Annotated in this window: 53 protein-coding genes and 2 pseudogenes (1 of these 55 running past the window's edge); 26 read left to right on the top strand and 29 right to left on the bottom strand. The window is 66.1% G+C overall.

The genetic code is table 11. The features are described from left to right. Positions 1-151: 151 nt before the first annotated feature. Together ACYQPG_RS31840 and ACYQPG_RS31835 are read right to left on the bottom strand one after the other, a co-directional pair. Positions 152-1654 carry a M81 family metallopeptidase gene (locus tag ACYQPG_RS31840; RefSeq protein ID WP_461232898.1) on the bottom strand — a complete coding sequence of 501 codons (1503 nt, stop codon included), beginning with the start codon at positions 1652-1654 and terminating at the stop codon, positions 152-154. Between the two features lie 14 nt (positions 1655-1668). Then, complete coding sequence (locus ACYQPG_RS31835) at positions 1669-3240, bottom strand: ABC transporter substrate-binding protein (RefSeq protein ID WP_461232897.1); 1572 nt, start codon at positions 3238-3240, stop codon at positions 1669-1671. A 924-nt stretch (positions 3241-4164) separates the two neighbouring features. Here ACYQPG_RS31835 and ACYQPG_RS31830 point away from each other — a divergent pair. The 8 genes from ACYQPG_RS31830 (at position 4165) to ACYQPG_RS31795 (ending at position 12118) form a co-directional block, all read left to right on the top strand. After that, positions 4165-4767, top strand: coding sequence for a TetR/AcrR family transcriptional regulator (locus ACYQPG_RS31830; protein WP_461232896.1), 603 nt, complete (start codon positions 4165-4167; stop codon positions 4765-4767). An 82-nt stretch (positions 4768-4849) separates the two neighbouring features. Further along, positions 4850-5098 carry a hypothetical protein gene (locus ACYQPG_RS31825; protein ID WP_461232895.1) on the top strand — a complete coding sequence of 83 codons (249 nt, stop codon included), beginning with the start codon at positions 4850-4852 and terminating at the stop codon, positions 5096-5098. A gap of 51 nt (positions 5099-5149) precedes the next feature. Next, positions 5150-5833, top strand: coding sequence for a type 1 glutamine amidotransferase domain-containing protein (locus tag ACYQPG_RS31820; RefSeq protein WP_461232894.1), 684 nt, complete (start codon positions 5150-5152; stop codon positions 5831-5833). 90 nt (positions 5834-5923) lie between these two features. Continuing rightward, the gene (locus ACYQPG_RS31815; RefSeq protein WP_461232893.1) at positions 5924-6820 is read left to right on the top strand and encodes an AraC family transcriptional regulator; all 897 of its coding nucleotides are present in this window, start codon (positions 5924-5926) and stop codon (positions 6818-6820) included. Positions 6821-6971: 151 nt separating this feature from the next. Then, positions 6972-8090: an NADH:flavin oxidoreductase/NADH oxidase gene (locus ACYQPG_RS31810; protein WP_461232920.1), complete on the top strand. Its 1119-nt coding sequence runs from the start codon at positions 6972-6974 to the stop codon at positions 8088-8090. A 96-nt stretch (positions 8091-8186) separates the two neighbouring features. Continuing rightward, on the top strand, positions 8187-8639 hold the full coding sequence (locus ACYQPG_RS31805; protein ID WP_461232892.1) for a (2Fe-2S)-binding protein: 453 nt from the start codon (positions 8187-8189) through the stop codon (positions 8637-8639). A 10-nt stretch (positions 8640-8649) separates the two neighbouring features. Then, on the top strand, positions 8650-10806 hold the full coding sequence (locus ACYQPG_RS31800) for a xanthine dehydrogenase family protein molybdopterin-binding subunit (protein ID WP_461232891.1): 2157 nt from the start codon (positions 8650-8652) through the stop codon (positions 10804-10806). A 4-nt stretch (positions 10807-10810) separates the two neighbouring features. Beyond that, positions 10811-12118, top strand: a complete 1308-nt coding sequence (locus ACYQPG_RS31795) for a c-type cytochrome (RefSeq protein WP_461232890.1) — start codon at positions 10811-10813, stop codon at positions 12116-12118. Positions 12119-12236: 118 nt separating this feature from the next. On the opposite strand, the gene ACYQPG_RS31790 is transcribed toward ACYQPG_RS31795, so the two are convergent. Then, positions 12237-12800, bottom strand: a complete 564-nt coding sequence (locus ACYQPG_RS31790) for a TetR/AcrR family transcriptional regulator (protein ID WP_461232889.1) — start codon at positions 12798-12800, stop codon at positions 12237-12239. A 111-nt stretch (positions 12801-12911) separates the two neighbouring features. On the opposite strand from ACYQPG_RS31790, the gene ACYQPG_RS31785 reads away from it, so the two are divergent. Further along, complete coding sequence (locus ACYQPG_RS31785; protein ID WP_461232888.1) at positions 12912-14318, top strand: amidase; 1407 nt, start codon at positions 12912-12914, stop codon at positions 14316-14318. Positions 14319-14491: 173 nt separating this feature from the next. Here the strand turns inward: ACYQPG_RS31785 and ACYQPG_RS31780 are convergent, their stop codons facing one another. Both ACYQPG_RS31780 and ACYQPG_RS31775 read right to left on the bottom strand, forming a co-directional pair. Further along, positions 14492-15472 (bottom strand): NADP-dependent oxidoreductase, encoded by a 981-nt coding sequence (locus tag ACYQPG_RS31780; protein WP_461232887.1) that lies wholly within the window; start codon positions 15470-15472, stop codon positions 14492-14494. A 153-nt stretch (positions 15473-15625) separates the two neighbouring features. After that, positions 15626-16516 carry a LysR family transcriptional regulator gene (locus tag ACYQPG_RS31775; protein WP_461232886.1) on the bottom strand — a complete coding sequence of 297 codons (891 nt, stop codon included), beginning with the start codon at positions 16514-16516 and terminating at the stop codon, positions 15626-15628. A gap of 124 nt (positions 16517-16640) precedes the next feature. Here ACYQPG_RS31775 and ACYQPG_RS31770 point away from each other — a divergent pair, with 124 nt between their 5' ends. From ACYQPG_RS31770 to ACYQPG_RS31760, 3 genes are all read left to right on the top strand, one after another. Further along, a complete protein-coding gene (locus ACYQPG_RS31770; protein ID WP_461232885.1) occupies positions 16641-17039 on the top strand; it encodes a DoxX family protein in 399 nt (132 codons plus the stop codon). 110 nt (positions 17040-17149) lie between these two features. Then, a complete protein-coding gene (locus tag ACYQPG_RS31765; protein WP_461232884.1) occupies positions 17150-18196 on the top strand; it encodes an Atu2307/SP_0267 family LLM class monooxygenase in 1047 nt (348 codons plus the stop codon). A gap of 104 nt (positions 18197-18300) precedes the next feature. Continuing rightward, the gene (locus ACYQPG_RS31760) at positions 18301-18681 is read left to right on the top strand and encodes a glutathione S-transferase N-terminal domain-containing protein (RefSeq protein ID WP_461232883.1); all 381 of its coding nucleotides are present in this window, start codon (positions 18301-18303) and stop codon (positions 18679-18681) included. A gap of 30 nt (positions 18682-18711) precedes the next feature. Here ACYQPG_RS31760 and ACYQPG_RS31755 read toward each other — a convergent pair. The 4 genes and pseudogenes from ACYQPG_RS31755 to hydA all read right to left on the bottom strand — a co-directional run. Beyond that, positions 18712-19017: pseudogene (locus ACYQPG_RS31755) on the bottom strand (LysR substrate-binding domain-containing protein); the annotation flags it as partial. 287 nt (positions 19018-19304) lie between these two features. Continuing rightward, a pseudogene (locus tag ACYQPG_RS31750) lies at positions 19305-20487 on the bottom strand (IS3 family transposase). 247 nt (positions 20488-20734) lie between these two features. Beyond that, the gene (locus ACYQPG_RS31745) at positions 20735-21079 is read right to left on the bottom strand and encodes a hypothetical protein (protein WP_461232882.1); all 345 of its coding nucleotides are present in this window, start codon (positions 21077-21079) and stop codon (positions 20735-20737) included. 331 nt (positions 21080-21410) lie between these two features. Then, positions 21411-22799 carry a dihydropyrimidinase gene (gene hydA / locus ACYQPG_RS31740; RefSeq protein WP_461232881.1) on the bottom strand — a complete coding sequence of 463 codons (1389 nt, stop codon included), beginning with the start codon at positions 22797-22799 and terminating at the stop codon, positions 21411-21413. 71 nt (positions 22800-22870) lie between these two features. Here hydA and ACYQPG_RS31735 point away from each other — a divergent pair, with 71 nt between their 5' ends. Then, the gene (locus tag ACYQPG_RS31735) at positions 22871-23530 is read left to right on the top strand and encodes an aspartate/glutamate racemase family protein (protein ID WP_461232880.1); all 660 of its coding nucleotides are present in this window, start codon (positions 22871-22873) and stop codon (positions 23528-23530) included. Between the two features lie 22 nt (positions 23531-23552). Here ACYQPG_RS31735 and ACYQPG_RS31730 read toward each other — a convergent pair whose 3' ends face one another. From ACYQPG_RS31730 to ACYQPG_RS31665, 14 genes are all read right to left on the bottom strand, one after another. Continuing rightward, the gene (locus tag ACYQPG_RS31730) at positions 23553-24188 is read right to left on the bottom strand and encodes a flavin reductase family protein (protein ID WP_461232879.1); all 636 of its coding nucleotides are present in this window, start codon (positions 24186-24188) and stop codon (positions 23553-23555) included. 4 nt (positions 24189-24192) lie between these two features. Then, positions 24193-25119, bottom strand: coding sequence for an N-carbamoyl-D-amino-acid hydrolase (locus tag ACYQPG_RS31725; protein ID WP_461232878.1), 927 nt, complete (start codon positions 25117-25119; stop codon positions 24193-24195). 76 nt (positions 25120-25195) lie between these two features. Further along, positions 25196-26854 (bottom strand): nickel ABC transporter ATP-binding protein NikE, encoded by a 1659-nt coding sequence (gene nikE, locus ACYQPG_RS31720; protein ID WP_461232877.1) that lies wholly within the window; start codon positions 26852-26854, stop codon positions 25196-25198. After that, positions 26851-27687, bottom strand: coding sequence for an ABC transporter permease (locus ACYQPG_RS31715; RefSeq protein ID WP_340564822.1), 837 nt, complete (start codon positions 27685-27687; stop codon positions 26851-26853). The genes nikE and ACYQPG_RS31715 overlap by 4 nt, the downstream gene beginning before the upstream one ends. Before the next feature lie 32 nt (positions 27688-27719). Next, positions 27720-28754, bottom strand: coding sequence for an ABC transporter permease (locus tag ACYQPG_RS31710; RefSeq protein WP_461232876.1), 1035 nt, complete (start codon positions 28752-28754; stop codon positions 27720-27722). Between the two features lie 72 nt (positions 28755-28826). Then, on the bottom strand, positions 28827-30440 hold the full coding sequence (locus ACYQPG_RS31705) for an ABC transporter substrate-binding protein (protein WP_461232875.1): 1614 nt from the start codon (positions 30438-30440) through the stop codon (positions 28827-28829). Next, the gene (locus ACYQPG_RS31700) at positions 30437-31960 is read right to left on the bottom strand and encodes an NAD(P)-binding domain-containing protein (RefSeq protein ID WP_461232874.1); all 1524 of its coding nucleotides are present in this window, start codon (positions 31958-31960) and stop codon (positions 30437-30439) included. Before ACYQPG_RS31700 ends, ACYQPG_RS31705 begins: the two co-directional genes overlap by 4 nt. After that, positions 31957-32718 (bottom strand): SDR family oxidoreductase, encoded by a 762-nt coding sequence (locus tag ACYQPG_RS31695; RefSeq protein WP_461232873.1) that lies wholly within the window; start codon positions 32716-32718, stop codon positions 31957-31959. The genes ACYQPG_RS31700 and ACYQPG_RS31695 overlap by 4 nt, the downstream gene beginning before the upstream one ends. Continuing rightward, a complete protein-coding gene (locus tag ACYQPG_RS31690; RefSeq protein WP_461232872.1) occupies positions 32715-33701 on the bottom strand; it encodes an NAD-dependent epimerase/dehydratase family protein in 987 nt (328 codons plus the stop codon). Before ACYQPG_RS31690 ends, ACYQPG_RS31695 begins: the two co-directional genes overlap by 4 nt. Then, entirely contained in the window at positions 33698-34555 is an 858-nt protein-coding gene (locus tag ACYQPG_RS31685; protein ID WP_461232871.1) for an NHL repeat-containing protein, read from the bottom strand. Before ACYQPG_RS31685 ends, ACYQPG_RS31690 begins: the two co-directional genes overlap by 4 nt. Positions 34556-34649: 94 nt before the next feature. Continuing rightward, entirely contained in the window at positions 34650-36266 is a 1617-nt protein-coding gene (locus tag ACYQPG_RS31680) for an ABC transporter substrate-binding protein (RefSeq protein ID WP_461232870.1), read from the bottom strand. Positions 36267-36708: 442 nt separating this feature from the next. Next, positions 36709-37269 (bottom strand): chemotaxis protein CheB, encoded by a 561-nt coding sequence (locus tag ACYQPG_RS31675; protein WP_461232869.1) that lies wholly within the window; start codon positions 37267-37269, stop codon positions 36709-36711. Positions 37270-37278: 9 nt separating this feature from the next. Further along, on the bottom strand, positions 37279-38022 hold the full coding sequence (locus tag ACYQPG_RS31670) for a Crp/Fnr family transcriptional regulator (protein ID WP_461232868.1): 744 nt from the start codon (positions 38020-38022) through the stop codon (positions 37279-37281). A gap of 133 nt (positions 38023-38155) precedes the next feature. Beyond that, on the bottom strand, positions 38156-38395 hold the full coding sequence (locus ACYQPG_RS31665; protein WP_461232867.1) for a DUF6894 family protein: 240 nt from the start codon (positions 38393-38395) through the stop codon (positions 38156-38158). Positions 38396-38880: 485 nt separating this feature from the next. Here ACYQPG_RS31665 and ACYQPG_RS31660 point away from each other — a divergent pair, with 485 nt between their 5' ends. The 3 genes from ACYQPG_RS31660 (at position 38881) to ACYQPG_RS31650 (ending at position 41655) form a co-directional block, all read left to right on the top strand. Continuing rightward, positions 38881-39141, top strand: a complete 261-nt coding sequence (locus ACYQPG_RS31660) for a hypothetical protein (RefSeq protein WP_461232866.1) — start codon at positions 38881-38883, stop codon at positions 39139-39141. A gap of 647 nt (positions 39142-39788) precedes the next feature. Continuing rightward, positions 39789-40604 carry a transglutaminase-like domain-containing protein gene (locus tag ACYQPG_RS31655; protein WP_461232865.1) on the top strand — a complete coding sequence of 272 codons (816 nt, stop codon included), beginning with the start codon at positions 39789-39791 and terminating at the stop codon, positions 40602-40604. 293 nt (positions 40605-40897) lie between these two features. Beyond that, positions 40898-41655, top strand: a protein-coding gene (locus ACYQPG_RS31650) for an IS5 family transposase (protein ID WP_461232864.1) whose coding sequence is annotated in 2 segments (ribosomal slippage) — positions 40898-41228 and positions 41228-41655 — 759 coding nt in all. Because the reading frame shifts where the segments join, the coding sequence is not laid out codon by codon here. Between the two features lie 65 nt (positions 41656-41720). Here the strand turns inward: ACYQPG_RS31650 and ACYQPG_RS31645 are convergent. Together ACYQPG_RS31645 and ACYQPG_RS31640 are read right to left on the bottom strand one after the other, a co-directional pair. Further along, on the bottom strand, positions 41721-42209 hold the full coding sequence (locus ACYQPG_RS31645; protein ID WP_461232863.1) for a DUF302 domain-containing protein: 489 nt from the start codon (positions 42207-42209) through the stop codon (positions 41721-41723). A gap of 50 nt (positions 42210-42259) precedes the next feature. Continuing rightward, positions 42260-43171, bottom strand: coding sequence for an alpha/beta fold hydrolase (locus tag ACYQPG_RS31640; RefSeq protein ID WP_461232862.1), 912 nt, complete (start codon positions 43169-43171; stop codon positions 42260-42262). Positions 43172-43347: 176 nt separating this feature from the next. On the opposite strand from ACYQPG_RS31640, the gene ACYQPG_RS31635 reads away from it, so the two are divergent. Continuing rightward, positions 43348-44277 (top strand): GlxA family transcriptional regulator, encoded by a 930-nt coding sequence (locus ACYQPG_RS31635; protein ID WP_461232919.1) that lies wholly within the window; start codon positions 43348-43350, stop codon positions 44275-44277. Between the two features lie 325 nt (positions 44278-44602). Here ACYQPG_RS31635 and ACYQPG_RS31630 read toward each other — a convergent pair whose 3' ends face one another. Beyond that, positions 44603-45418, bottom strand: a complete 816-nt coding sequence (locus ACYQPG_RS31630; protein WP_461232861.1) for a MurR/RpiR family transcriptional regulator — start codon at positions 45416-45418, stop codon at positions 44603-44605. A 164-nt stretch (positions 45419-45582) separates the two neighbouring features. Here ACYQPG_RS31630 and ACYQPG_RS31625 point away from each other — a divergent pair, with 164 nt between their 5' ends. The 4 genes from ACYQPG_RS31625 (at position 45583) to ACYQPG_RS31610 (ending at position 50947) form a co-directional block, all read left to right on the top strand. Then, a complete protein-coding gene (locus ACYQPG_RS31625) occupies positions 45583-46362 on the top strand; it encodes a hypothetical protein (RefSeq protein ID WP_461232860.1) in 780 nt (259 codons plus the stop codon). Positions 46363-46371: 9 nt separating this feature from the next. Then, on the top strand, positions 46372-46584 hold the full coding sequence (locus tag ACYQPG_RS31620; RefSeq protein ID WP_461232859.1) for a hypothetical protein: 213 nt from the start codon (positions 46372-46374) through the stop codon (positions 46582-46584). A 71-nt stretch (positions 46585-46655) separates the two neighbouring features. Next, positions 46656-47843: an efflux RND transporter periplasmic adaptor subunit gene (locus ACYQPG_RS31615; protein WP_461232858.1), complete on the top strand. Its 1188-nt coding sequence runs from the start codon at positions 46656-46658 to the stop codon at positions 47841-47843. Further along, a complete protein-coding gene (locus ACYQPG_RS31610) occupies positions 47840-50947 on the top strand; it encodes an efflux RND transporter permease subunit (RefSeq protein WP_461232857.1) in 3108 nt (1035 codons plus the stop codon). Before ACYQPG_RS31615 ends, ACYQPG_RS31610 begins: the two co-directional genes overlap by 4 nt. A gap of 452 nt (positions 50948-51399) precedes the next feature. Here the strand turns inward: ACYQPG_RS31610 and ACYQPG_RS31605 are convergent, their stop codons facing one another. Continuing rightward, positions 51400-51792, bottom strand: coding sequence for a tautomerase family protein (locus ACYQPG_RS31605; RefSeq protein ID WP_461232856.1), 393 nt, complete (start codon positions 51790-51792; stop codon positions 51400-51402). A gap of 103 nt (positions 51793-51895) precedes the next feature. Between ACYQPG_RS31605 and ACYQPG_RS31600 the strand changes: the two genes are divergently transcribed. Then, positions 51896-52753, top strand: coding sequence for a LysR family transcriptional regulator (locus ACYQPG_RS31600; RefSeq protein WP_461232855.1), 858 nt, complete (start codon positions 51896-51898; stop codon positions 52751-52753). A gap of 509 nt (positions 52754-53262) precedes the next feature. Here ACYQPG_RS31600 and ACYQPG_RS31595 read toward each other — a convergent pair. Further along, positions 53263-54198 carry an SMP-30/gluconolactonase/LRE family protein gene (locus ACYQPG_RS31595; protein ID WP_461232854.1) on the bottom strand — a complete coding sequence of 312 codons (936 nt, stop codon included), beginning with the start codon at positions 54196-54198 and terminating at the stop codon, positions 53263-53265. A gap of 41 nt (positions 54199-54239) precedes the next feature. Next, entirely contained in the window at positions 54240-54446 is a 207-nt protein-coding gene (locus ACYQPG_RS31590; protein ID WP_461232853.1) for a hypothetical protein, read from the bottom strand. Between the two features lie 260 nt (positions 54447-54706). On the opposite strand from ACYQPG_RS31590, the gene ACYQPG_RS31585 reads away from it, so the two are divergent. The 4 genes in view from ACYQPG_RS31585 to ACYQPG_RS31570 are tightly spaced (each overlapping or abutting the next) and all read left to right on the top strand, a layout consistent with a single transcriptional unit that may run on beyond the window. Then, positions 54707-55231 carry a hypothetical protein gene (locus ACYQPG_RS31585; RefSeq protein ID WP_461232852.1) on the top strand — a complete coding sequence of 175 codons (525 nt, stop codon included), beginning with the start codon at positions 54707-54709 and terminating at the stop codon, positions 55229-55231. Then, positions 55228-55479 carry a monovalent cation/H+ antiporter complex subunit F gene (locus tag ACYQPG_RS31580; RefSeq protein WP_419831045.1) on the top strand — a complete coding sequence of 84 codons (252 nt, stop codon included), beginning with the start codon at positions 55228-55230 and terminating at the stop codon, positions 55477-55479. The genes ACYQPG_RS31585 and ACYQPG_RS31580 overlap by 4 nt, the downstream gene beginning before the upstream one ends. After that, positions 55476-55763, top strand: coding sequence for a monovalent cation/H(+) antiporter subunit G (locus ACYQPG_RS31575; protein ID WP_147941599.1), 288 nt, complete (start codon positions 55476-55478; stop codon positions 55761-55763). The genes ACYQPG_RS31580 and ACYQPG_RS31575 overlap by 4 nt, the downstream gene beginning before the upstream one ends. Next, a protein-coding gene (locus ACYQPG_RS31570; protein ID WP_147941600.1) for a Na(+)/H(+) antiporter subunit B crosses the window boundary here: on the top strand, positions 55760-55870 show its 5' end (the start). It continues 177 nt past the right edge of the window; the window shows 111 of its 288 coding nt (coding positions 1-111); it begins with the start codon at positions 55760-55762; the stop codon falls past the right edge of the window. The genes ACYQPG_RS31575 and ACYQPG_RS31570 overlap by 4 nt, the downstream gene beginning before the upstream one ends.

The following is a 55870-nucleotide window of genomic DNA, read 5'->3' as shown; positions in this document are numbered from 1 at the left end:
AGCGGCCCAAGCCTGCAGACTTCGTGGCCGTCGTCTGCTCAAGCGTCATTGCCGGGTGAGGCCAATCGACAGCAGCGGGGTGCAACATCAGCGGGCTCGGCTTCACGTTATGGCATTAATCTGCTGGAGTATTGTTCTCCGACAAGCCACATCAGACGGCGTCGAAGGTCGGATTTGTGTAAGGATAGTAGTCGCCGAGCTGAAGATGCTCGTAGGCGAGGGCGTCGAGGTGCACGGTGCCCATAAACGGTTCGGGGGGCTCGACGAGCAGGATCGTCCCGGCATAACCCCCATCGTCGAAGCCCCGGCGGAAATGGACCCGGGACTTGATCGCGACAACGTCGAAATCCCCCGCCTTCAGGCCAAGCTCCCAAAGCTCCGCCGGATCCACGATCTGGACGAGGTAGGGGCTGAGCACCAGCACGTTGCCGCGGCCGAAGGCGACGCAGAGCCACGCGTCGCCGCCGCTCCGACCGGCCGTGGCTCCGACGACGGCGAGTACCGTCCCGGTGATGCGGACAGGTTGACCGGCAGAGGGATCGTCCTCACCGGCAACGGGGCCGCCGACCTCCTCGTCGAACGGATCGCCATCTTTCACCCCTCCGGCCACCAGCCGGCTCAGAACCTCGGGGGAGGCAACCGTGCCGATCAGCGTGCGCTCCAGATCCTGCGCCAGCACCGCCGCCAAGAGCCAGGTCGACCGGCCGGAGCGGTCGCTGTAGTCGGCGAGCACGACCGGTCTACTGCCCTCGCGTGCGGCGCGGGCGGCCCCGGCGACGCCGTCCCGCATCGCGTGGATCGCGACGCTCGACACCAGCGCCGCCCGATGCCGCCACGTCCACAACGCCATGTCACGGGCAATCCGGTCGGCGAGATCGGGATCGCCGTTGGTTAGGACCTGGATCGCCATGCCGGCGTCCGGCACGTCCGACCAGGGGAAGCCGAAGAACACGTTGACGAAGACGTCAGGCTCCCGCGCTTCCCAAACCAGCGCGCGCTGTACGAGGTCGGACCAGGGCGAGGCGCCGGTCCACATTACCACGGTCGGCGCGATGATCGGGACGGAGATCGTCCGGTGCGCTGGCTGGAAGCTGCCACGAATCGACCGCACCAGCATCCGTGCCGCGCGCTGTCCCTGCAGATGCATGTCGTAGTGCGGGAAGTACTTCACCGCGAACGCCATGTCGGCGTGGCGCAGGAACTCCGCGTCCTCGTTGCCGTGTGGGTCGAAGGTCGCAGCGATCGGAACGCCCGCGCCGACGACCTCCCGCACCTGCCGCGCGATCTCGGCTTCAGGACGCGGCACCCCGCGCACGGCCATCGCCCCATGAAGCGCGAGGTAGACCCCGTCAAACGGCGCTCCCGTCCGCAGCTCCGACAGCATGAGACCGAGGAAATGCTCGAATGCCTCGCGCGTCACCCAGCCCGAGCCGATGCCAGTGCGCGGCCATAGCGGCGAGGTAATCCCGACGAGGTCGACTCCGTCGTATTCCCGGGCCACCTGTACGAAGCCGCCCATGTACCCCTTGGGGTCGGTGGCGAGCAGCGCCTCGCCGCCCGCGGGCGAGCCCGGATAGATGAAATCCTCCAGGGTCGTGTCGTTCGGCAGGAACGTCACGGTCTCGTGGGTGAACTGGAGCACGGCGATGCGCATCGGCGTCGATCTTCTCAGGCTGGCCTGACGTCGTAGAACTGCACGAAGCCGTTGCGCACAGCCGTCAGCCCGCGATAGGCCGTGGCCTCGTAGTAGGCGCCGAGCGGCAGGTAGGGCACGTCGACGAAGAACTGCCGCTGGATCTCGGTGCAGATCGCCTTCTGCGCTGCGAGGTCTGGGGCGGCAAACCACTGCGCTCGCAAGTCCTCGAGCCGCGGGGCGCGGGGCCACCCGAACCAGGCTTGGTCACCGTTGCCACGGATGCCGAGCTGGCCGGCGGGATCGAAGTTGTTCGTGCCGTTGAGGTAGGTGACGAAGGTGCTCCATCCGCCCTTGTCCGGGGGCTGGCGGCTCGACCGGCGTTGAACCAGCGTGCCCCAGTCCGTCGAGACGAGCTCGACGGCGAGCCCGCATTTCTGGAAGGCCTCGGCCGCGACCAGAGCCAGGGGATGGGTTGCGGGATAGTCCGTCGGATCGAGCATGACCACGCGCTCGCCGCGGTATCCGGCCTCCGCGAGGGCGCGCTTCACCGCATCGAAATCGCGTGCGCCCACCAGCACCTCCGTGCCGTCGCGCGTCGCCATCGGCGCGTCGGGGCTGAAGACGCCGACATGGTCCTTCCACAGGGCGCGCTCGTCGCCCGCGACCGCGCTCATGAACTCAGTCTGGTCGATCGCACCCAGCAGAGCCCGGCGGACCGCGGGATTGTCAAAGGGCGGGTGCAGATGGTTGAAACGCAGGCATCCGATGCCACCGGCCGGATCCAGAACCTCCAGCTTGATACCGGGCTTGCCCCTGAGCAGCCCCTGCAGGTCCGGCGTCGGGTTCTGCCACCAGTCGACTTCGCCGTTGGCAAGCGCGCTTGCGGCGGTGGAGGCGTCGGGCACGATCCGCCATTCAACCCGATCGAAATGTACCCGCTTCGGTCCCGCGGTGAAGCTCGCCTCGCCGTCCGGCCGGGGTACGTAACCGTCGAAGCGCTCGTACACGGTGAGTGCGCCTGGGACCCGCTCGTCCGCCTTGAAGCGGAAGGGGCCGGAGCCGACCATCTCGGTGACCTGCGTGTTCGGGTCGGTCTTCGCCAGCCGCTCCGGCATGATGCAGGGCATCGAGGTGCCGGTCTTGCCCAGAGCCGCCGGCAGCAATGGGAAAGGACGTCTCAGGCGGAACTGCACGACGCGATCGGAAGCCGCGGCGAGTTCGTCTGTGGCGTCGATCAGCGCCCGGCCGAAGGCATCGCGCGCGGCGAACCGGCGGATGCTCGCCATCACATCGCGCGCCAGAACCGGCTCGCCGTCATGGAAGCGCAGTCCCTCTCGCAAGGTAAGGCGCCAGAGCCGACCGTCCGCCTCGACCGTGTGGCCCTCGACCATCTGCGGTTGGAAGTCGTAGCGAGCAGTCTGACCATAGAGGGTATCGAAGACGAGGTAACCGTGGTTGCGCGTCACGGTCGCCGTCGTCCAAATTGGGTCGATTACCGCGACATCGCTTTCCGGGACGAAGCGTAGGACCTTAGCGGGCCGCGCGATAGCGGGTCGAGCCAAAGACGTGGCAGCTAGGCCAGCGAGGACATCGCGACGCCTCATGCGCGGTCAATCGTGCTTAGCGCCATCAAAAGTCACACGCCCTTCGTCCTCGTGAATCCCATAGTGGCGCCCGGGAGAAGGAGAGGCAAATCGGGAGAAAGGCGCTCATGTGGGGGCCCGGCCGGGCGGCAAGGCCGAAAGGTCCTCGTCGAAGCGGCTCGCGACTCAGCCAAAAAATGGAAAGTCGCTAGCGCCGCAAGCGCGGCAAACTTCCGTCTCTACCAATTGGTCGAACTAGTCTCGGATTGCTTATCAGCCGAAGGGCTGGAGAACCGCATTCCTGACGGCGAGAAATCATACATTATCAGGCTTGGAGAGGAACGGCGCCAGATATGTACAAGTGTGGCAGGCTTGACCGACCGCCCCTAAGCAACTGAAGTCCCAGAGAAATCGATCTGGATCTCAATGAGCATGTTTCCACCAAGAAAGCCTGGTGGAGCTGAGGGGACTGCAACCCTAGGTCCAGCCAAGCCACTGTATTTTCTTCAAGTCTTTGCCAAGATGAGGTTTCCGGGGATGAGATCGGGGATGAAGCGGGGATTTGTCGCCTCGCTACCTCGAAGTGTTCCCGGTCTCGCGTTAGTTGCGTCGTTGGGCTGCTCTCGCAGCCCAGCGCCTTCTTGCCGGCGTTCGCCAGGCCGGTTCCTCAGATGTCCTCCGGCGGGATCCGAGCATCCAGTGGTCGTAGCCTATCGGGTCGGTAAGGTGGTAGTTCGTGGCGCGATGCGCTCGTCGAATCCGAATTCGACGTCTGGGCGCTCGATTTCTTCGGCTTCGGCGGATCGGACACATACCTGGCCATAACTCGACCCACACGACCCATAGGCCGGCATGTTGTCCATCCAGCGGGCTCATGACCACGTACCCAAAAAAAATTGCCAGCAACCTATAGACGACCGGTCTAATCGAATCTATGTGTAGCTCATGGCACAGGCAAACGGCAACCTAGACACCCGGCAAGCCATCCTCGACACCGCCCACCGCATCGTGGGCGCGAAGGGGTTTTCGGGCGTCGGCCTTAACGAAATCCTGGCCGCGGCCGGTGTCCCGAAGGGTTCTTTCTATCACTACTTCGGCTCGAAGGAGGCCTTCGGCGAGGCACTCCTGGCCGACTACTTCGAGGAGTACCTCGCCGACATCGACATCACCCTCGCCGATACCGGCCTGAACCATGGCGAGCGCCTGATGAATTACTGGCACAAGTGGCAGGCGACCCAGGGCAGCATCGACTACCAGCGCAAGTGCCTTGCCGTGAAACTCGCGGCCGAGGTCTCGGACCTGTCCGAGCCCATGCGGCTGGCCCTCAAGGCCGGCACGGCTGGGATCATCGACCGTGTGGCGGGCGCCATCGAGGCGGGCGCCGCCGAGGGGTCGCTCACGGTCGACGGCGAGCCGCGTACCACGGCCGAGACACTCTACCACCTGTGGCTTGGTGCGAGCCTGATGGCGAAGATCGAACGCACTAACGCGCCGTTCGACACCGCGATGAAGACGACGCAGCGTATCCTGAACCAACCACGGGCTTGATTCAGCGAACCGACGGATCGCTGCACCAGCATCGAAAGATTTATAGACGACCAGTCTATTTAATCAGCATTCGGAGATTATGATGACCCCACGAACCGCCCACCCCGTCGCCCCATACGTGCTGCTCGCCGAGCTCGGAACCGTCTTGTTCGGCGGCACCGCCGCCTCGGCTGAGGAGCGCATCACCCTGGAGATCATCGGTGCCGTTCGCATGGTCGACCCGGAGGCGGTCAGCCGTGCGGACGTGGCGCCTGTGAGGACCGAGGCCAGCGAAGCCCGCGAGGCGACCGCGGGGAAGTCTACCGGCAGGATGGCGGACCGTCACAACTGACCCGCTCGCACACGCACTGACGACCACTCACACCGAACCCGGAGAACGACGATGAAGATTCTGATGGTGCTGACTTCCCACGACCGGCTCGGCGACACCGGCCGCAAAACCGGCTTCTGGCTGGAGGAGCTCGCCGCGCCCTATTACGTATTCAAGGATGCCGGTGCGGACGTGATCCTGGCATCGCCCAAGGGCGGTAAGCCTCCGCTCGATCCGAAGAGCAACGAGCCAGGCTTCCAGACCGACCTGACCCGTCGTTTCGAGGCGGATGCCGGGGCCAACGCGGTGCTGGCGGAGACGGTCCGGCTCGACGGCGTCACCCACGACGCTTTCGACGCGGTGTTTTACCCCGGCGGTCACGGGCCGCTCTGGGACCTTGCCGAGGACGCCGCCTCCATCAAGCTCATCGAGACGACGCTGCAGGCAGGCAAGCCCGTCACCCTCGTCTGCCACGCCCCGGGCGTGCTGCGTCACGCCAAGGCGCCCGACGGCAAGCCGCTGGTCGAGGGGAGGGCCGTCACCGGCTTCACCAACACCGAGGAGGAGGCGGTCGGCCTTACCGAGGTGGTCCCGTTCCTTGTCGAGGACGAGCTCAAGCGGAACGGCGGCGCGTTCTCCAAGGCGGGCGACTGGGAGTCGTATGTGGTCGCCGATGGTCTGCTGATCACCGGACAGAACCCGGCCTCGTCCGGACCCGCGGCCGAGCGCCTCCTCGACCGTCTCAAGAACGAGTGACGGCACGAAGTCCGCGGTCGCTTCCAGCCACAGGGAGCGGCCGTGGCCAGGAAACCCTCCGGACCGATCCGGTCGACCGGGACACATCCGATGACCATAGCCACCGACACCTTCGTCCGACTGCAACGGACGTACGGTCTCACGTCGCGTTCCGGCGTGATCGGGACCCTGATCCCGCACGTCAGGATATTCTGGTCGACGGAGCGGACCAACAAAGTCCCGACCCTGCCCGACATGAGCATCGTGCTCATGATCAATGGTCGGAAAACCGCGCACCTGCCGGACCGGGACGTCCATTACGACAAGGACAACTACCTCGTCGTGACGGCGTCGGTACCGTACGAATGCGAGAGCACCGCCAGCGAGCGTGACCCCTTGCTCGGGGTGGTCGTCGACGTCGACTTGCAGGCATTGAACCGGTTCGCGAAGCTTCCAGGGATGGCATCGGTCGGGGCGCCGGCGACGCCGACGCCCCTGGGGCCCGGCCTCCATCCGGCCGCCCTTAGTGCCGAGTTGTCTGATGCCAGCCAGCGCCTCGTACGCATGCTGTCCTCCCCCAGCGATACGCAGGCGCTCGGTACCGCGATTGCCGACGAGATCCTGTACTGGGCGCTCAAGGGCGAGCATGGGCCCGCGCTGCTCTCGCTGGCCGACCAATCCAGCCGGCAGGCGCGCATCGCCCGCGCGATCTCGTGGATACGGCGCGACGTCACAAGGCCGCTAAACGTGTCGGAATTGGCTGAAGTATCCGGCATGAGCGTCAGAAGCTTTTATCGAGCATTCAAAGCGATAACGTCAGTCACGCCCCTGCAATACGTCAAGATTGTCCGATTGGACTTGGCGATGACCCTTTTGCGGCGCGGAGGCCGGGATGCGGGCTCTGTCGCGCGGGAAGTCGGCTACGAGAGCGGCTCGCAGTTCAGCCGCGAATTCAAGCGTCGTTTCTCGGCGTCGCCGACAGATCCGAAGGTTACGGGCCGAGCGTAACGCACACGGCAAGCACCGGGTACGTCACGGATCCGAATTTTGGCACGATTGAACGCGCGTTTGGCAGGAATAGGCAAAACAGCGTTTGCGATCTCGTTATAGTAGCGCTTGCAAAGGCAGCATCGGCATGAAGAATCCTTCCATGGCAGCAGTGACGCCCCGCCTGTTTGAGCCGATAATACTCGACGGTCTAACGCTGGAGAACCGCATTTTGGTCGCGCCGATGTGCCAGTATTCGGCACGGGATGGCGAGGCTACCGACTGGCACATGATGCATCTCGGGCAGCTCGCAATGTCGGGTGCGGGCCTGCTGACCCTGGAGGCGACCGCAGTCTCCCCGGAGGCGCGCATCACCGCCTGGGACCTCGGCCTCTACGACAACGGCTGCGAGCGTGCGCTTGGCCATGTGCTCGACGCGGTGCGGGAGTACGCACCGGTTCCGGTCTGCATCCAGATCTCCCATGCCGGGCGCAAGGCGTCGAGCGAGGCGCCCTGGGCCGGCGGCCAGCAGATCCCGTCGGAACACGCTTACGGCTGGCGCACCGAAGCCCCCTCGGCGGTCGCACATGGGGAGGGCGAGATCCCGCCTCACGCCCTCGACGCCGCCGACCTCAAGCGGGTGCGGGACCAGTTCGTGGCCACCGCCAAGCGCGCGGCGCGCCTCGGCATCGAGGCCGTCGAACTGCACGGCGCCCACGGCTACCTGCTGCATCAGTTCCTGTCGCCCATCGCCAACAAGCGGACGGATGAGTACGGCGGCAGCTTAGCCAACCGGATGCGCTTCCCCCTGGAAGTCTACGATGCCGTACGGGATGTCGTGCCCGCGGGCTCGCCGGTCTGGTTCCGGGTCTCGGCGACGGACTGGGTCGAGGACGGCTGGGATCTCGACGAGACGGTCGAGCTCGCCCACGCTCTGAAGAAGGCCGGTTCCCCCGCGATCCACGTCTCGACCGGCGGCGTCTCGCCTAAGCAGGCGATCAAGCTCGGGCCGGGCTACCAAGTGCCCTACGCCGAGCGGATCAAGGCTGAGACGGGCCTCGCCACCATCGCGGTCGGCCTGATCACCGAGCCCAGGCAGGCGGAGGCAATTCTGCAGGAGGGCAAGGCGGACGCCGTCTCGCTCGCGCGAGCGATGCTCTACGACCCGCGCTGGCCCTGGCACGCGGCCGCCGAGCTCGGCGCCCAAGTCCGTGCACCAAAACAGTATTGGCGCTCCCAACCCCACGAATTCAAGGCGCTGTTCAAGGACGCCGCTTTCGGACAGCGGTGACCGCCACCCGGTCGTGCAAGCTCACAAAATCACATGTTTAGGTGCGGTACCCGGAAGTCGCCGGATGCCTCGTGCCTCTCTGCCAGGGGATCCGCCATGCCGGTCATCGAGATCAACGGACGATCAAACGACTTCGACGTCACCAACGACACCCCGGTGCTCTGGGTGCTGCGAGACGTGGCGGGACTGACCGGGACGAAGTTCGGGTGCGGCATGGCCCTGTGCGGGTGCTGCACCGTCCTGCTCGATGGCGAGCCAGTCCGGTCCTGCGTCACTGCCATCGGCGATGTGGCAGGGCGGAAGATCACCACCATCGAGGCCATCGGCGAAACGGAAGCGGGCGCCAAGATCCAGAAGGCCTGGCTCGACCTTGAGGTCGTGCAGTGCGGCTACTGCCAGTCCGGGCAGATCATGTCGGCCACGGCCCTTCTCGCCGGCAACCCGAAGCCAACGGACGGCGACATCGACACCGCCATGAGCGGCAACATCTGCCGTTGCGGGACCTACCCGCGCATCAAGGCCGCCATCAAGCACGCCGCGTCACTTTGAGGGGGCCGCCATGAACAAGCCTTTTCCGACGCGCGATGTCGTCGTGCCGTCCCGCCGCACGTTTCTGTCGGGCATCGGCGCCCTCGTCGTCGCGGTGAGCCTTCCGGCTGGCCCGCGCGTGGCCCGCGCCGCAGCGCGTGATTTCGCCCCGAACGCTTTCATCCGCGTCGCGGAGGACGGGACGGTCACCCTGGTGATGCGCGACGTGGAGATGGGCCAGGGCATCTGGACCGGCGCCTCGATGCTGCTTGCCGAGGAACTCGACCTCGGCCTCGACCAAGTCACGCCCCAGTTCGCCCCGCCGGACGAGGCGCTGTACGCGAGCCCGCTCCTCCAGACACAGGCCACCGGTGGCTCGACCTCGATCCGCGGCGATTGGGAGGAATTCCGCAAGCGCGCGGCGGTCACCCGGGCGGCGCTGGTACAGGCCGCGGCCGGGCGATGGGGCGTCGAGCCGGCCACCTGCACGGTCGAGCGCGGGGTCGTAAGGCACGCCTCTTCGGGCCGCTCCGCGTCCTACGGGTCGCTCGCCGCGTTGGCGGCCGCAGCGCCGCTCCCGGCCGACGCGCCGTTAAAACCAAAAGAGACCTGGAAGCTGATCGGTACGCCGCAGAAGCGGCTCGACACACCCACCAAGGTCAACGGTCGGACCGTCTACGGCATCGACGCCAAGGTGCCCGGCATGAAGGTCGCCACCGTCGCGATGTGTCCCGTCCTCGGCGGCAAGTTGGTGAAGGTCGACGACGCCGCTGCGCGGAAGGTCAAGGGCTTCGTCGCCGTTCTGACGCTGCCGGACGGCGTCGCCGTCGTCGGCGACCACTTCTGGGCGGCCAAGCAGGGCTTGGATGCGCTCGACGTCGAGTGGGACCTGGGGCCGAACTCGAAGGTCTCGCAGGCTGACATCGTTTCGGGCCACCGCGAGGCGGCCAAGAAACCGGGCCTCGTGGCCAAGGCCGAGGGAGACGCCGTGGGGGCGATTGCCGGCGCGGCGATTAAGCTCGACGCCGTCTACCAGCTCCCCTTTCTGGCGCACGCGCCGATGGAGCCGATCAACTGCACCGTCCACGTGCGCCCCGACGGCGTCGACGTCTGGTGCGGCACCCAGGTGGCCGGCCGCGCCCAGGACGAGGCCGCGAAGGCCGCCGGCGTCGACAAGGCCAAGGTCACGGTCCACAGCCACATGATCGGCGGCGGTTTCGGCCGACGGCTGGAGGCCGAGTACGTCGGCATCGCGACCGCGCTCGCCAGGCAGGTGCCCTACCCGCTGAAGATGGTCTGGACTCGGGAGACCGATATCCAACGCGACCGGTACCGGCCCTACTACTACGACCAAATCTCGGCCGGCCTCGATACTGAGGGCCGGATCGTCGGCTGGACCCACAAGGTGACGGGCTCCACCGTCATGGCGCGCTGGGCGCCCCCCGGCATGCGCCCGAACGGGATCGACCCCGACACCGTCGAGTGCGCGGAGGAGACGCCGTACGATATCCAGGCCTACCACGTGTCTTGGGTGCGCCACGAGCCGCCGGGCGTCGTCACGGCGTGGTGGCGGGGCGTCGGCCCGGCCCACAATGTCTTCGTCGTGGAGAGCTTCGTCGACGAGCTTGCGTACGCGGCCAAGCAGGACCCGGTGGCCTTCCGCCGGCGGCTGCTCGCCAAGAACCCGCGGACGCTGAAGGTGCTGGAACTCGCCGCCGAAAAATCGGGCTGGGGCACGCCGCTCCCCCCGGGCGTCGGGCGCGGCGTGATGGTCGAGAACGCCTTCGGCTCGTTTCTGTCCGTGGTCTGCGAGGCGGAGGCCACGCCAGACGGCGACATCCGCCTACGCCGGATCGTAGCGGCGATCGATTGCGGGCAGGCGGTCAACCCCGATTCCGTGCGCGCGCAGATCGAGGGTGGGCTCGTCTTCGGCATGACGGCGGCGCTCTACGGCGAGGTCACCCTCGACAAGGGCCGGGTGCAGCAGTCGAACTTCAACACCTATCGCATGCTGCGCATGGACGAGACGCCGCCCATCGAGGTCCACTTGGTCGACAGTGACCAGAAGCCCGGCGGGCTTGGCGAGACCGGAACGGCGGCCGCCTTCCCGGCCCTCGCCAACGCGGTGTTTGCAGCCACCGGTAAGCGCGTCCGGCGCCTGCCGCTCGTCAGCACCCAGGTGGGGTGACGTGGTGCCCCGCCTCTTGATCAAGCTCGCCGCCGTCGCCGCGACCCTCGTCGTGGCCGGTGGCGGTGCCTTCGCAACGTGGCGCCTGTACGACCGCGACGCGGAGGTCCCGGTGCCGGATGCCCGGCCGACGCCGGAGCTGATCGCCCGGGGCGAGTACCTCGTAAAGGCCGCTGACTGCGCAGCCTGCCACAATGCGCCCGGCGGCAAACCCTTCGCGGGCGGCCTCGCCTTCGCGCTGCCGTTCGGAACCATCTACTCGACGAACATCACCGCCGACCGGGAGACCGGCATCGGAACGTGGAGCGACGACGACCTCGTGCGCGCTCTCCATGAGGGGATCGGCAAGGACGGCTCGCACCTCTACCCGGCCTTCCCCTACGCCTCGTACACAGGGCTGAGCCGCAACGACATCGTGGCGATGAAGGCTTACCTGTTTTCGCTGCCAACCGTGCGCGCGCCGGCTCGCCGGAACGAACTGGCGTTCCCGTTCGACCAGCGCTGGACGTTGGCCTTCTGGAACCTCGCCTTCCTCGACCAGCACCGCTTCCGCCCGGACCCTCAGGCGAGCGCCAGCGAGAACCGCGGTCAGTACCTGGCTACGGCGCTGGGCCATTGCGGCGAGTGTCACACACCGCGCAACGTCGGCTTTGCGATGGCGATGTCGAAGCAGTTCGGAGGGGCCATGCTGGAGGGCTGGAACGCCTACAACATCACCGCGGACAAGGGGTACGGCATCGGCGATTGGAGCGACGACCAGGTCGCCAGCTACCTGTCGACCGGCCACGCCCCAGGGCGCGGTTCGGCGGCCGGGCCAATGGCGGAGGTGGTCGCCAACAGCCTTCAGTACCTGACTCCGGAGGATATTGCCTCCCTAGTGGCCTACCTGCGGCGCGTCGAGCCGCGGACCGGCAAGCCCGGGACTGAGGTCGATCCAGCCCCGGCTCGGATGATCGCGTCCGCCGCCTGGAAGCCGGGCACGTCCGATCCGGGCAACCTAGCCGGCCAGCGGATATTCGAGGGCGTCTGCGCAGGCTGCCATCAGTGGAACGGTGCTGGCCGGCAGACCCACTACGCGTCGCTCGCCGGCAGTCAGGCGGTCAATGATCCCGAGGGCGTGAACCTCGTCCAGGTCATGTTGAAGGGCGCGGACCTCAGGACGGGCAAGGGCCGCGGCTACATGCCGAGCTTCCGCGACGCCTACAGCGATGCCGAATTGGCGGCGGTGGCCAACTACGTCATCGGCCACTTCGGCGGGAAGTCGGGTGCGGTCACGGCAAAGGCCGTACGCGACCGCAGGGCGCCGCGTTGATCCTGACCGGGATGTCTGAGCCCACTGTTCGGGTATCCTGCCCTTGTGCGAGGCTCAGAAAAATCCCGTCGGCAGCTGTCAGGAAGGGCCGGCGGTTCGCCAATGCGATTGTCGAAGTTCATGCCGGCAGCAAGCCCGATGCGCGGTAGCTCTCGATAAGGGTGTCGAACTGCGAGACGTCCGAGCGGCTCCTCGCGTAGAGCTGGGCGCCCGACACCGCGGCGAAGATTGCCCGGGCCCTCGCCTCGCCGTCCTCAGGCTTCGCCGCCCCCGCCATGACCAGCACCTTGGCGAGCCAAGCGACGTTCACGTCGGCGAAGCCCCGCGCCTCCTGCTGCACGACCTCCGGCAGGTTGGCGTACTCGGCCGACATGAAGCTGCACAGGCAGAGCCTATTTCCATCTTCAAGCGAGCGACGGAAGGTGCTCGGGTAGAGCCGCAGGCATTCCATCGGGTCGCCGGTATTCTCCAGCATGGCATCGAGCTCGACCGCGATGTCCTCCCAGTAGCGCCGCGCGACGGCCGCGCCGAGGTCCGCCTTGCTAGCGAAGTGGTGATAGATGCTCGCCGCCTTGATGCCGACATCCGCCGCGAGGTCGCGGTAGCTCAGCCCGCCGTAGCCGTGCGCCTGCGCGGTCTTCCTCGCGGCGGCCAGGATCGTCTCCTTCGCGTTCGTGCTCACACCTGCCTCCGTCCCAGAATCAAAAAATCTACCAATCGTTAGTTAGGAGTTGACGGTCCGGACATCCAGCCCTAACTCTCGGACTGCCTAACGACAGGTAGGGAAGCAGCCATGACCCAGGACATCATCTTCTCCGACGCGACCCGGCTCGCTGAGCTTATCCGGACCAAGCAGCTCTCACCCGTCGAGGTCGTACAAGCGCACCTCGACCGGATCGAGGCCGTCGATCCCAAGGTCAATGCCATCGTCACCGTCGCGGAGGGCGCGCTCGCCGCCGCGAAGGAAGCCGAGGCAGCTGTCATGGCAGGCAACGAACTCGGACCGCTCCACGGCGTGCCCTTCACCGTGAAGGACTCCATCGACACCGCCGGGGTGATGACCCAGCGCGGCTCGCCGATCTTCAAGGGCCGCACCCCCGATGCCGACGCGACCAGCGTCGCCCGCATGAAGAAGGCTGGCGGCATCCTGCTCGCCAAGACCAACCTTCCCGAGTTCTCCTACTGGATCGAGAGCGACAACCTGCTCTCTGGCCGCTCGAACAACCCCTGGGACCTTGACCGCACGCCCGGCGGCTCCAGCGGTGGCGAGTCGGCGGCCATCGCGGCGGGCATGTCGCCTCTGGGCCTCGGTACCGACCTCGCCATCTCGGTGCGCGGTCCGGCTGCCCAGACCGGCATCGTCTCGCTGAAGGCGACCCACGGGCGCGTGCCGATGACCGGTATCTGGCCGCGGGCGCCCCGCCGCTTCTGGCACGTCGGCCCGATGGCGCGCTCGATCCGCGACCTCGCGCTCGCCTTCTCCCAACTCGCCAGCCCCGACGGGCAGGACGCCTTCGCGACGAGCACCGTCCCGTTCGATGCCGGCCTCGGCGCCGCGCCGGACCGAAAGCTCCGCGTCGGCTGGATGGTTGGGCCGGGCTTCGGTCCCATCGACACGGAGGTCGCCGCGACTGTGCGGGCTGCGGCCGAGGCCCTCAAGGGCGAGGGGCACCACGTCGAGGAGGTTAGCATCCCGGCGCTGGAGCGCGACTTCGCCCTCGACGTCTTCAACAAGCTTCACGTCATGGAGATGAAGCCGGCCTTCCGCGAGGCGACGGCCGGGCACGAGGACCAGATGTACAAGATGGCCAAGACGATGCTGTCGCTGCCTGATACCTCGATGGAGGACTACATCGCGGCCGAGCAGGCGGCGGAGCGGCTCCGGGACGGTTACGCGGCCTACTTCTGGGATTACGACGTGCTTCTGACCCCGGTGCTGCCGGTGCCGGCGCACAAGCACGGCATCAGCGAACTCGTCGTTAACGGCGAGACGGTCGACCTGACCTACCTGCAGGGCGCGACGGTGCCCCTGAACGTGACCGGCCTGCCGGGGCTGTCGATGCGGTTCGGGACGAGCCGTGAGGGCCTGCCGATCAACGTGCAACTGGTGGGAAGCTGGCAGGCGGAGACGACCCTCCTGCACGCGGCCTCGGTTCTGGAGGCCGTGAGCCCGGTCCGCGGCCTGCATCCGAGCATCTGACGGGTGTGACTGGGGCCGGAGATATGTCCGGTCTCAGACCGCTGGGATGCTAAAATCGTAAGGCAGCGGTCGATGACGTGACGGGGGGCATCGACCGAAGCATGTCATGGCCCATTAAGCGACCGAAACGCTATTGCTTGGGTCGATGCTGAACCCCTGGGTTTCATGGGCATTCACAGGGTGACATCGGTCACGATCCTCCCCGGAGCATGCCCGGTGCGATTGCGCTCGATTGCGGTGGGCAGATCGTCGAAGGCGACCACCTCGGCGACGGTCGACCGGAGCGTGCCGGCGGCGACCTGCTGGGCGATTGCAGCCAGACAATCGCTGTTGGGCCTATTCGACAGGAAGACGCCGCGCCGGCCTTTGGGCGTACGCGATACGACGTCCGGCGCGGCGATGCTGACCAGGAGGCCATCGGACGACAGGTGTGCCCAGGACCGATCTACGATCACCCCGCCGACGAGATCGACGATCAGATCGATATCTTGCGCAAGCTCCTCGAATTTCTGCTGCCGATAGTCGATCACCTCATCCGCACCGAGGGCCCGGTCATGTGAAAGGCTCGTGGTCGAGGCCGTGGCATAAACGGTCGCGCCGGCCACCTTCGCGAACTGGACGGCGAAGCTGCCCACGCCGCCGGCCGCCCCATGGATGAGCACCCGTCGACCGGCAAGGTCGAAATCCGCAGCCTGGATGACATGCCAAGCCGTCATTGCCGCAACGGGGATGGCCGCCGCCTCGACGTCCGTCAGGGTCGGCGACGTCGGGACGAGCTTCTCCGCGTCGATGACCAGATGGTCGGCGTAGGCGCCGCAGTCGCCGATGGCGGCAAGGACCCGCTCGCCGGGCTTCAGGTTTTCGACACCGGGTCCGGGCCGCAGCACGACGCCAGCCATCTCAATGCCGATGGTCGCCGGCAGCGAAAGCTCGAACTTGTGGCGGACGTAGCCCTCACGGATCTTCCAATCGATGCCGTTCACTCCGGCGGCCTTGACGTGGACCAGAACCTTGCCGGGACCCGGAACGGGCGCAGGCACGCGGTCGATGACGAGGCCTTCCCGACCGCTGTATGCATGAAGCCGTAAGGCCCTGCCGAAGGCGGCCGGTTTGAAACCGGAATCGTTGCGCATGAGATCGTTGGACTGGGACATGGGTTTCTCCTTCCATTCGGAAGGTACCTGTCTCGGATCCACTCGGCAGGCCGACGATTTGGGACGGGCCGTCTCATCCGCGAAACGCTCAATGAGTTCCAGCCGCCCCGTCAGCCGGATCGAACCACCCACCTTAACGGGAGTGCCCCCTCTTCACCGCGTGGCCAGTTGTGCGATCAGCCATCGGCCTGCAGGGCCGGGAGGGCGCTCGATGGGGTAGACTGCCCACATCGGCAGGAACAGGCCTCCTTTGGGCAGGGCAGCGATGTCCAGCCGCACGAGTTGGCCGCTCGCCAGATCATCCTTGACGACGTCGAGGGGCATCCCACCCCAACCAAGCCCAGAGCGCAGGAAGGCGTGCTTGGCCCCGAGATCCGCCAAACGCCAGGTCCTCGGGGAGAATACGCCGAACTCGCGCCCCTTGGTCAGCTCGCTCCGGTCGGTCAGGACCAACTGGACATGCTCGGCCAGGTCGGACGTCGGGATCGTCCCGGTCCGTCGGGCGAGCGGATGCGCGGGCGATGCAACCATTACCAACTCGATCTGGCACAACGCCTCGCGCGCGAGCTCGGGGGGCAGCAGGGGCGTGGCGCCAGCGACCGCGAAGGCGCAGCGTCCGTCGAGAACCGGTGCGATCACCGCACCGAGGGTCTCGACCTGGATGCGCAAGGGGGTCTTAGGGAAGGCCGGCTGGAATGAGACCACGGCGGCCGTCAGCACCTGGATCGGGAACAGGACGTCGAGGACGATGCTCACCTCCGGCTCCAGGCCGCCGGCGAGGTCCCTGGCGTGCGACTTGAAGGTCTCGGCGGCCGCCACGGTCGCACGGGCATGAGCCAGCAACACGCCGCCGGCCTCGGTCAGGACCGGATAGCGGCTGGAGCGGTCGAACAGCTTGATGCCGGACTGAGCCTCAAGGTTGGCCATCGATTGGCTGACGAGGGATTGCGCTCGCCCGAGCTTGCGCCCGGCCGCCGAGAAGCTACCGGTGTCGACGGCGGCGACGAAGGTTCGCAACTGATCGAGGGTGAGCTGATCGAGCATCCATCTGTCCAGGTGATGGGACGCATCGAAAGATAGAGGCTTCGAGGGGGGATGGAAGAAGATTAGGTCTGGGTTCACAGCCAAGCCGCAGCCGCGGTCGCCCGCCTAAAGCCGGATGCCCATCATGTCCCAGACCTTCACGGCCTCGTCCGCCCCGTCGCGCAAGCTCAACATCGTCGCCTGGTCGCTGCAGGTGCTGCTCGCCCTGGTGTTCCTCGCCGCGGGCGGCGCCAAGCTCGCCGGGGTGCCCATGATGGTGCAGGTCTACGAACTCATCGGTGTCGGCCAGTGGTTCCGCATCGTCACCGGCCTCGTGGAGGTCGCCGGAGCCGTGGCCCTGCTGATCCCTGGATATGCCGCCTTCGCTGCCCTCTGGCTTGCCTGCACCATGGCGGGCGCCATTCTGGCCCATCTTACAGTCCTGCCCACGCCCGCCGCTCCGGCCGCCGTGCTGCTCGCCCTGACGGCGACCTTGGCCTGGCTGCGCCGGGATCAGATCCTCGCGGTTCTCGGTCGCCGCTGAGCCCTTGCCGACCGGGAGGTCCCGGCCGCCCGCCTCGGCCTCCCTCGTCCAAGGATTATCGACTCAACACGTCCCCTTAATCCCGCGTTACGCACTACAGGTCATCCGCCATGGAAATCGGCATCGACAGCTTCGCCGTCACGCTTCCCGACTTGAAGACGGGCCGCACTGTCACGGGGACGGAACGGATGGAGCGGCTGCTCGGCGAGGTCGAGGTCGCCGACCACGCCGGGCTCGACGTCTTCGGCATCGGCGAGCACCATCGGGCGGAGTTCCTCGATTCCGCCCCCGCCATCATCCTCGCGGCCGCGGCGGCGCGCACCAGCCGCATCCGCCTGACGAGCGCCGTCACGGTGCTCAGCGCCGCCGACCCGGTCCGCGTCTTCCAGGAGTTCGCCACCCTCGACCTGATCGCCAAGGGGCGGGCTGAGATCGTGGTCGGGCGCGGTTCCTTCGGCGAGGCCTACCCGCTCTTCGGTTTCGCCGCGGAGGATTACGACGCGCTGTTCGTAGAGAAGCTCGACCTGCTCCTTTCGCTGCGCGATCGGACTCACGTCACATGGCGCGGCCGTTTCCGCCCGGCGCTGACCGGCCAGGGGGTCTACCCTCGCCCGCACCAGGACAGGCTCCCGGTCTGGATCGGCGTCGGCGGGACCCCGGCCTCCTTCGCCCGCGCGGGCACCATCGGCTTGCCCCTGATGGTCGCCATCATCGGTGGCAGCTTTCAGCGCTTCCGGCCCCTAGTCGACCTCTACCGCGAGGCCGGAGGTCAGGCCGGCCATGACCCGGAGACTCTGAAGGTGGGCGTGCACGCGGTCGGTTTCGTCGCCGATACGGACCGGGATGCCCAGGAGGCGTTCTTTCCGGGGTGGGCGCAATTGTTTGGGAAGATCGGGGCGGAACGCGGCTGGCCGAGCACGGGCATGCGCGAACAGTTCGAGGCGATGTGCGGCCCCCACGGCGCCTACCTCATCGGATCGCCGGAAACGGTCGCGGCAAAGACGATTGCGGCCAGCAAAGCGTTGGGGGGCATTTCCCGCCTGACGTTCCAGATGAGTTCGGCGATGCAGGAGCCCGACGCCATGCGGCGGTCGATCACGCTGCTGGGCACCGAGGTGATCCCGAGGGTCAAGGCGCAACTCGCGCAGGTCGCGTGACCGACAACGGCGCCCACGGCATGGCCGGACCTGCGGCCTGACATCATCCGCCCGGCCGATGACCGCCGGGAAAACCAACCCACCAATCCCAGGGACGTACGACCATGACCGATGCCACGTTCAAGCCGACGATCTACCTCAAGGCCGGCTGCCCGTTCTGCCTGAAGGTTCGCCTGTTCCTGCTCGAAACCGGCCAACTCGACCAAGTCGTCCTGCAGGAGTTCGTGCCCGGCGACGATGAGGAGGCCGCGATCCGCGCGCTGCTCGCACCCGTTGTCGAGAAAGTCACCTTCCCGACGGCCGAACTTACGCCTGGCCGGTTCACGACCGAGTCCGACGCCATCGTCGCCCATTTCGCCAAGCTAGCCGGCGTCGATCCCGACGCCCTTCCGACTTACCGGTCCTATCTCGACGGGGTCTACAAGGGCATGCAATCGCTCTTCCGGGAGAACCTGCAACTCAAGAAACAGGCGGAATCGGCCTGATACCCGGCCACCTGCATCCGGCCTGGCCCGTCATCCGCTGATATGGGCGGCCAGTTCATCAGCGGTTCCCATCGGAAACGCCTCCTTGAGGTGGTTAAGGAGGGCGGACACCCGCGCGCTCAGCAGCCGCCGTGACGGGTAGAGGGTCCAAAGGGCGATCTCGGGTCTGTCGAGATCGCCCCAGAGCACTAACCTGTCGGCAGCCAGGTCATGGCTGACGGGGGAGACGGGAAGGCGCCCGGCGCCGACGCCAGCCAGGACTGCATCGCGGACCATCATCAGCGATGGAAGGTTGAGGACGGGCCCGGCGGTGACGTTCGACTTGCCCGCTGGTGATCGCACGGGGAGGTTCACTACGGCCAGGACAATGTCCTCGGCGACCATGTCGTCGCGGTGCTGTCGGAGGGTGTCCCCGATGCCTATCTGGCCGAACTGCGGGAGGACGGCGTCTACTACCTGTTCGCCGGCCCGGATAGACGGGACCTCGGGGGGCGCGATGGACGCCTTCGGCGAAACCTTCGGCATCGAGACGATCCTGCTGGAGGGCGGCGCGGGCATCAATGGCGCCTTCCTGAAGGCCGGCCTCATCTGATCGGCCCCCACGAGGTGGTCCAAGGGTAAAGTTAGTGCACGGTGGGCCGCTCCGCCACGAGTAGCTTGGCCGGCGGAGCTGGTCGGGCGAGCGCAGCCGGCCAAGCGGAGAAGGCTGGCACGAACTCCTCTGGTGCCGGCGGCCGGTATCCCAAAGAGGCATGCGGGCGCACGCCGTTGTAGTGACGTCGCCAGCTTTCGATGACGACCTGCGCTTCTCTGAGTGTGTAGAAGATCTCGCCGTTCAGAAATTCGCCGCGAAGCCGTGCGTTGAAGCTTTCGACGTAGCCATTCTCCCACGGTGAGCCTGGCGTGATGTAGGCCGTCTTTGCTCCGACGCCGGTGATCCAAACTTGTACGATCTTCGCAACGAACTCCGGGCCGTTATCCGAACGGATATGGCTAGGTACGCCACGCAGGATGAACAGATCCGAGAGCACGTCGATGACGTCGGTTGCCTTCAGCTTGCGTGCGACTCGGATCGCCAGGCATTCGTGCGTGAACTCGTCGACCACGTTGAGCATCCGGATCTTGCGTCCATCGTGCGTGCGGGCCTCGACGAAGTCGTACGACCACACGTGATTGGGGTGTTCCGAGCGAAGACGGACACAGGAGCCGTCGTTGTCTCAGATCCGCCCCCGCTTGGGCTGTCTGGCTGGGACCTTCAGACCCTCACGCCGCCAAATGCGCTCGACGCGCTTGTCGTTGACGAACCAACCGGCCGCCTTCAGCAATGCGCTGATCTTGCGGTAGCCATAGCGTCCGTACTTCTCAGCCAACGCCACGAGATCGGCCGTCAGCGCCTCTTAGTCGTCGCGGCCCCGCGGTACCTTGCGCTGTGTCGAGCGATGCTGTCCGAGCGCCCGACAGGCACGGCGCTCGGAGACGGTCATCGTCCGCATGATGTGCTCGACACAGGCGCGTCGGCGCGCGGGGCTCGAGACGTCTTCCCCGGGACGCCTCCTGCAAGATCAGCTTGTCCAGCGTCAAATCGGCGATGGCTTTTCGAAGCCGAGCATTCTCGGTCTCCAGACTCTTCATACGTCGAACTTGATCCGACTTCAGGCCGCCAAACTCACGTCGCCACCGGTAGTACGTCACCGAACTCACACCGAGCGCGCGGATTGCATCGGCCACGCTCTGGCCCTGTGAGATTAGCACGTCCGCCTGACGTAGCTTCGCGACGATCTCCTCGGGCTTCGGGTGTTTTGCCATCTCGTCCGTCCTCAAGGCTCAAAAGCCATACCAAAGGGCGGACCAATTCAATGGGGGCTGACCATTAGGCCGTCCCGACGAAAGCTCCGAAGCGGACACAGCAACGGCTGAATCTGTGAGTCTGTACTGCGGCACTCTAGGAACTTCGGCCAAGACAATCGAAGCGTTAATTGCCAAGCTGGGTCGACCGGCTTGTCGATCAGTTTGGTGACCGCCGCGTCGTAGGGGACGGCTTGCGGCGAAGCCCTCAAGCGCCGATCAGTTTCTTCATTCGATCGAGGTTGGCCAATTGCTGAAGGGCGTTGTTGTGGTTGGCCGCGGCAAGGCCGAGGATAACCGCCTCCAGTTCAATCAGCGTTGTGGCGTGGAGCACTACCTGGTTGGCACGTCCACGCCGGGCCAGCAGTACGACCGTAGCTTGCCGGGTGATGGTGCTGTCTTGGGTGTCAGTCACCAGGACCACGCGTAGGTCGATGCGGCGAGCCTCGGCCATGACGGCTTGAACCTCGCGATAGGGCTGGCCATAGGCGAGCAGCAGTATTGCGTCGCCGGCCAGCGATTCCTTCGGCTCGAGCTTGAGGGCCTCGCCCATGATGCCGGCACGGTCGAACCGTCCGCGCTGGCTTTACCTAGGCGGCGATCAGGCGGTCGATCGAGCCGTCGTCCACGCGCTCATCCAGGTGGAACGGGGTCGGTGCGGTCCGGAAGACGCCCTTAACGTCGGCGGTCAAGCGTATGAAAGGGCCTCCTGCATGCTGGTGATCTTGTCGCTGCAGACGCGAACATCGGAACCGTCGAGGATAAGTTCGTCCCTTGCGAGGAACGCGACCCTCTTCGCGTAGCCGCCCTTCGGGATGGCATCCGTGAAAGCTTGTCCTGATCGGCGGGCCACTCGACCGGCATTCCTGCCAGAATGAGCCTACTCATAGGCGCTTCAGCCACCGGCCCGACCCCGGTTGGGCCCGGGGGGTGGCATCCTGTGCCACGATCTCGCCCCGGCGTAGCACCGTCGTGGGCCAACCAGTGACCGTCCGACCGGTATAGGGTGTGAAACCCGTTCGGTCGGTCACGAGGTCATCTGTCAGCGTCACGGCGCGGGCCGGGTCCCAAACGACGAGGTCGGCATCCTGGCCGACGGCGATCGAGCCCTTCGTCGTCAGGCCGTAGAGCCGCGCCGGCGCCGTCGCAGTGATGTCGACGAACTTTCGCAGCCCGAGGCGCCCCCTCGACACCATAGCATCGAACAGCAGTGGCATCCGGAATTGCAAGCCCGGCATACCGTTCGCGATCTCCTTGAACGTCGTGGCTGGACCGGCCTTGAGCTTCCCGGTCTCGTCCATCCGGTAAGGCGCATGGTCGGACGAGACGATCTGGAGGTCGCCGAGATCCAGGGCGCGCCAGAGGGCCTCTTGGTCCCGCGTCTCGCGCACTGGCGGCGAGCACATCCACTTGGCCCCCTCGATCCCGGGCCTGTCGAGATCGGCGGCAGTGAGGAATAGGTATTGCGGGCAGGTCTCGGCCATGACCTTGACCCCTTCGCCCCGGGCGCGGCGCAGGATGGCCGCGCCTTCAACGGTTGAGACGTGGAAGACCATCACGGGCTGGTCGAGGAACTCAGAGAAGCGCACGATGCGCTCGAACGCCTCGCTTTCCGACAACCGCGGATGGCTGTCAGCGTGGTACTTCGGGGCGACCTTGCCCTGGGCGATGAGGCGCTTGCCCATCCAGGCGATCATGCCGTGGTTCTCGGCATGCGTGCAGACGAGCGCCCCGGCCTCACGGGCAGTGCTCATCAGGTCGAGCATCTGCTCGTCGTGCAGCCGCAGCCGGTCGTAGGTCATGAAGGCTTTGAGCGAGGTGTGGCCCGCCTTCACCAAGGCGGGAATGTCCTCCTTGAGGACCTTGTCGGTGGGGTCGGCCACGATGAGGTGGAAGGCGTAGTCGATGACGGCGCCCCTCCGCGCGAGCGCCGCGTAATCCTCCACAACCTGCGCGAGATCCATGCCGACATGCTGGGCGGCGAAGGCGATCACCGAGGTCGTACCGCCGAGAGCGGCCGAGGTCGTGGCGCTTTCCCAAGTGTCGGCGTTCAGCATGCCGTTGGCCGAAACCTGCTCGATATGGGCGTGGGCGTCGACGCCCCCCGGCAGGACGAGCTTGCCCGCAGCGTCGATCTCGGAGCGGCCCTGCGGGAGATTCGTACCGAGGGCGGCGACCGTCTCGCCCCGCACGGCCACGTCGGCCTGAAAGATGTCGGTCGCGGTCGCCACCGTGCCGCCGCGCAGTACGACGTCGTAGATCGGATCGCTCATTGTGCGGCTCTTGCTCGGAACTTGCTTCGGAGGACCGGCGCGCCGGGCTGGGGCGTGATGGGGAAGCAGCGATGACGGCGCAGCAGCGGATCGTGGTGATCAACCCCAATGCGAACGAGGCGGTCACGCTGGGGCTCGAACACGCGCTCGCGCCGCTCTCCGCGCTGGGATGTCCGCAGATCGTGTGCCGGACGCTGACGGAGGGGCCATTCGGGATCGAAACCCAGGCGGATGTCGAGAGCGTCACGCTCCCGCTTAAGCGCTTCGTGGAGAGCGACGCCGAGGCCGCCGCCTTCGTCATCGCCTGCTACTCCGACCCGGGCCTCCACGTTTGCCGCGAGGCGACCGCGCGTCCGGTCTTCGGAATCGCGGAAGCCGGGGTGCTGACGGCGCTCGCCCGGGCCGACCGCTTCGGCGTTATCGCGATCCGCACCCGCTCGATCCCCCGGCACATGCGCTACCTGCGCCAGATGGGTCTCACCGAACGGCTCGCGGGCGAGCGGGCGCTGGAGATGTCGGTGGCCGAGACGGCCTCCGGCGAGGGCACCCTCGCAAGCATAATCACAGTCGGGCGTGCGCTGCGTGATGGGGACGGCGCCGGGGCTATCGTCCTGGGTTGCGCGGGCATGGCAGCTCATCGCAGGCCGCTCGAGGACGAACTGGGGATCCCCGTGATTGACCCAACGCAGGCCGCTGTCGCGATGGCCTACGGCGCCCTGGCCTTCCACTAGGCTGGCATCTTCGCCCACAGCTTCAGGCATCGCGCGAGCGGAGCCAATCCGCGTAGCTCGGCCGCTCCAGCGCGAAGCGGTCGTCTTGCCGGGCGTAGCTGTCCCCGAACAGGCGGCCGACAGGACGGTAGGCCTCCGTGTCGATCCTCAGTCGCTCGCCGTCGAGAAGGCCTGGCCGGGCATGGAGGCGCAGCACCTCGCCAACAAGCAGTTCACGCTGAGGGCCGAAGGCGAGTGAGACCTCGCGCCGACATTCGAGGGCGAAGGGCGCTTGCGCGATGTGAGGCACGGGGATCTCGATGCCATCCTTCAAGGAGAGGCCGGCCACCTCGACCTCGCTCACATTGGGCGGGAAGTCGATGGCGCAGACATTCATCCCCTCGGCCATCGCCTCGTCCACGAGGTTGACGACAAACTGTCCGCTGCGGGCGATGTTGCGCGTCGTGTCCTTGGGGCTGTGATCGGGCTTGTGCTGAAGGCCGAGCACGATCAGGGCCGGGTCCTCCGAGAACACGTTGAAGAAGGAGTACGGCGCTGCATTGACGGTGCCGTCCGGTCCCAGCGTCGTCACGAGGGCAATGGGGCGCGGCACAATCGTCGCGCAGAGGAGCTTGTAGCGCTCGTACGGTGCGAGATCTGCAAAGCTGACGCTATCCATGGGTTCAGTCCGGGAGAACGATGCCCGTCTGGGCGGTGATGCGGCCGTAATGTTCGACGCGACGGTGGCGGGCGAAGTCGAAGATCGTCTCCTTGCCGAAGCGCGTTTCGTCGAGGTCACAGGAATGGACGATGATCCCGTCCGCCTCGCCCACGAGTTCGGCGGCGATGAACCCGTTCGGATCGACGATCAGCGTGCCGCCGGTCAGATGATGGCCGTCCTCGTCCCCCGCCTTGGCGACCGCCACCACCCAGGTGGCGTTTTGGTAGGCGCCAGCTTGGCAGGACAGGCGATGGTGGAACAGCCGCTGCTCCAAGCCCTCGCCGCCTCGCTGCGAATTCACCGAGGGGGTGTTGAACCCGAGCGTTACCATCTCGACGCCCTGCAGGCCCATGACGCGGTAGGTCTCCGGCCAACGCCGGTCGTTGCAGACGCACATGCCCAGAATGCCGCCGAGCGCCCGCCAGACCGGGAAGCCGAGATCGCCCGGCTCGAAGTAGCGCTTCTCGAGGTGCTGGTGAGTGCGCCCCGGGTCGTACTCGACGTGTCCCGGCAGATGGATCTTGCGGTACTTGCCGACGATCGCGCCGGATTTGTCGACAAGGATCGAGGTGTTGAAGTGTTGGCCCTCCGGCGTGAGCTCGGCGTAGCCGAACGTCATGGCCATGCCGTGCGTCCTGGCGCGGGCGAACAGCGGCGCCGTCGCCGCGCTCGGCATGGTTGCCTCGAACCAGGCATCCGCGTCGCGGCGGTCCTCAAGGTGCCAGCGCGGGAAGAAGGTGGTGAGCGCCAGTTCCGGGTAGACGATGAAGTCGGCGCCCTCAGCCTTGGCCGCGTCCATCAGGGCGATCATGCGCGCGATGACGCTCGCGCGATCTTCGCTCCTCTGGATGGGGCCGAGCTGGGCGGCGGCCGTGCGGATCACGCGCATGGAGGGTCCTTTCGTCGTGTGTCGTGCCGCCGCCGCACGCCCGCAGCGGCGGGCGGGGCGAGGGGCGTAGTCGGCATCAGGCGGTCGCGGCGAGGGGCGCCCCCGGATCAAAATGCGGGATCGCGGCCAGCAGCTCGCGGGCGTAGGCGGATTGCGGGCGGGCGAAGAGCGTTTCGCTCGCCCCTTCCTCCACCACCCGCCCGTTATGCAGCACGATCGTGCGCTCGCACATCATGCGCACCACGTTCAGGTCGTGGCTCACGAACAGGAAGGCGAGGTCGTCCTCCCGGCGGAGACGGTCAAGGAGGTGCAGGATCATGGCTTGGACCGAAACGTCGAGTGCGGCCGTCGGCTCGTCCAGGATGAGGAATCGCGGCCGGACGGCGATCGCCCGGGCGATGCCGATCCTGGCCTTCTGGCCGCCCGAGAGCTGGTGGGGGAACCGGTCGATGAGATCGGGTCCGAGGCCCGAGCGCTCGGCGCTCTCCATCACCCGCGCGCGGAGCGCCGCACCGCGCAGGCTGGTCAATCGTTTAAGGGGCTGCGCGATGCTGTCGAAGGCGGAGAAGCGCGGATTGAGGCTGTCGTTCGGATCCTGGAAGACGATCTGGATGGCGCGACGAAGCTCCGAGCGGTGGAAGTCGCGGGCCGGGACGTCGCCGATCGACTGGCCGTCGAACAGGATCGTGCCCTCGCTTGGGTCGATCAGGCGGCAGATCAAGCGCGAGGTCGTGCTCTTGCCGGATCCGGACTCGCCGACGAGGCCGAGGCTCTCACCCGGCCGCATCGTCAGGGAGACGCCGTCGACCGCGGCCGCGCTGCCGTAGCGCTTGACGAGGTCCCGCGCCTCGAGGAGGAGCGGGGTGCCGCGCGGTGGCGCGGGGCGGGGAGCGGCGGGCATGCCGGAGCCCGCCGGCCGCGTCTCTCCCACGAGGTCGGCGAGCGTCGAGTTCGGCGTCGGCGAGGCCGCAACCAGCCGTTTCGTGTAGGCGTGCTGCGGATGCGCGAAGAGCCGCCCCGGCGCGGCTTCCTCCACGAGGCGGCCGCGTTCCATCACAACGACGCGCCCGCAATACTTCGCGGCGAGGCCGAGGTCGTGGGTGATCAGGATCATCGCCATGCCCCGCTCGGCGGTGATGCGAGCCAGCAGATCCATCACGGTCTTCTGCGTCGTGACGTCGAGGCCGGTCGTCGGCTCGTCTGCGATGAGGAGCGCCGGTTCGCAGGCGACCGCGAGGGCGATCATAACCCGCTGGCACATGCCGCCGGAGAGTTCGTGCGGGTAGGCGTCGAGCCGCCGCTCGGGGTCCCGGATCAGCACGGCCTTGAGAAGGTCGAGCGCCCGACCTCGGGCGGCGGCGGCCGAGAGGTCGCGGTGCGCCCGCAGGGCATCGGCTAGTTGCAGCCCGACCGTGCGGATCGGGTTCAGCGCCGCGCGGGGGTTCTGGAAGATCATCGAGATCGCCGCGCCGTGCAGCGCCTGCATCTCCTTGCCCGAGAGACGGGATACGTCATGGCCCTTGAACAGGATGCGCCCGCCCGCGATGCGCCCGGCTCGGTCGAGGAGCCGCGTTGTCGCGAAGGCCGTAACCGACTTGCCCGATCCGCTCTCCCCCACGATGCCCAGCGTCTGGCCGGCCCCGAGTGTGAGGTCGATCCCTCGGAGCGCCTCGATCGGCCCGGCGCGGGTGGCGAAGGTGACGCTGAGATTTTCGATCCGTAGGAGGGGGCTCACGTGCGCTGCCTCGGATCGAGGATGTCGCGCAGCCCATCACCCATCAGGTTGAAGCACAGCACGGACAGCATCAGGGCGAGCCCGGGGAAGGCCACTAGCCACCATTTGCCCGTCGTTATGAAGCGCGCCCCCTCGGCGACGAGGATGCCCCATTCCGGGGTCGGCGGCCGGACGCCCAGCCCGATGAAGGACAGTCCGGCGGCGTTGAGGATGGCCCAGCCGAGGTTCAGCGAGATCTGCACCGCCATCGCCGGCAGGATGTTCGGCAGTAGGTAGCGCAGCACCACGGAGGCGTGGCTCTCGCCTCCGGCGCGGGCGGCCTCCACCCAGCCGAGATCGCGCCGGATGTTCACCTCGGCCCGGGCGAAGCGGATGTAGAACGGGAGATTGATGATGGCGGTCGCGACGACGATGTTCTCGACCCGGTTCCCCAGCGCGGCCACCATCGCCATTGCCAACACGAAGAGCGGGAAGGCCATCAGCACGTCCACGAGGCGACCGACCGCCCGGTCGAGCTTGCCCCCGGCATAACCGCAGAAGCTGCCGATCACTGCCCCGACCACGAAGGAGAGGCCGACGGCCGAGAGCGCAATGGCGAGGTCGAGGCGCGTCGCGGCGATGATGCGGGAGAGGAGATCTCGCCCGAGCTGGTCCGTGCCGGCCCAATGCGCCGCGCTCGGCGGCTGCAGGGCGATTGGGACGTCGGAGGCGATCGGGTCGTAGGGAGTGAGCCAGGGGCTGAACAGGGCGACGAGGCACAGGGCCAGGGCGCCGGCCGAGGCTAGCGCGGTAAGCGGATTGCGGCGCAGGACCCAGGCAAGATGGCCGAGCATGGCGCGGGACGGGGCCGTGACGGCGAGGGTCCTCACGAGATCGACACCCGCGGATCGGCCAAGCCGTAGAGGAGATCGACGACGAGGTTTGCAGCGACGAAGATCGCGGCCATCAGGAGGACGAAACCCTGCACGGGGGCGTAGTCCGAGGAGAGCAGCGCATCGAGGGCGTAGGAGGCGACGCCGGGCCAGGAAAAAACCTTCTCCACCAGCACGTTGGCGCCCAGCATCGTCGAGAAGACGATGCCTGCGATGGTGAGCACCGGCAGGATCGCGTTGCGCAGCGCGTAGGTCACGACGATCTGGGTCCGCGAGAGACCGAGGGAGCGCGCGGTGCGGATGAAGTCGCTGCCGAGTACAGCGAGCATCGAGGCGCGGGTGATGCGTGCGAGGGGGGCGATGACGAATAGGGCCATCGTGACCGCCGGCAGGACTAGCTGCGCGGCGGCGGCGCGCCAGCCCTCTCCATCGCCCGTCAGCGCGAAATCAATGAGCAGGAAACCGGTGATGCCGGGGGGCGCGGCCGCGAACACGTCGAGGCGACCCGTCGGGTCCGGCGCGAAGCCCAAGAGATAGTAGAACACGTAGATCAGCAGCAGCCCCGAGACGAAGGTCGGCACGCAGACCCCGAGCGAGCACAGCAGGCGCACGCCGTGGTCGACCGCCGATCCCGGTCTGAGCGCCGCCAGGATGCCGAGCGGGATCGACAACGTGAGCGCGATGAGCAGCGCCGCGAAGGTCAGTTCGAGGGAGGCCGGCAGGCGCTCGCGCAGATCCTTCACCACCGGCTGGCCCGTGGTCATGGAGCGTCCGAGCTGTCCGGTCCCGACATCTCCGAGATAGCGCAGGAGCTGCTCGGGGATCGGACGGTCGAGGCCCATCTGCTTGCGCACGGCCTCGATCTCCGCCTGCCCGGCATTGGGCCCGGAGGCGAAGAACACGGCGGGATCCCCCGGCAGCACCCGCATCAGGAGGAAGGTGAAGACGAGCACGCCGAGTAGGGCCGGCGCGGAGGACAGAAGCCGGCGTGCCGCCCGCCCCGTGGTCGCGCCGAGGGAGGTCCGCATTATCGCAGCGCCCCGGACACGCCGCGGGAATCACTCGTGAGGGAGAATCGTCGGTCCGCCACGGCCATCCTCCTACTCCCGGCTCAGATCGCGGTAATCGACCTGGCGGTGGAACTGGTAGACGTAGCCCTTGATCGAGGACTGCATCACCGCGTCCTGGTTCGGCTGCCAGATCGGGATCTGCGGCATCTCGGCGAAGTGGATCGCGTTCAGTTCGCGTGCTTCCGCGTCGTACTTCGCCTTGTCCAGTTCGAAGCGCGCCGTGTTGGCGATGCGCTCAATGTCGGGGTTCATTATCGAGGAATAGTTCCAGCGCTGGTTGCCGGTGTAGAAATTGCGAAAGAAATAGTCGGTCGACGGCAGCCAAGCGACGATGCCATCGGTGAAGAACGGGACCTTCTTGTCGCTAATCAGTGTCGACATCTGCGCGTCGGGCAGCTTCCGGATCTCGACCTTGATGCCGATCTTGGCGAGGGACTCGCGGATGAGCGCCGACACCGGCTCGGCCGTCGTGGCTTGACCGACACTGAAGCTGAACGTGGTCTCGAAGCCGTTCGGAAGGCCCGCCGCCGCGAGGTGCTTCTTAGCCTCAGCCAGATCGAGATGGACCGGCTGCGGGATCGGGAAGCCTGCGCTCGGTGGCCTTCCGTCGGGCCAATTCCCACCAAAAAGGGGCGTGCCGCGTCCGAACAGGGCGGCCTTGAACATGTCTTCGTAGGGCAGCGCGGAGGCGATGGCCCTGCGCACCTCGACGTTGTCGAAGGGCGGCATCGTGTTGTTGAAGGAGACCAGCGTCACGGCATTGAACTGCGGGGTGGAGACCACCTTGAGCTTGCCCCGGCTCTGAAGCGCGGCCGCGTCGTTCGCCTGGAGGTCGATGACGATGTCGGCGTCGCCACGCTCGACGAGGTTCGCCCGCGTGGCGGCATCGGGGATCGACTGGACGATCAGCCGCTTGAAGGCGGCGGGCTTGTCTGGCGCGCCGCCCGTCCACGCCTCGTTGCGGCGCAGGGACACCTGCTCGCCGGGCCGGAAGGTCTCAACCGTGTAGGCGCCGCTGCCGGCCGTGTTCGCTTTAAGCCATTCCTGCGCCCAGGGGTCCTGCTCCGTCGCGTGGCTCCTGGCGACCTTCGCATTGAAGATCACGGGGTAGACCGTCGCGAGATTCGGCAGCGCCAGCCGGTCGGGCTTCGGCAGGATCAGCACGAAGGTAAGCGGATCGACCACCTTGAACTGGTCGGGGCTCGTCAGTGAGCCCGTAAGGAGTTGCGGCGCGGCGAGCGATTTCGCCGAGACCGCGCGGTCGAGCGACCACTTCACGTCCTCGGCGGTGACGGGCGTGCCGTCTTGGAACTTGGCGTCGGGGCGCAGGTGGAAGGTGATCGTGAGGCCGTCGGGCGAGACGTCGTAGCTCTTCGCGAGTTCGCCTCGCACGGTGTCGAGATCGAAGACCCAGTTGTCGCCGAGCTTCTTCCGGCCGAAGGCGACAAGGCGGTCGTAGGTGGCGAGGCTGACGGCGAAGGCCTCGCGGGTTGTGCCAGGCATGGTGGGGTCGAGGGTGTTGACGCTGGCGCCCGTCACGTAGCGCAGGGTCTCGGTTCGACTCTGGGCGAGGGCCGGCGCGGCAAAGCCGACCGTGAGCGTCAGGGCGCCGGCGACGACCCTACGGTAGGCGCGCGCTCTCATGGTTCCTGGCTCCGAGTGATCCGGTCGGAAAAGCAGGCCTGTCCAGGCCGGACAATCGCGTCGCCGGCAAGCGTGGCAAGTCCCGTTCCAGGTCCGGTAGGCATGCGCAGGATGGCCTGCGGGACGTCGTAAGCCTGGAAGGCGGCCCAGTGCCTGTCGATGTCGTCCCGGAAGAGCCCGCGCGTGATCCCCGCCACGAGTTTCGGGACTGCCGTCGTCATCGCATTGATTGAGGCGCCGGAGGGCCCGAAGCTCATCGTCGAGGCGATTCCGAAGAGATGGATGTCGCGGATCCAGGGCGTTGCGCCGGCGTCGCGCTCGGTGAGGGCATAATCGTCCGCGAGGTAAGGGAACGAGGCGGCATGCGCGTTCGCCTCCTCCTCCGGCGGGGTGTAGCGATCGGCCCAGGTGGCGATGTTGTGGGCCAGGTGACGCAATTCCGGCCGCGCCGAGAAATCCATGACGATGCCCGTCGCCGCGATGACGAAATCCACGGTGACAGGGCCGTTCGGTGTGTGGAGGGCGACCCGGTCGCCTGCTTGGCGGGCCTCCAGCACCTGTGCGCCCTCGTGCAGGTGGAAGCCGGCATGGCTGGCGCAGCGGTCATAGGTCGGCTGCGGGAAGCCCTCCCGCATCGCGAGGATGGTCGCCATGAAGCGCCAGCGCCACGCATCGTCAAGTTCGGAGAGGTGGCGCATGAAGCCCGTGAAGGTGAGCCAGCGGTAGGGCTGAACGGTTTGCGGAACCGCCCGGCGGCAGAGGAGGTGCACCCTCGCCCCGGCCTCAAGGGCGGTCGCCGCGTTGTCAAAGGCCGATGCGCCGGCCCCCACGACTGCGACGGTTTTGCCCGCGAGGGCCGTGAAATCGATCGGATCGGCCGTGGTTGCCCTGAAATGCATGGGGAGGCCCTCGAGGGCGGGAAGGCTGGCCCAGCGCCCCATCCCCTCCTGCCCCGTCGCCAGAACGACCTTGCGGGCATACCGCGTCTCGGAGGCACCCGACGAAAGGGTCTCGACCGCGAGCAGCCCCCCACTGGCCGGCCCGATGGCCGTGACCTCGATGTCGTTGGACACGGGAAGCGCGGTCACCCCCCGAAACCAGACGAGGTATTCAGCCCAGAGCGCTTTCGGGATCAGACCGAGCGCCTGCCAGCTCGCCCGCCCGAACCGGGCCTCGTGCCAGGATTGATAGGTCAGGCTCGGGACGCCGAGATCGGGACCGGTGAATTCCTTCGGGCTGCGCAGTGTGTGCATGCGCGCGTAGGTCGTCCATGGACCCTCGCTGCCGGCCCGGGCGCGATCGAGCACGAGGATGTTGGCCACGCCTGACCGCATCAGGCCGAAGGCAATGGCCAACCCGGACTGCCCGGCCCCGACGACCACGACGTCGTAGGCTTGGCGTCCATCCGGGCCGGTGCGCGGCGTCAACCAGGGCGTGCTGGGATGGGCGGTGCGCGCGAGGTCGCCGCCGACAGTGGCGGTGAGCGCGTCGAGAGCGATGCCGTCGAAAGAAGCATTCATGCGGCGAGCCATCCGCCATCGGCCGCGAGCGTCGTCCCGGTGGTGAAGCCCGCGGCCTCGCTGGCGAGGAACAGGACGGCCTCCGCGACCTCCTCGGGCCGGCCGAACCGATTTAGGGCGTGGCGGGCCCGGGAGCGCTGCTCGGCCAGGGTTGGATCGGGCTGACGGGCGAACCCGCGCCGCAGCATCGGCGTCTCGATCGCACCGGGTACGATCGCATTCACCCGGATGCCGTCTTCGGCGTAGTCGAGTGCCATCGTGCGCGTCAGGCTAAGGATGGCCCCCTTCGCCGCGATGTAGGCGCTGTTGCCGCGTCCGCCCGCGAGGGCAAGCTGAGAGGCGAACGCGACGATTGCGCCCCCGCCCTGGTGCTGCATCGCCGGGATCACAGCCCGGCTCCAGAGCCACGTCCCACCCACGTTTGCGCGGAACACCGCGTCCCAATTGGCAGGATCGGTGGTGGTGACGGTGCCGCCGCAAGAGAAACCCGCCGCCGCCACCAGGATGTCGATGCGGCCGAAACGCGCGAGCACCGCCGCCGCGTCCCGGAGCGCAGCATCTCCGTCGCCGACGTCGCCGATCCGCACCATCGCCTCGCCGGCCTCGGACTCGATCGCGGCGAGGCTCGTCGCGGCGGCCTGTTCGTCGCGATCGATGAGGGCGATCCGGGCACCCTCGCGGGCGAAGAGCCGTGCGGTGGCGGCGCCGATGCCGGACCCGCCGCCCGTGACCACCGCGACCTTGCCTGCGAGCCTCATGGACCGTCCACCGTGCTTCCGTGCCGCCGCCACCAGCCGACGAAATGGTCCGCCGAATCCTGCATTCCGAACCTCGCCACCCAGCCGAGCTCGTCCCGCATCCGGTCCGTCGAGAGCGGAGCGCGGTCGAACGGCGCGTGCAGGTGGATCGTGGGCGTCTCACCGGGCTCGGCGAGGCGGCACACGAAGTCCGGATCGAGCGCACCGAGGCGCCGGCCCCAGTCCAGGGCGGGCCAGCGGTCCGGCGTCGAAACGTTGAACAGGCGGGAGGCCGGGCGCGGGGCCGCGATCAGACGGATCACCGCCTCGGCGACGTCGGGGGCATAGATCCAGTCGCGCCAGCCGGAGCGAGCGAGCAGTGCCGGGCGGCCGGTGCCCAGGAGGCTTGCCATCTGCCGTTGCGGGCTCAGGGTGTCGCGCGCCTGAGTGGCGAGCTCCCAGGGGCCGAACACGGAACTCAGACGGACATTGACGTGGTCGATCCCCCAGAGACCGGCGAGCCACGTGCCGACGCGCTCGCTGGCGTATTTCGAGATGGCGTAGAGACCGACCGGATCGCCGCCGGTCTCCTCCGTTAGCACTGGCTCGCGCTCGCCGACCCCGCCATGAACGATGCCGGAGCTGAGGTTGACGATCCTGCCTGTGCCGACATCCCGGGCGCGCTCCAGGATGGGGATCTGCGCCATCAGGTTGACGGAGAGGATCGTCTCCGGGTCGGCGGCATCGCGGGCGGCATCCGCCGTGATGGCGCTTCCGAGGACGATCGCGTCGAGACCCGGCCGGATCGTCTCGGTCACGGCGGCACGGGCTATTACGTCGCCCGTGATCGCATCGAGCCGGCCGGGCAGCGCCGCGAAGACCCGCACCGCGGTGGAGGGCATGGGCGAGCGGTCGAAGGCGATCACCTCGTGCCCTTGGCCCAGCAGGGCCTCGACGATGTTGAGGCCGACGAAGCCGGCTCCGCCGAAGACGAGAACTTTCACGCCTGCGCTCCTTCGATCGGCACGAGGCGTGTCACGCGGCTCGGATTGCCCTCGGCCAGGTACAGCCGGCCGCCTTCATCGCCCCAGATTCCGTGCGCGCCGTTGAGCACGGGGCGGCAGCGGCCCATCAAGGCGCCGTCGGGGGCAAGCCGCGTCAGGGTCGGGACGGCATCGACCACGTAGAGACGGTCCCCCGCGTCGCCCCAGAGGGCGGCGGGCCGAACGAAGCCCGTCCATATCGTCAGCAGGGTGCCTTCGGGATCGAAGACCTGCAGGCGCCCGTTCTCGCGGTCGGCCACCACGACGCGGCCGTCGCGCATCACCCAGATCGCGTGCGGGTTGACGAACTCGCCCGGCCCCGTCCCCCAGCGCCCCCAGCGTTCGAGAGGCGCCCCGTCGGGGGCGAAGCGGTGGACCGAGGCTCCGGCATAGCCGTCCGAGACGTAGACCGTGCCGTCGGGGGCGACCGCGACGTCGGTCGGATGGTTGAAGGGCGCGAGCGGCCGGTTGCGCTCCCCGAGCCGAGACCGCACTTCACCGTCGAGCGTCGCAACGATCACCTGATGGGCGTCGCGATCGACGATGTAGAGACGATCGCCATACGCCGCGATAAGATGCGCGTCGGCAATCACGTCGGCACCCCACGCGGCGAGGGGTGCTCCCGTCTCGCCGTCGAGCGTCAGAACCCGGGGACCGCGCGTGTCGTGCAGCGGATCCTCCCGCAGCAGGACGTGCACGCCGCGCCGGCTGTGAGCGACCCCCGTGACGCGCCCGGCGCTCTCCTGCCAACGGCCGAACGGACGCTCGACCTGGTACCGTAATGAACCGAGTGCGACGACGAGGGTGTACGGCAAGAACGGGGTCCGAACGCTTCGCCTCCTACGCGGCGGCCGGTCCGTTCATGCAACCCCTATTCCAGTCGGGCGGGAGGCCCCGAGCGAGCGGAGGTCATCGGTCCGAGCCGGAGAGATAGACAGGCGTGAGACTCTGGTTCCAGCTCTGGGCCTGGACAAAGCCTTTCACGCGCGGGCTCATCGCCCGGGGGTTCACGTCATGGGTGACCATGACGAACAGCGCGTCATCGACGAACTTCTCGTGGATCTTCCCCATCACCTCGACCTGCCGATCGGGATCGAAGGTGTTGCGCACCTCGTCCAACATCTTGTCCATCGCCGGATCGCAGTAATACCCCCAATTGGTGCCGGCGGGAGCCGTCAGATCGCATTTGAGATGGCGGATCAGAGCGCTGTACGGATCCTGCAGGGAGTAGCTGTAGTTGATCCCCGAGACCCCGCGGGAGATGTCGGCCTTGGCCCCGACACGCCAGATGTTGATGAGCGTGTTCCACTCGACCACCTCGTATTCCACCTTGACGCCGACGTCGGCAAGGTTCTGCTGGATGAACTCGTTCATGGGCAGCGGCTGCATCTGACCGGAGCCGGACGCCGAGATGGCGATTTTGGTCCTCAGGGGTTTGGCGGGGCTATAGCCTGCCTCGGCCAGGAGTTTCCGGGCCGCGTTGGGATCGTATTTCACCTGGAACGATGGGGTCCCGAACCAGGCGTCGTGGGGTGGGAGAAACCCAGTGGCAGGGACCGCCAAGCCGCCGAGCAGCTCCTTCAGTCCCTCGCGGTCGATGGCGAGATTGACCGCCTTGCGCACCCTGATGTCGTTCCAGGGCGAGCCCTCGATGCGCGACAGGTGCCATGTCCAGTTGTGAGGATACGAGTTGGTGGTGATGGCGAAGCCTGCATTCCTCAAGGACGCGACCGCGTCGGGCGACGGCGCCTCGATCCAATCGACCTGACCGGAGCGCAGGGCGGCGACGCGGGCATTCGCATCGGGCAGCGGGACTAGCACCAGCCTGTCGAGCTTGGGGACGCGCGCCTTGTCCCAATAGCCGCTGTGGGGCACCATCTCGGCGCGCTCGCGCGGGGCAAACAGCGTCAGCTTCCATGGGCCCGTGCCTGACGGCTGCTTGGCGAAGGCGTCCCATGATCGGCCTACCTTTTCCCATTGCGCCGGCGAGGACATGGCGATGTAGACGAGCTGGTAGGGCAGCGTCGCATCGGGCGTCTTGGTCACGACCTCCAGGGTCATCCGGTCTATCGCCCGGTAGCTCGCCATCGCCGGGATGCGAACCTTGCCCTGCGCGGACTGGCGCGGATCGAATTGCGGGGCATCGGGCTTCAGCAGCTTGTCGAAGTTCCAGACGGCCGCATAGGCGGTGAAGTCGGATCCATCGTGGAACTTGACGTCGGGCCTGATCCGGAACGTCCACGTGTTCCTGTCGACCGGATCCACCGCCCAACTCACCGCGAGGCCGGGGATCAGTTCGGCGGGCTTGTCCGAGTGCGTCAGATCCCAGGCGATCAACGCGTCATAGATCGTCTGTCCGACGAAGCGGATCCCCTCGCCCCCGTTGTCGGTCTGTCCCGTGGTCAGCGGAATGTCGGAGGCGGTCATGCCGATCCGCAGCACGCCCTGCGCCAACGCGGAGTCGTACCCGCCTAACAGGAGGGCACAGGACAGGATCGCAGATTGCAAGGATAGCGCCGTCCGCATGTCGGGACCTCGATTGTGTGCCGACGCCGGATGCGCCGGCGGCGCCCCCATCCAGCAAATCGCCAGCCAAGCCGCGTGGGGCTGTTGGGCGTATGGATGCCGCTCACGGCTGAGGAACCGATCGATCCCGGGGCATCCGGCCGATCGGTTGTTCAGGTAGCGACGGAAATTGCCTGAGCTGTTCGGCTACCGATGAGCATGCCCAACTCGGATCAGGTGAAGCCCTTCAGCTGTTCCGGCCAAACTTCTCCGAAGCGGACATGCTGCTTTCGGCCAGTGTAAGCCGTTCAAGATAGCCTGTATGAACGTCTGTGATGGGTGGATTTCTGCCTGTCCGCCTTTGGGCGGCGACGCATGGAAGCAGACATCACCGCCGAGCCCGCTCAAGACCGATTGCGGGCTTTGGGAACGTCTGCTCCGAGGCTCTTGACGAGGCTCGAGTTCAGCAACCAACACAGTGGGCGGCGACACGCCCAGCAAGCTGATCGGCTGTCAGGCATCCATCTGGGTGATCGCGCATCAACGCCGCTATGGGCATGTCAGGCGTCGTGGCCTCTTCCGGTTCCTGCACCAAGCTGAGCCCACCATGCGCCTTGATCGCGCGAAGACCCTCGGCGCCGTCACTATCACCACCGCTGAGCACGATCCCGACGACGCGCTGGCCGTAGGTTTCGGCTGCCGAGACGAACAGGGGATCGGCGGCTGGTCGCGTGAAGTGAACCTTCGGACCTCGGTTCAGGCGGACCAGGCCGAAGCGCAGCCGCAGGTGATGGTCCGGCGGAGCCACGTAGATGCGGCTGCGCTTGATGACCTCGCCATGCTGCGCGAACGCCGCTGGGAGATGACCACGCGAGGCGAGGATGTCTGGCAGGTAGCTGCGGTTCGCGCCGATGTGGCTGACGATGAACACGGACGCTTGGCAGCTAGGCGGAAGCGCGGTGATGATCCGCACTATGGGATCGAGGCCGCCGGCTGAGGCAGCGATGACGACGATGGCGCCCATCTCCCAAGCTCAGGTCAGCTGCCGGTCCAAGTGCAGGTAGAGCGGATCGAACTCGGCAAGCTTACGCAGGCGCGTCCAGTCCAGGATCGTCAGCGTACGCTGTCTGCACTGGATCACCTGCTCGGCACGCATCTCCTTCAGGATGCGGTTGATGTGCACCGGGGTCAGACCGAGCATGTCAGCCAGGACCGCCTGCGTGAGCGGCAGGGGGCAGAGCCCCTCTTCCTTGACCAGTCCCGCAGCCTTCTGTCGGACGTAGAGCTCACACAACAGGTGCGCAAAACGTTTGGGACCGGAACGACGGCCGAGCCCGATCAACCACTCGTTCGTGATCGACGCGGTCACCAGCACCTCGCGCCAGAGTGCCGCCGCAGCATCGGGGTGTCGCATCATCAGGTTGCGGATCGCCTCGTACGGGATCGAGGCGACGGTCACCTGGGTGAAGGCGCAGATGCCGTGGTCGACGACGGGTAGATGCAGGCTTTGAAGATCGGGGATGTCGCCCGCGATATGGAGGGCGAGGAACTGACGCTCGCCGTGGGGCAGCAGCTTGAAGGTTCCCATCCAGCCACTGAGCACGAGGCAGCAACTCGTGGAGCGGTCCCCGGGATGGATGAGGTCGGTGTTTGGCCCCAGCTCCTGCACCGTGGCCGGCAACACCTCGATGGCGCGCCGCGCCTCGTCCGAGAGCGGCATGACCCAGGACAGCCGCGCTACCAGCGCCGAGAGCGGATAAACCGTCGTTGTCAGCATCACGCCCGCCTCTATCGAGCAGCGGAAGCGCACGCCTCTCCCAGTCACCTATGCCTGGATCTGATCAGACGATGATGCAGAGAAAACTCACATGGAGCAGTTCCGCTCCCGAACGGCGATCCTGCCCACAGGCTCAGCGCAGCAGCCATAAGCCGGAGTAGTTGAGAGTGGCGGTGTAGATGGATTTGCCATCCTCGTCCGTGACGACCACCGAGAAGGTCCGCCGGTCGCCATCTTCGGGCACCTCATCGCGAGCAATGTCCGGCAAGAGGCGTAACACGTGCTGGCGGACGGCGGTGGGGTCTTCCAGCTCGGTCCCTTCGTCGTCGCGGGCTGAACCACCATCATAGATGTCGAAGAAGTACCTGGGCATGTAGGCACGCTGGCACCGCTTGCCCTATCCTGCTTCAACATGGCTTGACACCGTCGTCACAAACCTAAGTCCAAATTGGCTGGGGCGCGACGGCTGCCGAGCGAGAGTTGGCACAAGCAGACACCGCCATCGTACCCGCTCAAGACCCATAAGAGCCGTATGGCCGTGCGCGCCGTCCTCGATAACCGACATCCAGAGCCCCCCTAGGGCCTCCTCGACGGACCTTGGCCGGCCTCGATGAGGCGAGCAATCCGGATTGGCCGTCGTGTATGCAGGGTTTACGTCTTGTCCGGCTCGGTTGAGGGAGCGGCAGTGCCCCCCACGCCGTTGCCTAGATCAACTCCCCTGTGAGGCGGCACTCCGCTCGGCAGCATGGGAGCGGGTGAGGGCTCCTTCTGCGCCTGTATAAGGCCAGCTTCCACCTCTTGGATGAGGTCTGCGAAGGCGTACGGCTTGCTCAGCAGGCGTGTACCTGGCGGCAAGTCGTGCTGAAGATCTACCCCGGCCCCCGAGGTGACGATGATGCCGACATCGGGCCAACGGTGGTGAACGAGGTGGGCAAGGGCAACACCATCGCCCACGATGGCCCGCCCCGTGATCAGCATGCGCACGGCGACTGGTCCTTGGAGCACCGCCAGCGCCTCGGCGGCAGTGCACACCTCTATGGTCTGAAAGCCAACATCCGCCAGCATGTCGGCGGTGACCATACGGACGAGCTCGTCAGCCTCCGCAATGAGGATGGCTAGAGGTCTGCTGTCAGACATGACGTGCTCCGCGTGATCAGGGCGGGAGCGCACGCTGCTCTCAGCCACAGGCGGCCGGGACCGAAGCCAGTGATGGTTCCTTATGCGCTAATTATAAGCCGGACGCGATGACCCTTAGTTGTGGCAGCTCGCCACCCCGAAACGAAGTTTCCAGTTAGCAGACCAATGGCCGCTTTCAGGAAGCGCACATGGCGATCCATGCGACCGAGTTGGGTCGGTTGGAGCCCATCCGCTTTTCCGGCCGAACATCTCCGAAGCGGACATGCTGCTCTCGGCAAATTTCAGTCGTTTAGAGTAAGCTGTCTCGACGTCCGCTTCTAGGCACCCCTGCTGCACGTTGACGTGCCGTGTAGCCGGTACTGTATGAGGCCGACCGGGCGCGCCGAACTTCAAAGATGCGGGATCGAAGCAAGGCCAGCTTATCTGCCTTGGCCTTAGCCGGTGGGCATGCCAAGAAATCCGCACGCACGGAACTTTTTGCTCCGATCGCAGCAGGCCGACACGCCTAAGTTCGCTCCTCGCGTTGTCATTGTGATCGAGGCAGCCAGGTCGCATAGCGATGCGGTCCGAAGCTTGCGGTGTCGGCGGTACCGACGTTGATTTTGATGCCCCTTCAAGGACCGAGCCCCATGCGCATTCTTGTCGGCTGCGAGATGACCTACGAGTTTCCGCAGCCAACCCCCGTTATTGCAACCCTTAACGTCCACGCATCCCGCTTCTCCGATCTTGAGCGGCCTGACTATCTAATCACGAGTCCCGCAGTTCCCTTGGAAGGCTATCGCGACAGCTTTGGGAACTGGTGCAATCGAATGGTTGCACCAGCAGGGCGCTTCACCCTGAAGACCGATACGACCGTGCGGGGTCACGGCAGCGGGGATACGCAAGAGGCTGACGCTAAGGAAATTGTGGTCGAGAAACTGCCTTCTGACACAGTGCTGTTTCTCCTCGGGAGTCGTTACTGCGAGACCGATCGCCTTTCGTCCATCGCTTGGGACTTGTTCGGCCATATCCCGCCTGGATGGGGCCGAGTGCAGGCGATCTGCGACTACGTGCATGATCGCATCACCTTTGGGTACGAGCATGCACGAGCGACCCGGACTGCATTTGACGTCTTCGAAGAGCAGCAAGGCGTCTGCCGCGACTACGCGCATCTCGCGATTACCTTCTGCCGCTGCCTCAATATCCCGACACGTTACTGCAACGGTTATGTCAGCGACATCGGCCTGCCCCTACCGCATGCGCCAGGCGATTTCGCCGCCTGGATGGAAGTGTATCTGGGAGGGCGCTGGCACACCTTCGATCCACGCAACAACAGTTCGCGGATTGGCCGGATCCTAATCTCCTATGGTCGCGACGCAGCGGATGTGCCGCTGACGCTCACTTTTGGAGCAAATAATCTTACCGGGTTTCATGTGACGACCGAAGAAGCACCACCCCTACTCTGAATGGTTTTCTTACGTGTCGCTGTAGGCGGCAACCCCTTCCGTAGTCGGCAAGAGGTCGGCGCCGTGCGGCAGTGCTTGGCGCAAGGACCGCAACCGGTGTGAGCGCCCAGGCACTCGCCAAACACGAAGGTATTGTGGTTCAGTCCGAGATAAGCCGCGAGCCGCTTCCCCTGGCCGGTCCAAGACTGGCCTGCCCGACAGGGTGTTGCCCCTTCGGGTGTGAACCGCACCAAGCTCTTACGAGCTTTGCGCTTTCGTGATTCAGGACCGCCGCGTGCAGCACGGAGGCGGCGATGGCGGAGCTGTTCTGGCTCTCGGATGCGCAGTGGGCGGTGATCGAACCGTTCATGCCGAAGGATCAGCCCGGACCGGCGCGCAAGGACGACCGGCAGATCATCTCCGGCATCCTGCACGTGCTCACCTCCGGCTGCCGCTGGCGCGACTGCCCGGCCGCGTATGGGCCTCGCACGACCGTCTACAACCGCTTCAACCGTTGGTCCCGGCGCGGCTTCTGGAAGGCCATGCTGGCGGCGATGGCCCAAGCCGGATGGTCGGGCGAGGCGACGGCCATCGACAGCACCTACGTGCGGGCGCACCGTTCGGCCCACGGCGGTAAAGGGGGGCGCGTGCGCAAGCCATCGGCCCGTCGCGCGGCGGCCAGACGACCAAGATCCACGCCCTCACCGACGTCCTCGGCCGGCCCGGCGTCCTCCTGCTGACGCCCGGCAACGCCAGCGATGTCACCACAGCTCCAGCCGTGCTGGCCCAGGCACCCGGCCGGATCCGGCGCCTGGCCGCCGACAAGGGCTACGACGCCGACTGGCTGCGCGCTGACCTGCGCGCGGAGGGCATCACGCTGATTATCCCGGGAAAGCGCGGTCGGAAGAAGAGGATCCGCCACGACAAGCGCCGCTACCGCGAACGCTGGCGGATCGAGGCGACCTTCAACCGCCTCAAGGACTCCCACCGCATCGCCACCCGCTACGACAAGCTCGCCCGCAACTACGCATCAGCCGTAGCCCTGGCCGCCGTCATCGCCTTCTGGTGCTGATCGAGTCCAGACCCTAGCAAGCAGCCGAGCCAAAAAAGCAAACATCGCGACAGCACTGCTCTTGTTCAGCCGGCAGCTGCAGCGAGCGTGGTCCGGAGTTGCGCATCCAGGTCACGCGCGACGCGATCGACTTCCGGGTTTCCGAACTGGCCGAAGGTTGTGGCCGGGCGGTCGTACTCGAACGCGACATTGCCCTCGGTATCTTCGCGCAGGAGCACCCGGATCGGGGCGTACAAGGCCGCCGCCAGAACGTGCCGGGTCATCCGACTGGCCGTGAGCGGATTGCCGATATCGTACTGGATGGCCTTGCGGGTCAGGGTGGCCGTGCGCAGCAAGCCACCGTGATCCCGCGCGCCGAAAATCGAGAGCGGCGCCTGGCGTTCAAGGAGGTCGCGCGCCTTATCGACCTTCCCGTCCAGCAAAAGCTTTGCATAGGCATGGTCGAGGGGAGGCACCGCCGCTTCCAGCGCCTTCCGGACCGTCTCGAACGACTTCGTCGAGCGGAGCGTCACATGCTCAACCGTGACGAGGGTCGAAGCACCTTGATCGTTCATCGGTTCAACTCCGCCAATGGCATGGAACGAGAGCAACGAGCCGCCATGCCTCAGGAGACCGCCCGGACCTTCGCTGTCGCCGCGAGGATAAGGTCGGCCCAGGCTTGCGGGCGCTCCAGGGCGCTGAAATGCCCGGTCCGTTCCAGGGTGACGACGTTCGGCGAAGGAACGCTCGTCTCGACGCCAGTGCGATCCCGGCGTGTCGACCAGTCCTTGTCGCCCCAAACGAGCGTGACGGGCGCCGTGATGAGACGATAGCGGGCGCGAGCGGCAACGAAGCTCGGAAGCGCCTTCAGAAGCGTCCGCGACGCTCTGCTGTAGTCGGCCCGAGCACCGACTCGAGCATACTCGTCCAACAGGTCCGGGGGCAGGCTTTTCGCGTCATGAAAGCCGCCGTTCATGATGCCGCCAGTGATGGTACGGTTCTCCAATGCCGCGAAGACCGGGCCGACCACCGGCGCGCGTACGCTCTTGATGATGATTGAGGCAAGGAGGTTCGACCGCTCCAGGCCCGGTAGGTAATCGTAGGTGTTGAAGGCGAAGACCCGCTCGACCGCGTCCCCGAGTTCCGCGGCGAGCGAGAGCGACAGCGTCGCCCCGATGGACTCTCCCGCCAGGATCGGCCGCCCGATGCCGAGGTTGGCGATGAACGCCTTGAGGGCGGCCCGGAGGGTGGGCTCGTCCTTCGGATGGTCCGGCTTCAGGTCCGACCAGCCGAAGCCTGGCAGGTCCAGCGCGTAGACGGTGAAGTGCGGCGCAAGCAGCGGGATCACACGTTGAAACAGGTCGAGCTGCGTGCGCACGGTGTGGGTCAGAACGAGGTCCGGTCCCTGGCCCACGCGAACGTACCGTATGCGGGTCCCGTCCTTCAGGGTCGTGTAGGCGATCTCGCCGGACGGAAGCCAACGGCGGGTATAGCCTTCGGCGTCCTTGCCGACGTTGACGGGCGATCGTGCGATCATGGCGGTCGGGGTCCTGAGCGGCGGGGCTGCACAGGGTGGTGACCCCGCCTGTCGTGATGGAACCTAGACGCCCGACAGCATATCCCATATGTCAAAGATCCACCTTATTCGGACATTCGACGCTGAGGTCCGCCGTGCCGTCCATTGGTGTCGTCCTGTTCCCCGGGTTCCAGGTGATGAATCTGGCTTCCCTGACGGCGTTCGAGATTGCCAACCTGGAGGTTGGTCACGCGTTCTACGACGTGACGTTTCTGTCCGAAGAGGGCGGGCCGATCAGAACCTCCATCGGGATGGTCACCGACACCGAGCCGTTCGGAGGCCGGCGCTTCGACACGCTTGTCGTCGTCGGCGCGATCACGGTCGGCCCATCGGCCCCTGGCTTGATCGAGCGGCTGCGCGAGACCGCCGCCACCGCCCGTCGCGTCGCCGCGACCTGCACAGGGGCGTTTCTCCTGGCCGAGGCGGGCCTGCTCGATGGCAAGAGGGCGGCGACCCATTGGGCTCACGCACGCGACCTGCAGCGGCTCTATCCGTCGATCAAGGTGGACGACGACCGGATCTTCATCTCGGACGGCAACGTCTGGACCTCGGCCGGCATGACGGCCGGGATCGATCTCACGCTCGCGCTAGTCGAGGACGATCTCGGAGTCGAGATGTCGAAGGGCATCGCGAAGAAGCTCGTCGTCTATCACCGTAGGACGGGCGGCCAGTCGCAGTTCTCCGCTCTTCTGGAGCTTCAGCCGCGGTCCGACCGGGTCCAGAAGGTCCTGGCCTACGCCCGCAGCAACCTAACGAACGAACTCTCCGTTGAGGAACTTGCGGAAGCCGCGTGTCTGGGTCCGCGGCAGTTCAGCCGTGTCTTCCGGGAGGAAACCGGCCAGTCACCCGCCAAGGCGGTCGAGAACCTGCGCCTGGAGGCCGCCCGGACGATGCTGGAGGACGGCCGGCACGCGTTGGACACCGTGGCACGAGAGACGGGATTTTCCGACCGCGAGCGGATGCGGCGCGCCTTCCTTCGGGCATTCGGCCAGCCGCCCCAGGTCATCCGGCGCAACGCGCGTCACCTCGGTGGAGCCGACGCCGCGATGGCGCCTACTTGCGATTGATTGCCCTGCCGTCTGCCTTCGTACGGTAGGCGCTATGTTCATTCTGTGCGATCTCGATGATTCACGAACGACGTCTGCTTGCGAGATGCTTCAATACCAATGAGCTTGCCCAACTCGGGTCGGGTGGAGCCTGTCCGTTTTACGACCGACTTTCTCCGAAGCGGACCGGCGGCTTTCGGCTAGCCTCAGTCATCACAAGAGGCTTCCCCATATGCCTCAGATGGGTGAATTTCTGCCGCTCTGATTCCGGCACGCAAAATAGAGATATGGGAGTTCGCTTGGATTGCGACCGCCGCCTCGGAGGGGACGACTTCGGGCGAAGCCGTCAAGCGCCGATCAGTTTCCTCATTCGGTCGAGGTTGGCCAATTGCTGAAGGGCATTGTTCCGGTTGGCCGCGGCAAGGCCGAGGATAACTGCCTCCAGTGCGATCAGCGTTGTGGCGTGGAGCGCTACCTGGTTGGCGCGTCCACGCCGGGCCAGCAGCACGACCGTTGCTTGCCGGGCGATGGTGCTGTCCTGCGTGTCGGTCACCAGGACCACGCGCAGGGCGAGGCGGCGAACCTCGGCCATGACGGCTTGAACCTCGCGATAGGGCTGGCCATAGGCGAGCAGCAGTACTGCGTCGCCGGCCTGCAGGCCGAGCATTTGATCGGCCAGGGCCCACCCTGTGGCGTCGAGGAGAAAGCTGCGCCGGCCCGAACGTGTCAGCTGGAACGCGAGATACCGGGCCAGGTGCGCGGAGGGACCGATCCCGAACACCCCGATGCGTGCGGCTGGATGCAGGGCCGTGATGGCGGCGAGGACGGCGGCTCGCCCGGCTTCCGTCCGGAGCGCCTCCATCCCCTCGCGATGGGCTTCTAGCACCGCGTCGACGGCCTGACCCGCGTCGTCCCCAACCTCCGCGAGGGTGCGACCCATGTCAGTCGCGGGTGTCCTACGGTCGTCGAGCCCTGCCGCCAGCGCCTGCCTGAGATCCGGCAAGCCATCGAACCCGAGCGCCTGAACGGCCCGGATGACCGTTGCGTCCGAGGTGCCGAGCTGTGCCGCAATCTGAGAAGCCGAGCATGCCACGGCGACAGCGCGGTTCTGCTCGAGATAATTCGCGACGCGGGCCACGGCCGGCGAGAGCGACGGCGTCAAGCGCCTAATCAGAGCGCCGAATTCCTCTTTCACAACCGTCGCCCTCCTGCTCCGCTGGTTCCCGGATTGTTGCGACGGATGTAGCGTTACAATCAGGAAGCTTGACCTCGGTAGTGATAGCTACAATGCTGTGAATCAGCAATCGGCTTGGCCTTGGCCTATCGATGGGGGCGTTCGAGATGACAATCGACTGGATGCACGCGTGGTCCACCTGCCTCGCGGCATTCCTCGCTTCCGCCGTCGAGTTTGTCGAGGCGCTGACCGTTGTGCTGGCGATTGGTGACGTACGCGGCTGGCGGGGTGCCTTAACGGGCACCGCCGTTGCGCTGGTCACGCTTCTGGCGGTCGTGCTTCTATTCGGCTCCCTCTTGACCCGCATCCCGCTCCAAGACGTCCAGCTCGCAGTCGGTGGATTGCTGCTGCTGTTCGGTCTGCGATGGCTGCGCAAGGCGATCTTGCGGGCGGCCGGCGTGATCCCGCTCCACGACGAGACCGCGGCCTATGCCCGGGAGGCCGGACGTCTGCTCTCGGCTGGTCCCGTCGGTGGCACCTGGGACGCGATAGCTATCGCTACGACCTTCAAGATCACCATGCTCGAAGGCCTAGAAGTCGTGTTCATCGTCATCGCCGTGGGCGCGGGTGGCGTCGCCCTCCTGATCCCGGCCAGCCTCGGCGCCGCGGCGGCGCTCCTGGTCGTGGTTGCACTCGGTCTCGTTCTGCACCGACCGCTAGCCATGGTGCCGGAGAACATGCTGAAGTTCTCGGTCGGGGTGCTGCTCGCCGCTTTCGGGACTTTCTGGGTTGGCGAAGGTCTTCGATTGGTGTGGCCCGGCGGCGATTGGTCGATCCTCGGGCTCACGCTCGCATACCTGCTCGTCGCCGCGCTCGCCATCCGGCTCTGTCGGCATCGTGCATCTGCGGACCCGATTTTGGCCACCCGCTAGGCGCCGCCCATGAACGTCCTGAAGACCATCCTTCGTGAACTCGTCGGCTTGGTCGTCGACGACGTCGGGTTCGCAGCCTCCATCGTTGGCTGGATCATCCTCGCGTGGCTGTTCTCCGACTTCGTCCTGCCGCCGAGCCCTTGCGTCGCCGTCCTGCTGTTCGCCGGGCTCGGTGGGATCCTCCTGGAAAGCGTCTTCCGCTGCGCGGACCCGAGCCGATGACCCTCGAACGACCCCTCATGATGAATCAGCCAACGGATACGTCCCAGAGCACGTTAGGGAAGCCCAAATTCATGCGGGGCGGCCCACGCCGGCCCGGTCGCGGCAAAATCGCCGTCCTGGCTCTGGCCCTGTGCGGAGTCGGGGGTGCCGTCGCCTACTACGGCGCATCGCCGGTGCCGTCAGTCGGCACCCGCGCCGAAGTGCTAGCGGCCGTCCCCGTGGTGATGGGCGCGGTCCAAACCCAGGACGTGCCCCTGACCCTAAGGGGCGTCGGAACGGTGAACGCCCTGAACGTCGCGACCATCCGCAGCCAGGTCACCGGATACCTTCAGAGCGCCGATTTCCAAGAAGGCCATTTCGTCAGGCGCGGCGACGTGCTCGCTCGGATTGACCCGCGCATCTACCAGGCTCGCCTCGAACAGGCGCAGGCCCAACTCGCCAAGGATCAGGCGCTGCTCGCCAATCAGAAGACCAACCTCGCCCGCAACGAGCCACTCCTGCAAAAAGGCTTCGCCACGGATCAGCAGGTCGTGAGTGAGCGAGCGATGATCGCGCAGACCGAGAGCGCCCTGAAGGGTGACCAGGCCGCCATCGACTACGCACAGACGGAACTCGATTTTGCGACGCTGCGCGCCCCATTCGACGGCGTGACCGGCATCCGTCGCGTCGACATCGGCAACATCATCAACCCGACCGACCCCGGCGGCATCGTCGTCCTGACACAGGTCCAGCCGATCAGCGTTCTCTTCACCCTGCCGACGGGCGACATTGCGGCCGTGCAGTCCGCCCTGACGCGCGGCCCGGTCGCGGCGACCGCCTACGACCAGTCCGGCGACAGGAAACTCGATACCGGCACCCTGCTGCTCATCAACAACCAGGCCGATCCCAAGTCAGGGACCGTGCAGTTGAAGGCAATCTTCCCGAACGCCGAGCGCCAGCTTTGGGCGGGCAGCTTCGTGAACGTCGAGGTGACGACGTCCGTCGAGCGGGCGGCGCTGACGGTGCCGACCAACGCCCTGCAGCTCAACGACAAGGGCCAGTTCGTCTACGTGGTGGGAGCCGACGACACGGTCTCGGTCCGGCTCGTCAGGATCAGGCAGCGCACCCGCGGCGTAGCCCTGATCTCGGAGGGCCTGAAGACCGGCGAGACCGTCGTCGTCCAGGGCCAGTATCGGCTGAAGCCAGGTGTACGGATCACGCCCGCCACGCCCGACCAGGTGCCCGACACCTCCACGGCCACGGCGGGGATGCTGCCATGAACATCTCCTCCGGCTTCATCCGGCGGCCCGTCGCCACCGGCCTGCTCATGCTCGCGGTCGTGGTGCTCGGCGCGATCAGCTACACCCTCCTGCCGGTCGCCGCGCTCCCGAACGTCGACTCGCCGACCATACAGCTCACGGCGCAGTTGCCAGGCGCCGACCCGAAGACCGTCGCCTCGTCGGTGGCCACCCAACTCGAACGTCAGTTCGGCCAGATTCCCGGGCTGAACCAGATGACGTCGAGCAGCGGCACGGGCTTCACCCAGATCTCGCTGCAGTTCGACCGGAGCCGCACCATCGACTCGGTCGCCTCCGACGTGCAGGCGGCGATCAACGCGACTCAAGGACAGTTGCCCGCGGCGCTCCTGAACCCGCCCACCTACCGCAAGACCAACCCGGCCGACGTGCCGATCCTGCTGATCGCCATGTCATCGGACGTGTTCCCGATCACGACCGTGAGCGACTACGCCTACTCCCTCATGGCCCAGAAGATCTCGCAGATCCCGGGCGTGGGCCTCGTCGGCGTCGGCGGTCTGCAGAGCCCGGCCATCCGAATCCAGGTCAATCCGGCCCAGCTCGCGGCCGAGAACCTCGACTTCGAGACGGTGCGCAACGCGCTCGCCAATCTGACGGTGCTGCAGCCCAAGGGGCAGCTCTATGGCAGCCAGCAGGCTGTGGCCCTTCAAACCAACGACCAGTTGATGACCGCCGCCGGCTTCGACGATGCCATCGTCGCTTACCGTGACGGCGCGCCGATCCGGGTCCGCGACATAGGCCGCGCGGTCAAGGCGCCTCAGGACGTCACCCTGGCGGGCTGGGTCGGCGAGCAGCCCGCCGTGGCGCTGGCCGTGCAGCGAGCGCCCGGGGCCAACGTCATATCGACGGTGGCGGCCATCAAGAAGGCGCTACCGCAGCTCCGGGCCTCGCTGCCGCCTGGCATCGACGTGAAGATCGCCTCGGATCGGACCCAGACCATCCAGGCCAGCGTCGCGGACGTGCAGTTCACCCTGTTGCTGACCATCGCGCTCGTGGTCGGCGTGATCGCGCTGTTCCTGCGCAGGCTCTGGGCGACCGTGATCCCCGCCGTGTCGGTGCCGATATCGCTGATCGGTACCTTCGCGGTGATGTACGTGCTGGGCTACAGCCTCGACAATCTATCGCTCATGGCGCTCACCATCGCCATCGGCTTCGTGGTCGACGACGCCATCGTCATGGTCGAGAACATCGTCCGCCACATCGAGGCTGGCGCCACGCCGCTGCAGGCAGCGCTCGAGGGGGCCGGCGAGATCGGCTTCACAATCCTGTCGATCTCCATCTCCCTGGTCGCGGTCTTCATCCCCCTGTTCCTGATGGGCGGTGTCGTCGGGCTGATGTTCCGCGAGTTCGCGGTGACCGTGGCGGTCTCGATCCTCGTGTCGGTGGTCGTCTCGCTGACGCTCACGCCGATGATGTGCGCGAGGCTCTTGCCGGGTCACGAGGCCAAGCCGCCCGGGCGGGTCTCGCGCGGGCTGGACAGCTTCTTCGAATGGCTGACCGCACGCTACGATGACGGTCTCAGGGTCGCCCTGCGCCACCGCTTCCTCACCCTGTTGACCTTCTTCGGCACTGTGGCTCTGACGGGCTACCTGTTCTGGACCATTCCCAAGGGCTTCTTCCCGCAGCAGGACACGGGTCTGATCATCGGTGTCAGCGAGGCGGCGCAGGACGTCTCGCCCGAGGGGATGAAGCAACGCCAACAGGCCATCCTGGGGATAATCACCAAGGACCCGGCTGTGGCCGACGTGGCCGGATATATCGGCCCGGGCGGCCCGACCGTGACCGAGAACAACGGCCGCGTGTTTATCAGCCTCAAGCCCAGCGAGCAGCGAAACGTCACCGCCGAGCAGGTCATCGGGCGGCTCTCGAAAGCGCTCGATCAGGTCCAGGGCATGAAGGTCTACATGCAGGCCGCCCAGGACATCACCATCGGCGCCATTGTCTCGAAGACGCAGTACCAGTTCACGATGACCGACATCGACCTGGAAGAGCTCAACCATTACGGCCCCAGGCTGCTCGACGCGCTGCGGAAGTCGCCCGAGCTGACCGCGGTCGCTAGCGACCAGCAATCGTCGGCGCGCATGCTCGATGTTGTCGTGGACCGCACGGCCGCTGCGCGCCTCGGCATCGACCCGGCCACCGTCGACAACACCCTCTACGATGCGTTCGGGCAGCGTCATGTGGCGCGGATCTATGCGCCGCTGCACTACTACTACGTCATACTGGAAGTGGACCCGCACTATCAGCTCGGTCCCAACGCCCTGCAGCGGATCTACGTCCGCTCACAGGACAACACCTCTGTGCCCCTGAGCCAGATCGCAAAAGTCGAGACCGGCACGATGCCGGCGGTGATCAACCACCAGGGCCAGTTCCCGTCCGTCACGCTGAGCTTCAACCTGGCGCCGGGGGCCACCATCGGGGCCGCCGTCGCGGCCGTGCAGCAGGCGGCCGCCGACCTGCATATGCCATCCTCTGTCGCCACTGCGTTCCAGGGCAACGCCCAGGCCTTCCAGACCTCGCTCGGCTCGACGCCGCCGCTGATCCTGGCGGCCCTGTTTGCTGTCTACGTGATCCTGGGCGTGCTCTATGAGAGCACCATCCACCCGCTGACCATTCTCTCGACGCTGCCCTCGGCGGGGCTGGGGGCACTCGCTACGCTGATGCTGGTCGGGCGACCGCTCGACATGATCGGCATCATCGGGATCATCCTGCTGATCGGCATCGTCAAGAAGAACGGCATCATGCTGGTCGATGTCGCTATCGTTGCCGAGCGTGAGGACGGTAAGTCGCCCGAGGCGGCGATCCATGAGGCCTGCCTACTGCGCTTCCGCCCAATCCTGATGACGACGCTGTGCGCGCTGCTGGGCGGCGTGCCGCTGATGCTGGGCACCGGGACCGGCTCCGAGATCCGCCAGCCGCTCGGTTACGCCATCGTCGGGGGCCTGGCGGTCAGTCAGGTGCTGACGCTGTTCACCACGCCGGTCGTCTACCTCTACATGGACAGGCTCAGCACGATGCTCGCCCCGCGACTTTCGGCCCGCCCGCCCCATGCCGCCGAAGTGCGATGAGCCATCATCGCCTAGCCGGGTTGTGTTCGGCCTCGGCTTGCTGACCGCGCTGCATTTCGGTGTGCTTTCGTAGGAGCCAAGTGGCAGAGGATGCGCTCCAGGATGCACTTCCACTTCGCCGGGTAGCAGATGCTGCTACCCGCTATCCGGGCAGGAATTTATCCTGACGGCACCGAAAGTCCGCTCCCCACACCCGGAGCCTCGAAGCGGACGGGCTGCTTTCGGCCAGATCCCGCCGTTCCAGATAGACTGTATGAACGTCTGAGAAGGGTGGATTTCAGCCGGTCCGCTTTCGGGCGGCAAGGCATAGAAGCGGACATAGCCGTGGGAGCCGCTCACAACCCTAAATGGACATTTCCAGTGGCATCGATGAAGGCCCGCTCGGAATCACAAGCAGGCCCTCGCTAGTCGAGCGATGATGCCGTGACAATCAGCATCCCGTGATCTGCGCTTCAGGTACGATGATACTTATGTTCTTGTGTCACACCACCATAGCCATAGGCACTGCCCCGGCAATCAATAATGTGCACATTTGAGTGTGGATGAACGTTGCCAATAAGATTGGACAAAAGATCGAAGGCTTCTCGCTGATATCTAGCCTTCTGCACTTTGGTGCAGGTCTCGTCTGTAACTGTTACTTCAAGTCTAAAAGAATTGCGGTCATGATCCGAAAGTGATCGACTGTCTATAAACCACCATTCATGCCCTATGAACTGGACCATAACCATGGTCAAGTCGGAGCGCTTTTCTAGCACGGAACTGGTCAGGGCGGTGAGTTCTGGCACGATACGGCCGACCAAGCCCGTATCGGGCTGGCCGGAGAGTGTAAGCTTGATCCCAGGCATGACTTCCTTCCGCAACGGTTGTGCGGGGCCAGAATGACGCCAGTGCTTGCATCGGGAAAGCCGGAAGATACGATAGCATCTATCGGATAATTGGGATGATAGGATGCAGCCGTTCGATCTAGGGCAACTGCGGACGCTGGTCACTGTGGCGGAGGCGGGTAGCCTGTCAGCTGCGGTACCGAGGCTGTTCCGCTCACAGTCGGCCATCAGCGAGCAGCTTCAGAAGCTGGAAGATTTCGCCGGGGTCGTCCTACTGCAAAGGGGCAAGAAGGGCGTGAGGCCAACGTCGGCCGGAGAGCGCTTGATCGCCCATGCACGCGAGATGTTGGCCGCGAGCGAGCGGGCTCTTGAGGATGTGCGGGGCATGGGCCTAGCCGGCGAGTTGCGCTTGGCGGTCACGGACTACTTCCGCCCGAACGCAATCGCCGAAATGCTCAAGCGGCTGCGGGCGCGTTACCCAAAGCTCCGGCTGCACGTTACGATTCGAAAAAGCCTTCTGATTGAGGAGGAGGCGCAGGGTGGGGACTTCGACATCGGGCTGTCCATGCGAATCCTCGATGGACGGTGCGTGCCGGAAGGCATCCCGGTCCAGCGCGAGGCTCTGGCCTGGGTGGCTGCACGCGAATTCGAGCCTGAGACCCATGCCCCTCTGCCCTTACTCGGATTGCCGCAGGACTGTTCCTTGCAGCGATTTGTGCGGCAGACCTTGGAAGCGCATGGCGTTCCGTACGTCGTTGCCCATTCCGCTTCGGGCGTTGCAGGACTCCAATCCGCACTCGCGGCGGGGCTCGGAGTGTCATGCCTGAATTTGTCTGCCGTGCCGGACGATGTCGGAGCGTGCCGATTGTCTCAAACTCTGCCACCGTTACCAGAGGTGGAGTTCAGCTTGCTCCCGCCTCGCCTTGGCGAGGCCGCGCTGGTGGGTGAGGTGCGGACGATGCTGGCCACGAAACTCGTTTAGAAAAGCCGCTCTGGGTGCCAAACAGCGTCCAAGCCACGCCACCGCAATTTTTAGCAAATGGCGCGATCCTGACTCTCGGTCCCTCACTGACGAGCAGCCGCGACCCATCCAGAGCCGAAGTTGCTGGACGACGAACGAACGACCGCTTTCGGAAAGTGCCGATGGCGGTTGGAACGGCTGACATGGGTCGTAAGGGGATCGTCTGCTTTTGCACCAGATCGTCTCGGAAGCGGACCGGCCGCTTTCGGCCAAATCACGCCATGCTGGACCGCCACTAAGCACAAAACCGGCCGTTCGGCTTCGCGTCCATTGCCGCCATTCGGCTGAACTCGGCAGTATCCCGTAAGCGGACGCTCCTGCAGCTAGCCTTTCCAGTCTGTAGGCACAGGCGGGACGCAAAAGGTGACGTGGGCCGCTGGGCGGTAGCCATACGTTCTTCGAACTGCGTGCTCCGCAAGTGCCGTTCCCTAACGGCATTGCACGCAATCTAACAGCTTCTTGATCTCATTTCAGTCCGCCGGACAAGCGAGATCCAGGCTGTAGAGATGCTGCTTCGAGGTGACGAACAACCGCCGCTCACCTGGCGAGAAACAGAGGTTGGTGCAAATTTGCGGCGTTGGAATCAGCCCGAGCCGATGCCCCTGAGCGGAGAACACTTGGACCCCCGCCTCAGAGCTCGTCCAGATCCAGCCACGTCGGTCGACGCGGAAGCCGTCTGGCACGCCTGGTTCGACCTCGGCGAACACCCGGCGCTCCCCTAAGCTGGCATCATCGCGAACGGCAAAGGCGTAGATCGTGTGCCCGTCGTCACCCTCCGTACGAGAGGTGTCGCTGACGTAGAGCGTGCGCCCGTCGCGCGCGAAGGCGAGGCCATTCGGCTGACCGAGGTCGGTCATGCGCCGCACCACGCTGGTGGTCGGGTCGAAGCGGTAGACACTGTGATGGCCAAGGTCGGACTCGGCCAGCGCCCCTTGCCTGGGTTGGCGCAGGCCGTAGGCGGGATCGGTGAACCATAGGGCGCCATCGGGGGCGCAGACCACGTCGTTCGGCGCGTTGAAGCGGCGGCCCTTGTAGCTTTCGACTACCACCGTGTAGCTTCCGTCCGGAGCTGTGCGGGACAATCGACGGTTGCCGTGCTCGCAGTGGATGAGGTTGCCGTCCCGGTCGACCGTGTTGCCGTTGATGAATGGCGTCGCGTCGATCACGACCCGCACGCAGCCGTCTTGATGCCAGCCGAGAACCCGACGGCCCTCGACATCTGACCAAACCAGGATGTCCCGGGCGGGCCACCAAGTTGGCCCCTCGCTGAAGATCGCATCGTCGTAGAGCGAGACCAGGCGGGCGTGGTGAGGCACGACTTCGGTGAAACGTGGGTCGGACGCGCGCGGAGGATCGACATGCGGAACCGGCTCTGGCGGCCCGGCGCGTCGCAGCAAATCAGGCATACGATCTCGTGTTTGCTCAGCGACAGGAGACAGGAGGGAGATCAGTCTTTGCCCAGCACCTTGTCGGCCTTGGCGTCGACCTTCGCGTGATCGGATTTGGACAAATTGCCAGCCTTCTCGGATTGCGCGGCTCGAGCCTTGGCGTTTCGGGCGTGCGCTTTGTCCTCGACCGGGAAACGCTTCTGGTCGGGGAGGGCAAAATCCTTTTTGGAGAGCGACTTGCGGTCATCGTTCGTCAGCTTCGACATCGCTTACTCCTATGCCCGCACAACTCCTTTCCCCGGGGTCGGTTCTGTGAAAATCACCGGTGGCGGATGGCGCGCTTTCGGAACGCGATGCCGAGATCCGTGCCGTTGGCGCTAGGCGCAACCGGACGCTCGGGACTGACTCCGCATCGCAAATGTTCGAGGCCCATCCCGCACTGAGCCGTCGCCATTGTACCCGCGTTGGCCGCGGTCTACGCCTACGTCGACACGCATTCAGCGCCAAGGTTCGGTGAGGGCCCTCGATGGCGGGAGAGATTTCCGACGCTGGACTGGAGCGTCCAGTGCCGCGCGTAACCTTCGCAGCTGTCGCAACCTGGATCTTCCTCGCCGCTGTCTACGGCGTATTCGCCGGTTCGATCAGTGCGACTGAGGGCCTCGCCGACGTGGTCTGCGCCAGTCTTGGTACGCTCTGGGCGCGGCGCGTCGGGCGGATCGGCGACCCGGCCTTCCGCCTACGGGTGGGCATGCTGCGCCCTTTGGCGGGCGCGGTGGCGAACCTGCCCGCACAGACCCTCCAGGTCGGATTCGAGCTGATGCGAGCGATCGGCGGCGGCACCGGCTCCGGGTCGATCCGGATCCGCCCTATGGCGTTGGTCTTTCGGGTCGCCCCGGACGATAGCGGCGCGGAGGCGCAGACTGAACGGGCACTCGGTGTTTTCGCCGCTTCTCTGGCGCCGCGTAGCTATGTCCTTCGCCTCGATCCCGGGCGGTCAGAAGTCGTACTCCATGCCTTGGCGACCCAACCGGCACGAAAGACGCCGACATGAGCCCATGGATTTTGGCATCGGGAGCTCTCGTTCCGCCGTTTGCCATCGCCGCAGCGATCGGTTGGCGTGGACGCATCGGGCAGCGCCTTGCAGCTTACCAGCTAGCGGGCTCGATCGCGGTGATCCTGCTGACGTTCCTGACTTTCGCTACCGACCAGCCATCACTGACCGACCTCGCCCTCACCCTGGTGCTGCTGACGCTGCCGGGAACTCTGCTTCTTGCGGTGTTCGTGGAGCGCTGGTTGTGAGCGCGACGATCCTCGCAACCCTGCTCAGCCTGGCGGTCGCGGCAATCTGGATCGCCTGCCTCGCCGTTTTGCGGCTGCCGCGGGCGCTGGACCGCTTGCACGCGGTCGCCTTCCTCAATGCGGCGGCGGGTATGTCGGTTACGCTGGCAGCTTTCGTAGCGGACGGGGTTTCGGGCCGCTCTCTGAAGATCGCCGTGCTGATGACGTTCCTGGTCGCCTGGAGCGCAGTACTCTCCCACGTGGTCGGCCGAGCCTTGCTCTTGCGGGAAGGATCGTCGGCGTGAGCGTAATCCTCGTCCTGCTGTTCTTGCTTACCGCCGCCAGCGGAACGGCAGTGGTCTTGATCCGCGAGCCCCGCCGCCAGGTCTTCGCGATCGGGCTGAACGGACTC

It is taken from the genome of Methylobacterium sp. CM6246 (assembly GCF_054818005.1).
This window is presented reverse-complemented; position numbering and strand designations above follow the sequence as displayed.

Bases quoted from the DNA above. Each gene is read 5' to 3' on its own strand.
- ACYQPG_RS31840 (WP_461232898.1), bottom strand. From the start codon at position 1,654: ATGCGCATCGCCGTGCTCCAGTTCACCCACGAGACCGTGACGTTCCTG.
- ACYQPG_RS31835 (WP_461232897.1), bottom strand. From the start codon at position 3,240: ATGAGGCGTCGCGATGTCCTCGCTGGCCTAGCTGCCACGTCTTTGGCT.
- ACYQPG_RS31830 (WP_461232896.1), top strand. From the start codon at position 4,165: ATGGCACAGGCAAACGGCAACCTAGACACCCGGCAAGCCATCCTCGAC.
- ACYQPG_RS31825 (WP_461232895.1), top strand. From the start codon at position 4,850: ATGACCCCACGAACCGCCCACCCCGTCGCCCCATACGTGCTGCTCGCC.
- ACYQPG_RS31820 (WP_461232894.1), top strand. From the start codon at position 5,150: ATGAAGATTCTGATGGTGCTGACTTCCCACGACCGGCTCGGCGACACC.
- ACYQPG_RS31815 (WP_461232893.1), top strand. From the start codon at position 5,924: ATGACCATAGCCACCGACACCTTCGTCCGACTGCAACGGACGTACGGT.
- ACYQPG_RS31805 (WP_461232892.1), top strand. From the start codon at position 8,187: ATGCCGGTCATCGAGATCAACGGACGATCAAACGACTTCGACGTCACC.
- ACYQPG_RS31800 (WP_461232891.1), top strand. From the start codon at position 8,650: ATGAACAAGCCTTTTCCGACGCGCGATGTCGTCGTGCCGTCCCGCCGC.
- ACYQPG_RS31785 (WP_461232888.1), top strand. From the start codon at position 12,912: ATGACCCAGGACATCATCTTCTCCGACGCGACCCGGCTCGCTGAGCTT.
- ACYQPG_RS31780 (WP_461232887.1), bottom strand. From the start codon at position 15,472: ATGTCCCAGTCCAACGATCTCATGCGCAACGATTCCGGTTTCAAACCG.
- ACYQPG_RS31775 (WP_461232886.1), bottom strand. From the start codon at position 16,516: ATGCTCGATCAGCTCACCCTCGATCAGTTGCGAACCTTCGTCGCCGCC.
- ACYQPG_RS31770 (WP_461232885.1), top strand. From the start codon at position 16,641: ATGTCCCAGACCTTCACGGCCTCGTCCGCCCCGTCGCGCAAGCTCAAC.
- ACYQPG_RS31765 (WP_461232884.1), top strand. From the start codon at position 17,150: ATGGAAATCGGCATCGACAGCTTCGCCGTCACGCTTCCCGACTTGAAG.
- ACYQPG_RS31760 (WP_461232883.1), top strand. From the start codon at position 18,301: ATGACCGATGCCACGTTCAAGCCGACGATCTACCTCAAGGCCGGCTGC.
- ACYQPG_RS31745 (WP_461232882.1), bottom strand. From the start codon at position 21,079: ATGGGCGAGGCCCTCAAGCTCGAGCCGAAGGAATCGCTGGCCGGCGAC.
- hydA (WP_461232881.1), bottom strand. From the start codon at position 22,799: ATGAGCGATCCGATCTACGACGTCGTACTGCGCGGCGGCACGGTGGCG.
- ACYQPG_RS31735 (WP_461232880.1), top strand. From the start codon at position 22,871: ATGACGGCGCAGCAGCGGATCGTGGTGATCAACCCCAATGCGAACGAG.
- ACYQPG_RS31730 (WP_461232879.1), bottom strand. From the start codon at position 24,188: ATGGATAGCGTCAGCTTTGCAGATCTCGCACCGTACGAGCGCTACAAG.
- ACYQPG_RS31725 (WP_461232878.1), bottom strand. From the start codon at position 25,119: ATGCGCGTGATCCGCACGGCCGCCGCCCAGCTCGGCCCCATCCAGAGG.
- ACYQPG_RS31715 (WP_340564822.1), bottom strand. From the start codon at position 27,687: ATGCTCGGCCATCTTGCCTGGGTCCTGCGCCGCAATCCGCTTACCGCG.
- ACYQPG_RS31710 (WP_461232876.1), bottom strand. From the start codon at position 28,754: ATGCGGACCTCCCTCGGCGCGACCACGGGGCGGGCGGCACGCCGGCTT.
- ACYQPG_RS31705 (WP_461232875.1), bottom strand. From the start codon at position 30,440: ATGAGAGCGCGCGCCTACCGTAGGGTCGTCGCCGGCGCCCTGACGCTC.
- ACYQPG_RS31700 (WP_461232874.1), bottom strand. From the start codon at position 31,960: ATGAATGCTTCTTTCGACGGCATCGCTCTCGACGCGCTCACCGCCACT.
- ACYQPG_RS31695 (WP_461232873.1), bottom strand. From the start codon at position 32,718: ATGAGGCTCGCAGGCAAGGTCGCGGTGGTCACGGGCGGCGGGTCCGGC.
- ACYQPG_RS31680 (WP_461232870.1), bottom strand. From the start codon at position 36,266: ATGCGGACGGCGCTATCCTTGCAATCTGCGATCCTGTCCTGTGCCCTC.
- ACYQPG_RS31675 (WP_461232869.1), bottom strand. From the start codon at position 37,269: ATGGGCGCCATCGTCGTCATCGCTGCCTCAGCCGGCGGCCTCGATCCC.
- ACYQPG_RS31670 (WP_461232868.1), bottom strand. From the start codon at position 38,022: ATGCTGACAACGACGGTTTATCCGCTCTCGGCGCTGGTAGCGCGGCTG.
- ACYQPG_RS31665 (WP_461232867.1), bottom strand. From the start codon at position 38,395: ATGCCCAGGTACTTCTTCGACATCTATGATGGTGGTTCAGCCCGCGAC.
- ACYQPG_RS31655 (WP_461232865.1), top strand. From the start codon at position 39,789: ATGCGCATTCTTGTCGGCTGCGAGATGACCTACGAGTTTCCGCAGCCA.
- ACYQPG_RS31645 (WP_461232863.1), bottom strand. From the start codon at position 42,209: ATGAACGATCAAGGTGCTTCGACCCTCGTCACGGTTGAGCATGTGACG.
- ACYQPG_RS31640 (WP_461232862.1), bottom strand. From the start codon at position 43,171: ATGATCGCACGATCGCCCGTCAACGTCGGCAAGGACGCCGAAGGCTAT.
- ACYQPG_RS31635 (WP_461232919.1), top strand. From the start codon at position 43,348: ATGAATCTGGCTTCCCTGACGGCGTTCGAGATTGCCAACCTGGAGGTT.
- ACYQPG_RS31625 (WP_461232860.1), top strand. From the start codon at position 45,583: ATGGGGGCGTTCGAGATGACAATCGACTGGATGCACGCGTGGTCCACC.
- ACYQPG_RS31620 (WP_461232859.1), top strand. From the start codon at position 46,372: ATGAACGTCCTGAAGACCATCCTTCGTGAACTCGTCGGCTTGGTCGTC.
- ACYQPG_RS31615 (WP_461232858.1), top strand. From the start codon at position 46,656: ATGCGGGGCGGCCCACGCCGGCCCGGTCGCGGCAAAATCGCCGTCCTG.
- ACYQPG_RS31610 (WP_461232857.1), top strand. From the start codon at position 47,840: ATGAACATCTCCTCCGGCTTCATCCGGCGGCCCGTCGCCACCGGCCTG.
- ACYQPG_RS31605 (WP_461232856.1), bottom strand. From the start codon at position 51,792: ATGCCTGGGATCAAGCTTACACTCTCCGGCCAGCCCGATACGGGCTTG.
- ACYQPG_RS31600 (WP_461232855.1), top strand. From the start codon at position 51,896: ATGCAGCCGTTCGATCTAGGGCAACTGCGGACGCTGGTCACTGTGGCG.
- ACYQPG_RS31595 (WP_461232854.1), bottom strand. From the start codon at position 54,198: ATGCCTGATTTGCTGCGACGCGCCGGGCCGCCAGAGCCGGTTCCGCAT.
- ACYQPG_RS31590 (WP_461232853.1), bottom strand. From the start codon at position 54,446: ATGTCGAAGCTGACGAACGATGACCGCAAGTCGCTCTCCAAAAAGGAT.
- ACYQPG_RS31585 (WP_461232852.1), top strand. From the start codon at position 54,707: ATGGCGGGAGAGATTTCCGACGCTGGACTGGAGCGTCCAGTGCCGCGC.
- ACYQPG_RS31580 (WP_419831045.1), top strand. From the start codon at position 55,228: ATGAGCCCATGGATTTTGGCATCGGGAGCTCTCGTTCCGCCGTTTGCC.